A 55,887-nucleotide genomic window follows, 5' to 3' on the forward strand; every position below is an offset into this window, starting at 1 on the left:
CGACAAGCCCAAGGACGAACAGCCAAGGAAATCCGCCGCTGCCTCAAACGCTACCTCGCCCGCCGCGTCTACCGAACCCCAAGGACGAACAGCCAAGGAAATCCGCCGCTGCCTCAAACGCTACCTCGCCCGCCGCGTCTACCGAACCTTCAACTCACAATCAGCAACCCTCAACACCGCTTGACAAACATAGAAGGGTCCCGCATTAGATGTCGAAAATCGACGCGAAATTGGGTTTTTTCGACATCTATTGCGGGCCAGTTGGGGCTAGAGGGGCTCCGGCTGCTCGGGCGGGTCGGTGAAGTCGCCGGAATGGCGCCGGAACCGGGCCAGGATCTGGGTCAGCCGCCGCAGATCCCCCGCCGGGATGCCCGGCTCCACAAACACCTGGTCGTTCAGCACGGCCGTGGCCTCCTCCACCAGCGTCCGCCCGGCGCCGGTCACCTCCACCAGGGTGGCGCGGCCGTCCGTGGGATGCGCGCGCCGGCGCACCAGCCCGTCCCGCTCCAGCCGGTCCACCACGTTCGTGACGCTGGTGGGATGGACCTGCAGGCGGGCGCTGGCACTGGCCATCGGCAGGGCGCCGTCGCGCGTGAACGTCAACAGCCGCAGCATTTCCAGCCGGGCGTAGGACAGGCCCAGCGGCTTGAGCACCGCATCCACCCGGCTGTACATGATCTGGTGGGTGCGCATGACGGAGGAAAACGCGGCCATGCCGTCGGCCGCGTCGGTCCAGCCGTGCACGATCCACTGCCGCCTGGCCTCGGCGATCGGATCCATGGGCAACGGGGAGGAGGGTGCCACGGGCCAGTCCTTTCACCGCCGGGAAAACCAATTAACAACAATTTACTTTGAATACCTAGTAAATACTAGTAGTTCCTAGTAATCTACTGTCTAACGAACCGCGCAGCAGTTTGCAACTGTGCTCACAGAAGAGGGGCTGTCCATGAAGATCGTTGTGCTGATCAAGCAGGTGCCGGACACGGCCGATGAACGCACGCTTGACCCCGCCACCGGCTGGCTGAACCGCGATGCCGGGGACAACATCGTCGATGAGATCAATGAGCGCGCCCTCGAGGTGGCGCTGCAGGTCAAGGACAAGGACAAGGGCACCGAGGTCGTGGTGCTGACCATGGGTCCGGCCGATGCCGCCAAGGCCGTCCGGAAGGCACTCTCCATGGGCGCGGACTCCGGCATCCACGTCCTGGATGACTCGCTGGCCGGTGCCGACGCCGCCCGCACGGCCGCCGTCCTGGCCGCCGCGCTGAAAGGCGCCGGCGCCGATGTGATTGTGGCCGGCAACGAGTCCACCGACGGCCGCGGCGGGGTGGTCCCGGCCATGGTGGCCGAGCACCTGGGCCTGCCGCTGGTGGGCTCGCTGAGCGAGGTGACCCTGACCGGGGCGGGGGTCTCCGGAGAGCGCCAGGGCGAGTCCGGCACGCTCACGGTCAGTTCCGCCCTGCCCGCCGTGGTGACGGTGACCGAGCGGTCCGCGGAGGCCCGCTTCCCCAACTTCAAGGGCATCCTGACGGCCAAGCGCAAGCCCGTGGCCACGGTCGCCGTCGCCGATCTGGACGTCCCGGCCACCCCTGCCCGGACCGTGGTGGTCTCCCACAGCGAGCGCCCGGCGCGGCAGGCAGGGACGAAAATCGCCGACGACGGCTCGGCCGGCACGCTGCTGGCCGAGTACCTCATCGAAAATCGTTTGGTCTAAGGGAGGAAATGCAATGTCGAACATCCTGACGCTGGTGGAAGTGACCCACCAAGGGGAAGTGTCCGCGTCCGCCCGCGGCCTGCTAGCGGCCGCGGCGTCGCTGGGGACGCCCGTGGCCGTGGTGACCTCCGCCGCGGGCCTGACGGACGACGTCGTCGCCCGGCTGGGCGAGCTGGGCGCCGCACGCGTCTACTCGGCCGTGAGCGAGGCCGCCGCCACCGTGCTGGTGGCCCCGACCGTGGAAACCCTGGCCGAGGCCGTGCAGGCACTGCACCCCGCGGCCGTGCTGACCGCCAATTCGGTGGACGGGCGCGAGGCCGCCGCCCGCCTGGCCGTGCGCATCGGCGGAGCGCTGCTGGCCGACGCCGTTGGCGTCCGCGCGGACGGCGAGAGGATCGTGGCCGAGCATTCCGTGTTTGGCGGCGCCTATGTTGTGGAGTCGGCGGTGGAGGGCGGGCTGCCCATCATCACCATCCGCCAGGGCGCCATCGAGGGCGATGCACCGGCCGCGGTTCCCGAGGTCAGCACCGTCTCGCTCGCGGCGGCCGGCACCGGCGCCCGCATCGATGCCGTCAACGACGCCCCCGTCACGAGCAGCCGGCCCGAACTGCGCGGCGCCAAGACCGTGGTCTCCGGCGGGCGCGGGCTCGGCTCCAAGGAAAACTTCGCGTTGGTGGAGCAGCTGGCCGACGCCCTGGGTGCGGCCGTGGGCGCCTCCCGGGCCGCCGTCGACGCCGGGTATATCGCCCAGACCGCGCAGGTGGGCCAGACCGGCGTCAGCGTCTCGCCCCAGCTCTACATCGCCCTGGGCATCTCCGGGGCCATCCAGCACCGGGCCGGCATGCAGACGGCCAAGACCATTGTGGCCATCAACAAGGACGGCGACTCGCCGATCTTTGACGTGGCCGACTTCGGCGTGGTGGGGGACGTGTTCACGGTCGTACCGCAGCTGATTGCGGCGTTGGCCGAACGGGCCCGCTGACGGTCCGCCCGCCATGATAATCGGCCGGTCAGCCGGCACGGCCACCGCTTGTACCGCAGGCGGCAAGGAGAACTTCTTCGAGAGGTGTTTTACACGATGTCCACCCCTGTGAAAAAGCCGGCTGCGGCCCGGAACAAGTGGGTCAGGCTGGCCTGGATTGCCGCCGGCGCGGTGCTCGGCCTGCTGGCGGTTGTGCTGCTGGCGAGGTGGGTAACCTCGTTGGAGGCCGTCAAGTCCTTCATGACCGATTATCCGGGGCAGTCCGAGCTGCCCGCCACCGCCCCCGTGGGCTTCCCGGCCTGGCTCGGCTGGCAGCACTTCTTGAACATGTTCTTCATTGTGCTGATCATCCGCTCCGGCTGGCAGGTGCGCACCGCCAAGCGGCCGCCCGCGCACTGGATCCGCAACAACAAGGGTCCATTGAGGACGCGGAATGCGCCCACCAAGATCAGCCTGGATTTATGGTTCCACCTGACCATGGACGCGTTGTGGGTCTTGAACGGGCTGATCTTCATCATCGTCATCCTGGCCACCGGCCAGTGGCTGCGCATCGTGCCCACCCGTTGGGACGTTTTTCCGAACGCCATCTCCGCCGGGCTGGCGTACCTGTCCCTGAACTGGCCCACGGAAAGCGGCTGGGTGAACTACAACTCCCTCCAGCAGCTCACCTACTTCGTGACGGTGTTCATCGCGGCGCCGCTGGCCATCATCACGGGATTGCGCATGTCCGGCGCATGGCCCAAGGACGCGCGCACGCTCAACAGGATCTATCCCATCGAGGCGGCCCGCAAGGTGCACTTCCCGGTGATGATCTACTTTGTGCTCTTTATCGTCGTGCACGTGACGCTGGTGCTGGCCACCGGGGCGCTGCGCAACCTCAACCACATGTACGGGGCCAGCGACGCCCTGAACTGGTGGGGCTTTGGCATCTTCGCCGCGTCCCTGCTGGTCACCGTGGGCGCCTGGCTGGCGGCCCGGCCGCTGTTCCTGCGACCCATCGCCGCCCTGACGGGGACGGTCAGCAAGTAATCAGATGTCCCGGCCGCACCGGCCGGGATCAGAATCAAGTAAGGTCCCGGACCCGTCCGGTTGCCAAGGAGAGACCATGTTTGAACTAACCCAGGATCAGCAGGCGGTTGTGGAGATGGTGCGCGATTTCGCCGCCACCGCCATGGCCCCGCACGTGGCCACGTGGGACGAGGAAAAATACTTCCCCGTGGACGTCCTGGCGGAGGCCGGGGCGCTGGGCATGGGCGGGATCTACGTGGGGGAGGAATACGGCGGCTCGGGGCTCAGCCGCACCGACGCCGTGCTGATCTTTGAGGAACTGGCCAAGGTCGATCCGTCGATCGCGGCGTACATTTCCATCCACAACATGGTGGCCTGGATGATCGACGCCTTCGGCAACGACACCCAGCGGGCCGCCTGGCTGCCGGGCCTGACGGCCATGACGGAACTGGGCAGCTACGCCCTGACCGAACCGGGCGTGGGATCGGACGCCGCCGCCCTGACCACCCGGGCCGTGCGCGACGGGGACGACTACGTCATCAACGGCACCAAGCAGTTCATCTCCGGGGCGGGCTCGAGCGCCTGGTACGTGGTCATGGCGCGCACGGCGGACACCGGCAGCCACGGCATCACCGCCATCGTGGTGCCCGCCGGGACGCCGGGGCTATCCTTTGGCGCGAACGAGAAAAAGATGGGCTGGCGGGCCCAACCCACCCGCCAGGTGGTTTTTGAGGACGTGCGCGTCCCCGTCACCAACCGGCTGGGCGAGGAAGGCAGCGGCTTCATGATCGCCATGAAGGGCCTGAACGGGGGGCGCGTGAACATGGGCGCCTGTTCGCTCGGCGGCGGGCGGGCGGCGCTGGAGAAGTCCGTGAGCTACCTCAAGGAGCGCCAGGCGTTTGGCGGCCCCCTCATCGAGAAGCAGCACCTGCTCTTTGAAATCGCGGACATGGACACCGAGCTGGAGACGGCCCGGACCATGATCCTGCGGGCCGCCGACGCGCTGGAGCACGGCGCCGCGGACACCGTCAAGCTGTGCGCCATGGCCAAGCGGGTCGCCACCGATACCGGGTTCCGCGTGGCCAACCAGGCGCTGCAGCTGCACGGCGGCTACGGCTACCTCTCCGAATACGGGCTGGAAAAGATTGTCCGGGACCTGCGGGTGCACCAGATCCTGGAGGGCAGCAACGAGATCATGCGCCTGATCGTGGGCCGTCTGGCAGTGGAGGACTGAGCGGTGAAGGAGGGGCACATGGAGAACAATGACGTCCTGATCCAGCGCACCGGGCGGCTGGGCCACCTGGTGCTGAACCGGCCGCAGGCGATGAACGCGCTCAATCACGGCATGGTCCTGGCCGTCGCGCAGGCGCTGGATGCGTGGGAGGCGGACGACGCCGTCGCCACCGTCCTGATCTCCGGCGCCGGTGAGCGGGGCTTGTGTGCCGGCGGGGACATCGTGGAGATCTATCACGACGCCCGAACCGGCGGGAACGCCAGCGCACAGTTTTGGCGCGACGAGTACCACCTCAACGCCCGGATCAAGCGCTATGCCAAACCCGTGGTGACCCTGATGGACGGGGTGGTCCTGGGCGGCGGCGTCGGCATTTCCGCCCACGCCTCGCACCGCGTCGTGACCGAACGCTCCCGGGTGGGCATGCCGGAGACCGGCATCGGCTTTGTCCCGGATGTGGGCGGCACCTACCTGCTCTCGCGTGCCCCGGGGGAGCTCGGCACGCACGTGGCCCTGACCGCGGGCATGGTCGGCGGCGCGGATGCCGTGGCCATGGGCCTGGCCGACCACTACGTCGACTCCGCCCACCTGCCCGCCCTCATCGCCGAACTTGCCCAACGGCCCGCGTCCGCCGCGATCGGCCGCTACGGGCAGGTCCCGCCGGACTCCCCGCTGTCGGCGGCGCGCTGGTGGATCGATGAGGTGTACGCCGCGGACGACGTCGCAACCATCCTGGACAGGCTTGAGGGCGTGGGTGAGCCCGCCGCGGTCAAGGCCGCGGCCGCCATCCGGGCGAAGTCGCCGACGGCGCTGTCCGTCACGCTGGCGGCGCTGCGGCGCGCGCGGGTGCTCGAGTCGCTCGAAGAGGTGCTCAACCAGGAACTGCGCGTGTCGCTGCGCGCGCTGCGTTGGCCCGACTTTGCGGAGGGGATTCGGGCGCAGCTGGTCGAGAAGGACCGGAATCCCGCCTGGCGGCCGGCGGCGCTCGCCGGCGTGTCGGCGGAGGTGGTGGCACGAACATTTGATGACTTGGGCCCGGATGAACTGGGTCTGAGTTTTGAGCGGGACGGATCGAAAGGCAATGACAATGAGTAGAACAATAGCGTTCATCGGCCTGGGCCACATGGGCGGGCCCATGGCGGCGAACCTGGTGGCGGCCGGCTATCCGGTGACGGGGTTTGACGTGGTGCCCGAAGCGCTTGCGGCGGCGGAGGCGGCCGGGGTAAAGGTGGCCGCCTCCGGTGCCGAGGCGGCGCAGGGGGCCGATGTGGTCATCACCATGCTCCCGGCCGGCAGGCACGTCTTTGCCGCCTACCAGGGCGGGGACGGCGTGGGCGGGTTGCTGGCCGCGGCCAAGCCCGGCGCCTTGTTCCTGGAATGTTCCACGATCGCCGTGGAGGACGCCCGAAAGGCCCATGAGATGGTGCTGGCCACCGGGCACCGCGGCCTGGACGCCCCGGTGTCCGGCGGCGTGGTGGGGGCCGAGGCCGGGACGCTGACGTTCATGGCGGGCGGCTCCGCCGCCGACTTTGCCGACGCCGGCGAAATCCTGGAGGTCATGGGCAAGCGGATCGTGCACTGCGGCGGTCCGGGCGCCGGACAGGCCGCGAAGGTGTGCAACAACATGATCCTGGGCGTGTCCATGATCGCCGTGAGCGAGGCGTTCGTGCTGGGCGAGAAGCTGGGGCTGACCAACCAGGCATTGTTTGACGTGGCCGCGAACGCGTCCGGCCAGTGCTGGTCGCTGACCACCAACTGCCCGGTGCCGGGACCGGTGCCCACCAGCCCGGCCAACCGCGACTACAAGCCGGGATTTGCCGGCGCCCTCATGGCCAAGGACCTGGGCCTGGCCGTCGAAGCGCTGAACTCCACCGGCGTCGTGGCCGAGCTTGGCAGCCGGGCCGAGGAGATCTACCGCCGCTTTGCGGCGGAAGGCGGGGCCGGGGTGGACTTCTCCGGCATCATCAACACGATCCGGGCGGCCAGCACCGCCCCCGAGCAGTAAAGAGCGGACACGCACCATGGCTGACTACTCCTTAATCCTGACCGAACAGCGCGGCCGCGTCGGGCTGATCACGCTCAACCGGCCCGAGGCCCTGAACGCGCTCAGCGATGCGATGGGCCGGGAAATCCTGGCCGCGGCGCGCGCCTATGATGCGGACCCGGGCGTGGGCGCCGTCGTCATCACCGGTTCCGCCCGGGCCTTCGCGGCCGGCGCGGACATCAAGGAGATGGCGGAGAAGTCCTCCGTGGACATGTACCAGCAGGCCTGGTTCTCGGTCTGGGACGAGCTGGCCCGCGTCCGCATCCCCATGATTGCCGCCGTCGCCGGCCATGCGCTGGGCGGCGGCTGCGAGCTGGCCATGATCTGCGACTTCATCATCGCCGGCGAGAATGCGAAGTTTGGCCAGCCGGAGATCAAGCTCGGCGTGATTCCGGGCATGGGCGGCTCCCAGCGGCTGGCCCGGGCCATCGGCAAGGCCAAGGCCATGGAGATGGTGCTAACCGGGCGCGTCATGGGGGCCCAGGAGGCGGAACGCTCCGGGCTGGTGGCCCGGGTGGTGCCCGTGGAGCAGCTGCTGGAGGACGCCCTGGCCACGGCCGAGGTGATCGCCGGGATGTCCAAGCCCGTGGCCATGATCGCCAAGGAGGCCGTCAACGCCGCCTTTGAATCCAGCCTGGCCGAGGGCGTCCGCCTGGAGCGGCGCCTGATCTTCGCCTGCTTCGCCACGGAGGACCAGAAGGAAGGCATGAAGGCGTTCACCGAGAAGCGCCCGGCGGAGTTCCGGCACCGCTGAGGCAGACCCCGGCCCGCGAGGCAGACCCCGGCCCGCGAGGCAGACGTTGGGCAGCCACTGCTTCGCGGGGCAGGGTCTGCCAGGGGGTTCGGAGCCCTGGCGAATTGGTGTTTGGACCAATTACCTGTAGTGTGGAGGACGCAACGCGGGGTGGAGCAGTTCGGTAGCTCGCCGGGCTCATAACCCGGAGGTCACAGGTTCAAATCCTGTCCCCGCAACCAGAAAAGGGGCCCTGATCGGCGGAAACGCTGATCAGGGCCCCTGCTTTTTGCCCTGCCGGTTCGCCGGTCCGGCGGTGCGGTCGCGAATAAATCCCACCTCTCAGCAGGCTTGCCGGGCACCCCACATGCCGTCGTACCCGCCGGCGTGCGCGACGGTCAGGGCGGCCGCCCGGAAGGCATCCCGGCCGGGGGTCCCCAAGGGCGCCAGGTGGGCAGCGAGTTCACGGGTCACGTCCRTGTGGAAGTCGAGGGCCGCGCGGCGTCCGCCGTCGGTGAGCATCACCTGAACGACCCGGCGATCACCCGGAACGGACGATCGCTGCGTCAAGCCACGCTGCACCGCGCGTTCGACGAGTCCCGTAAGGCTGGCTTTCCCGACCCCGAAGACGCCCGCGAGCTCGGCCATGTTCCGCGGTTCTTCGGCGAGAACGCACAGCAGGCGCCCCAGCACCGGAGTCAGGCCGTGCCGGTCGGCAACGCGCGCGAAGGTACCCTGCACGAGGGCCGAGAGCTGGATGAGGGCCGTGGCGCCGGCGACTTCCTCCTCGGACGCACCGGCCCTCTCCGGCGAGGGCCCCTCAATGGTTTGGAGCCCGCCATCAGGACCGCTCGGGTCAACGTCGATATGCATTTTTACATTGTACAGTCAGCGAATAGTACGTATGATGAACTATCTTGGCAGTGAACCAAGTACGTGTGTGAAGCGAAGGCGGGATCATGACGAGGATTGGCATCATCCTGGGCAGCACGCGGCCCAACCGGAAGGGTGAGCAGGTGGCGCTGTGGGCGCTTGAGACGGCCCAGGCGCGCAGGGATGCACAATTCGAGCTCGTCGATTTGCGTGACTACCCCCTGCCGCCCCTCGACGAAGCAATGCCGCCGTCCTTTGGAAAGTATCAGCAGGAGCACACCAGACGGTGGGCGCAAAAGGTCTCCTCCTTCGACGGGTTCGTCGTCGTCACCCCGGAGTACAACCACAGCACCAGCGGAGTGCTCAAGAACGCGTTGGACTTCCTCTTCGGGGAGTGGAACAACAAAGCCGTCGGCTTTATCTCCTACGGGGTCAACGGCGGGGTCCGGGCGGTGGAACACCTGCGCGTGATGGCAAGTGAGCTGATGATGGCCGACGTCCGCACCCAGGTGGCTCTGTCGTTCGCCACGGATTTCGAGAACCGCACGCAGTTCAAGCCCGGCGCCCATAACCTCTTGGCCCTGAACAAGATGCTCGACCAGGTGATCTCCTGGAGCCAGGCGCTTGCCCCGCTGCGCAGCGATCGGCGGGCAGTGGCCTGACGGGCCGGTCGCGCAGGCGCACTTCGACGCCCGGCGGAGCAACCAGCGATGACAAAGACAAGGAGATTGTGAGGAAACATGTCTGAACAGGAACCCGTCCTCGTCGTCGGCGCGACGGGATCGGTGGGGGGTCAGGTCGTCGACCGGCTTCTCGCCCGTGGCAAGACGGTGCGCGCGCTCGTCCGGCCAACCTCGGACGCCGCCAAACTCGAGGCCAAGGGAGTCCGTATAGCCCGAGGTGACATGCTCGAGCTGGATTCGCTTGTTCGCGCGATGACTGGATCGGCGGCGGTGATCACCACGGCGGCCGGCTATACCCGCAACGATAAGAAGGCGCAAGAGATCGACACCGTTGGAAACGCCAACCTGGCCATCGCCGCCTCGAAGGCCGCCGTACCCCGGTTTGTGCTCACCAGCATCCTCACCAGTGACCAAACACCGTCGGTGCCGCATTTTTGGAACAAGAAGCTTGCCGAGGACAAGCTCGAGGAACTCGGCGTCCCGTTCGTGGCACTGCGCCCCGGGGCATTCTTCGACCAAGTCGCGCGGATGAGCGGGGACCCCTTCACGAACGGACGCATCATCTGGCTCGGTTCCCGGCGCATACCGCTGACGTTTGTCCTGACGAGCGACCTTGCCGGGTACCTCGCGGACGCGGTCGACGCGGACATCACCGACGGAGAACGCGTCGATGTGGGGTGGGCGCGCCCGATCAGCATGCTGGAGTGCGCGGAGGTGGCCTCGCGACTGGCGGGCAAGAAGATCAGGGTCCTGAGCGTGCCCGCCGGGGCGCTGCGCACCGTGGGCAAGGTGACGGGAAGGCGTGCCCCGCTCGTGGGCGACATGGGAAGCATGGCAACCTGGTTCAACACCGGTCGCTATGTCGCCGACACCACCCGCCAGACCGAACTCTTCGGTCCCCCACCCACCCCGGAAGAGGCCATCAAACGCTTTGCCGCCGGACTGGGCCACTGAGGCCGCTGGGTGCGCCCGCGGGGCGATGGCCGAGTACAGCTAGGCCGGATAGATGGCCACCTCCGCGGCCTTCACCACAAAGAAGACCCGGGAGCCGGGGGCCAGGGCCAATTCGGCCGTGGCCGCGGGGGAAATGTCCGCCGCGAGCCGTCCGGCCCGGATCCGGAAGTTCTCGCCCATCGGCTCCAGCTCCGTGACCGTCACCGGGAAGCAGTTGCGCGGACTGCCCTGCGGCGGGGCGAGGAAGACGGAGACGGACGACGGCGCGAACGCGGCCATCCCGTCCGGCCCACCATCGGCACGCCCGGCCGGCGCCTCCGCCGGACCGGAGGCGGGGCCGGCGTCCTCGCCCGAGGCTCCCGCGCCGGCCAGGTGCCCGGTGACCAGGCCGGCGTCCGGCGTCAGGACGGCGGAACCGGACAAGGCGCCGGTGAGCACGTTCAGGCCCGCAAGGGTGGCGGCAAACACGCTGCGCGGGCGGGCGAGCACCGCGGCGGTGGGGCCGTCCTCCACGATCCGGCCGTGGTCCATGACGACGATGCGGTCGGCAAGCACGAGGGCGTCCAGGACGTCGTGGGTGATGATGATGGCCGGGCGGGCGGCGAGGACGCGCTTGAGCAGGCGGCGCAGGCGCGGGGCGGTGTTGACATCCAGCGCGGCCAGGGGCTCGTCGAGCAGGAGCAGCTCGGGGTCGGTGGCGAGCGCCCGGGCCAGGGCGATGCGTTGGGCTTGGCCGCCGGAGAGCTGCGCGGGCTTGCGCGCGGAGAGGTGGACGGCGTCGACCTCGCCAAGCCAATGGCGCGCCGCATCCCGGGCCGCGTGCCGGCCCATGCCCCGGCTGCGCGGTCCGAAGGCGACGTTGTCCACGACGGTGAGGTGGGGGAAGAGCAGCGCGTCCTGGGCGAGCAGGCCGGTGCCGCGCTGGTGCGGCGGCACCCACACTTGGGGGTGGTCGGTGCTGAACAGGGGGCGGCCGTTCAGGGTGGCCCGGCCGTGGTCGGGGCGGAGCAGGCCGGTCAGGCTGGCCAGCACGGAGGACTTCCCGGCGCCGTTGGGGCCCATCAACGCCACGGTCTCACCCGGGCCCACGGTCAGGGCGACGTCGATGCCGCGGGCCGGGATGCGGGCGCTGAGCTCCAGCGTCATGAGGCTGCCCGGCGTGCCGGCCCGGACGGTTGGGTCCGGGGGAGCGGGGCCGGGCGCAGCGGGGAGCGCGGCAGCCGGTRGGTGAGCGCAACGACCACCACCGCGACGGCGATCAGCACCAGTGACAGGGCGACGGCGGCGTCGGGGTCGGTTTCACGCTGCAGGTAGATCTCCAGCGGGAGCGTGCGGGTGACGCCCTGGAGGCTGCCGGCAAAGGTTAAGGTGGCGCCGAATTCGCCCAGGCTGCGGGCAAAGGACAGCATCGCGCCGGAGACCAGCCCGGGCAGGACCAGGGGCAGCGTGATCCGGCGCAGCACGGTCGACGGCCGGGCGCCCAGGGTTGCCGCGACGGCCTCATACTTTTGCCCGGCGGTGCGCAGCGTCCCTTCGAGGCTGAGCACCAGGAACGGCAGGGCCACAAAAGTCTGCGCCATGACCACGGCGGTGGTGGAGAAGGCAATGTTGATCCCGGCCAGGGTCAGCGACTTGCCCAGCAGCCCTTCGCGGCCAAAGGTGTACAGGAGGGCCAGGCCACCCACCACGGGCGGCACGACCAGCGGCAACARGATCAGCGAGCGCAGGATGCGCTGGCCGGGGAAGCGGCCGCGGGCGAGCACCAGGGCCAGCGGGACGCCCAGTCCGATGCACAGCGCCGTGCTCGCCACGGCCGTCTTGAGGCTCAGGAGCAGGGCCGCGCCGGAGGAATCCGAGGTGATCAGGGGAATGAACTGGCCCCAGTTGACCTTGGCGGCCATGCCGGCCAGGGGCAGCAGGAGAAAGAGCGCCCCGATGGCGGCGCAGGCGTAGATCCACCGCGGCACGCCCTGGTACTGCCACGGCTGCCCGCGACGCGGCGCCGGGGCCTTAGGGTGTGCCAAAGCCGGCAGCCTGCAGGACTGCTCTTCCGGTGGCGCCGGTGACCAGCGCGATGAAGGCGTCGGCCAGGTCCTGGCGTTTCGAGGCGGCCACGGCCGCAATGGAGTAGTTATTGACGGCGGGGCTGGCGAGGGTGAGCGGGACAACCGCCACCTTGGGGCCCGCGGTCTTGGCGTCGGTCACGTAGACGAGGCCGGCGTCGGCCTCGCCCGAGGTCACCTTGCCCAGGACACCGGTGACGGAGAGCTCCTCACTGACGGGCGCAAGTTCGACGCCGGCGCGTGCGGCGTCGGCCCGGGCTACGGCCCCGCACGGAACCTGGGCGGCGCACACCACCACCTTGACCCCGGGCCTGGCGAGGTCGGCGAAGGAGGTGATGCCGGCCGGGTTGTTGGGCGGCACGGCGATGGTCAGGACGTTGGTGGCGAAGACGGCGGGAGGGCCGGCCGTGAGCGCCGCGTCGCGAACCTTGCCCATGGTGGCCTCGTCCGCGGCGGCGAAAACATCCGCCGGGGCGCCCTGGAGGATTTGACTGGCCAGGGTGGAGGAGCCGTCAAAGCTGAGGGCGACCCGGACCGCCGGATGCGCCGCCTCAAAGCGGTTGGCCAGATCGGTGAACGCCTGCTTCAGGGAGGACGCCGCGAAGACGGTCAGCGTGCCCGTGAGCCCGGTGGCGGCGCCTGCGCCCGCCGGGGCATTGGCCGCATCCGGCTTCCCGGGGGCCGCGCAGGCGGCCAGCGAAACGGCCAGCAGGACCGCGGCGAGGGCGGCCCGCCTGCGACGGCCGGCCCTCAACTCCTGGCCCCCTGGGGCACTTCGATGATCACGTTGGTGGACTTGACCACGGCGGTGGCCACCGAGCCCGGTTCCAGCAGCAGGTCCCGGACCGCCTCGCTGCTCATGAGCGAGACCACGCGGAACGGCCCGCACTGGAGTTCCACCTGGGCCATGACCTTGTCCTGGATGACGTTCGTGACGAGCCCGACAAACCTGTTCCGGGCGGAGCTGCCAATCCCAGTGGGATCCGCGGGCAGCAGCGACGCGGACTTGGCCACGTTGGCCAGCTCGAGCCCGTCGATGACGATCCGGCCCTGTTTGTCCTTCTGCCCGTGAAGGGTGCCGTTGTCCAGCCAGCGCCGGACGGTATCGTCGCTGACGCCCAGGAACCGGGCCGCCTCGGAAACGCGAATAAGTGCCATGCGGCGAGTCTATATCCTCAGATGCGGAAAGGATACGCTGTTTGCTCCGCTAATGCTGGTTTGCCGGTTTGCCGGTTTGCCGGTTTGCTGGTTTGCTGGTTTGGCGGGGGTGCCGGTGCTTTCGTAGCCGACGTAAAGGAGGCCGGGAGGCCGCCCGCGGCCGACGGCCGGATAGTCGGCGAGAAAGCACCGGCACCGCCGCCGGCACCGCCGCGGGCGCCTCCGCGGGCTCCTCCGCATTGGGGCCCGGTCAGAGGCTGGCGAGCTTGTCGGACAGCGCCATGTAGTCCGGGTTCACCACGCGGGCCTCGGGGTGGTCGATGTGCCAGGCCAGGATCTGCCGGGCGCCCACGGCAAAGGGGATCCGCGCCCGAAATTCCGGCACGAGCGCCTTGACCTTGGCATTGCTGAAAATCACCGAGTGCGACCTGTCGCCGTGCAGCGCCGGTCCCAGATCCGGAGCCGCCGCCGCAATCATGTCGCTGGAGACGTGCACCAGCGCCGGTTCCGGCACGTCCGCCGCCGCGGCAACGGCCCGGTACACGGCATCCCACGGCAGGGCCTCGTCGGAGGTGATGTGGAAGCTCTCGCCCACGGCCGCCGCGATCCCAAACAGCCCCACAAACCCGACGGCGAAGTCGGCCGTGTGCGTCAGTGTCCACAACGACGTCCCGTCCCCGTGCACCACCACCGGCAGTCCGGCGCGCATCCGGTGGACGTCGGTCCAGCCAAAGAGCAGCGGTATCCGGGTGGGGTCGTAGGTGTGTGCGGGCCGCACCATGGTCACCGGAAACCCGTCGTCCCGGTACGCGGCGGCAAAGACGTCCTCGCACGCGATCTTGTCCCGCGAATACTGCCAGAACGGGTTGCGCAGCGGCGTCGACTCGGTGATCGGCAGCCGCGCGGGCGGTTTTTGGTAGGCCGAGGCCGAGCTGATGAACAGGTACTGCCCGCACCGTCCGCGGAACAGGTCGACGCCGGTGCGCGCCTGCTCCGGGGTGAACGTCACGAAGTCCGCCACCACGTCAAAGGTCCGTCGGCCGAGCACGCCGCGCACGGCGTCGGGGTCGCGGACGTCCGCCACCAGATGTTCGACGCCGGCCGGCAGCGGCCGCCCGGCGCTGGTCCCGCGATTGAGCACGGTCACGTTAAAACCAAGGGCCGCCGCGCGGGCCAGGGACGCCGCGCTGATCAGGCCCGTGCCGCCGATGAACAGCACGCGCGGCCCCGGCAGCGGCGAGGTCAGGTAGTCGCTGCCGGAGCGCAGCGCGGCGGCCGGCCCCTCGCCGAGCCCGGCCCGGACGTCGTCGTTGAAGCCGCTCACCAGGCGTAATCCTCCGGCGCGGTCCGGGGGCCCGGGAAGATTTCATCGAGCCGGGCCAGCGCCTCCGCGTCCAGGGAGACCTCCAGCGCCCGCAACCCGGCTTCCAACTGGCCGGATGTGCGCGGGCCGATGATCGGCGCCGTCACGGCCGGCTGGTGCAGCAGCCACGCCAGGGCCACGTCCCCGGGCGCGTGGCCCAGCTCGCGGGCAAACGACTCGTTCGCCTGAATTTCATCCCGGGACTCGGCCAAGGCGGACGCGGCGCGCCCCTCGGTCCGGCGGACGCCGTCGTTCTCCTGCGCCAGCACGCCGCCCAGCAGGCCGCCGTGCAGCGGGGACCAGGGGAGCAGGCCCAGCCCGTAGTGCTGCGCGGCCGGAATCACCTCCCGCTCCACGCTGCGCTGCATCAGGTTGTAGAGGGACTGCTCGCTGACCAGTCCGGTGACCGGGCGGCGGGCGGCCGCCTCCTGCGCCGCGGCCAGGTGCCAGCCGGCAAAGTTGGAGCTCCCCGCATAGAGGATCTTGCCCTGCTGCACGGCCACGTCGACGGCCTGCCAAATCTCATCCCACGGCGTGTCCCGGTCCACATGGTGGAACTGGTAAAGGTCGATGTGGTCCGTTTGCAGGCGCTTCAGGCTCGCGTCCAGGGCGCGGCGGATGTTCAGCGCCGACAGCTTGGAGTCGTTGGGCCAGTCGGACATGGTGCCGTAGACCTTCGTGGCCAGCACCGTCCGCTCACGCCGCCCGCCGCCCCGGGCAAACCAGCGGCCGATGATTTCCTCCGTCCAGCCGCGATGTTCCGTGCCGCCGTAGGCGTTGGCCGTGTCGAAGAAGTTCAGCCCGGCCTCATGCGCCTGATCCATGATCGCGTGCGCGTCGGCCTCCTCGGTGTGCGGGCCAAAGTTCATGGTGCCCAGGCACAGCTTGGACACGGTCAGGCCGCTGCGGCCCAAATGTGTGTACAACATCTAATTGATTCCTTCGGGTGAGTTGATCGCAGGGGTGCTCGCGTGGTCTTCCGCCGCCCAGGTGGAGAGCAGCTTGAGCGCATCCAGCGACGGCGAGCCGTTCCGGGCCGAGTAGATGCGCAGGCTTTGGTCGGGGTCATCGGGCAGGAGCAGGTGCTCGAAGTCCACTTCCAGCTCGCCGACCAGGCTGTGGCGCAGTTTCAGGGTCCCGGACGATCTCCGGGCCACGGTGTGCCGGGCCCACCATTGGCGGAAGTCCTCGCTGTTGACGGCGAGCTCGCCCACCAGGGCCGCGGCCTGCGGATCACCCGGATGCCGGCCCACGTCCGCGCGCAGCGCCGCCACCGCATCCGCCGCCGCGCCGTGCCAGTCGCGAAAGAGGACGCGGGCACCCGGGTCCAGCATGATCCAGCGGGTGTAGTTACGCTGCTCGCGGGCCAGGGCGGGGAAGTCGGCCAGCAGCAGGCGGGCCAGGCGGTTGGCCGCCAGCACGTCCGTTCTCCTGCCCAGGACGACGGCGGGAACCTCGCCCACGGCGTCAAGCAGCTGGCGCATCGAGGCCCGCACCCGCTGGGTCGAGGGCGGGTCGAGGGCCTGCCCGCCGCAATGGTCCAGGAGGTCGAGCATGTGGGCGGACTCGGCGTCGTTCAATTGCAGGGCCCGTGCCACGGAGGCCAGCACGGAGCGGGACGGGTGGATGTTCCGGCCCTGCTCCAGCCGGGTGTAATAGTCCGTGGAGACGTCGGCCAGCCGGGCCACTTCCTCCCGGCGCAACCCGGGCACGCGCCGCGGGGTGTAGTCCCGGCCCGGCTCCGGATGCAGTCGGGCCCGCATGGCCGAAAGAAACCTGCCGAATTCTCTGCTTTGTCCCATAGCCCCATTCTGCCCTGCCCCGCGGGTGCAAGGTAATGCATGGGTGGGTCTGTGAATCCTAGGGTGGGCCCGCCCATGTTGCCAGGTGCCGGCGCCCGGCGGGTGGGCCTAGGCTGGGGGAAGCCGCTGGTGAGGCGGACGGAACGAAAGGACTGACTGACGGCCATGTCGGAACATATCAGCACCGCACCACCGAGCCCGGAAATTCCCCGATTGACACTGAACAACGGGGTCACCATCCCGCAACTTGGGTTCGGCGTCTTCCAGATCCCGCCGGAAGAGACCCGGGCTGCGGTGGCGGCGGCCCTGGCCGCCGGCTACCGCCACATCGACACGGCCGCGGCCTACCGCAATGAATCCGGTGTCGGGGCGGCCATTGCCGAATCTGGCATCCCGCGCGAGGACATCTTCATCACCACCAAGTTGCGCAACGGCGAGCAGGGCAACCCGCGCGCCGCCTTCGAGGCCAGCCGGAAGGCGCTCGGGGTGGACTGGATCGACCTGTACCTGATCCACTGGCCCGTGCCGTCCCTGGGACTCTACCCGCAGGCCTGGAAGGAGCTGGAGACCATCTATGCCCAGGGGCTGGCCCGGGCCATCGGGGTGTCAAACTTCCTCCCGGAGCACCTGGACACGTTGCTCGCCGTGGCTTCCGTGGTCCCGGCCGTCAACCAGATCGAGGCGCACCCCAGCTTTCACCAGGCCGGGCTCGCGGCCAAGAGCCGCGGCCACGGCATGGCCGTTGAGGCGTACAGTCCGCTGGGCCAGGGCCGGGACCTGGCCAACGACGTCGTCACGGAACTGGCGGGGAAGTACGGTGCGACGCCGGCGCAGGTGGTGCTCGCCTGGCACCTGGGCCTGGGAAACATCGCGATCCCCAAGTCCGTCACCCCCGGGCGCATGCGTGAAAACCTGGCGGCGGCCCGGCTCGAGCTCAGCGACGTCGCACTGTCCCGGATCTCGGCACTGGAGACCCACGAGCGCATCGGCGCCGATCCGGCCGTGGCCGCCTTCACGCAGATGTAGCCCGCCGGGCCGGCAGCCTACAGTTTGTCGAAGTCTGCCTCGTCGACCGTGTCCGTGGACTGCTCGATGGCGGCCGGGGCGGGGGCCCCGCCGGACTTCAGCGCCGCCAGGCGGGCCTCCACCTCGGTCTGCTCGCCCAGGTCCTCCAGGCTGTTGAACTGGGCGTCCAGGCTGGAGGCGGCCAGCTCGTTCTGCCCGCGGACCTTGGCCTCCTCGCGGCGGATCTTTTCCTCGAAGCGGCTGACCTCGCTGGTGGGATCCATGATGTCGATGCTCTTGAGCGCATCGTTGACCTGAAGCTGGGCCTCGGCCGTCTTGGACCGGGCGATCAGCTCATTGCGCTTGTTGCCCAGCTCGTTCAGCTTGGCCTGCATCTGGGTCAGCCCGGTCTTCAGCTTCTCCACCACGTCGTTTTGGGCGGCGATGCTGGGGGCCGCGGCCTTGGCCTCGTTTTCGGAGGTGATTTGGCGCTGCAGGGCCACCTTGGCCAGGTTGTCAAACTTTTGCGCGTCGACGGTGTCGCCCGCGGCACGGTATTCGTCCGCCTTGCGGCTTGCGGCCAGGGCTTTCTGGCCCCAGTCCCGGGCGGCCTTGATGTCCTCGTTGTAGTCGTCCTCGAGCATGCGCAGGTTGCCGATGGTCTGGGCCACGGCGCCTTCGGCTTCGTTGATGTTCGCCTTGTAGTCGCGAACCATCTGGTCGAGCATCTTCGCCGGATCCTCGGCCTGGTCCAGCAGCGCGTTGATGTTGGCCTTGGCCAACTGTGCGATCCGGCCGAAAATGGATTGCTTGGTCATTCGCTTCCCCTTTGATTTGCTGTTGAACATCATCCGTACTTGATCTCTTCGTGCTGTGCCAATGGAACCTCAATGCGAGTCTAAATGCCCCTGCGGACGTGGGCTAGAAGTTGCCGCCGCTGCCGCCGAAACCGCCGCCGCCGCCACCGCCGCCGCCACCAAAGCCGCCGCCACCAAAGCCGCCGCCACCGCCGAAGCCGCCGCCGCCGCCGGAGAGCAGGCCGCCGATGATGCCGCCGAGGATGGCGCCGCCCACCCCGTTCATGCCCGATCCGCGGCCGTACCCGCCTCCGCCAAAACCGCCGCCGTTGAAGTGGTCGACGTCGTTTTGGGCGTAGTGGATGGCCTGCTGGGCCAGGGCCTGCGCCTGCTGGGCGTACTGCAGGGCGTTGGCGGGGTCCTTCTCGGCGATGGCCATCGCATAGTCAAGGTTGCGCTGGGCCTCCGAGAGCCGGGTCCGGGCCGCGGAGCCAACCCCGCCGCGGCGGGCGGCGATGAAGTCCTCGGCCGCGGAAATGTGTGCCTGCGCGCCGGCGATCGTTTGCTGCAGGGAAGCCTGGGCACGCATGGCCTGCTGCTGCTGGTCACGAATGCCCTGCAGCAGCTCGTCGAGTTGGGCGTGTGCCCCCTGGACCGCCGCGAGCAGCGCCACCGGGTCCGACTTGCCGGCGGAACCGTGTGCCGCGGCATCGCGCAGGACCGATTCGGCCGCCGCAACGGTGGGCGTGAAGCGGGCGAACTCGGCGGAGGCCACCATTGATTTGGCCCGCTCCAGGTCGGTCAGCGCCTCCGGCAGGGCCGTGCCCAGCGTTGCGGCGGCGTCACGGATGGATTGTTCGGTCTTGCCGATGGCCGCCAGCAGCACGGTGCACTGCATCAGGCTTTCCTCGGCCGCCTTGACGGACATGGCCGCGTTGGCCGTGTCCCCGGAGGCCAGCTTCGTGTCGGCATCGGCCGCGGCCGTCTCGACAAAGACCAGCCGCTCACGTGCCTGCTGCACGTTGTCCCGGACCGTGGCCAGCGCGGAGTCGGAATAGCGGCCGGCCATCTTGGCCAGGGCCTGTTCGGAGGCGGCCACGGCCGAGGTGGCGTTCGCCGCGTCCGCGCGGATCTTGGCCAGCACCGCGGGTGCGGTCTTTTCCAGTTCCCTCAGGTCATCGAAGGACTTCTTCTCGGCATCCAGCGCGGCGTTCGCGTCCTCGCTGCGCTTGATGATCTCACCGAGCCACGACCGCTGCTCCTCAATGGTGTCCGGGATCTCATCATCCAATTGCTGCTGCAACTTAAACGACTCGTTCAGATGTGCCTTGGCGCTTTCCAGCGCGGCCTGGAACGGCTTGACGGCCTCGTCCCCGTAGGAGGCCTGCGCAAAGCCGACCTCGTGTTCGCTGGTCTTGATCGCGTCGTCGGCGGCAATCAGCAGCGAGCCGGCCTTGGTGCGCAACTCCGCAATGGTCATGCCGGCATTGGCGTCGAGTTTTTGCCCGTCCGCGCCAATGCCCCTGGCCGTGGCCTCCGCCGCCGCCTTCCTGCGTCGATTGCGCAGGGCCAGGGCCGTTCCGGCCCCTCCGACGACGACGGCGCCGCCGACTCCCAATGCCACCAGCCCGCCCGTGGGGTTGGGGACGTTGCCGTTGCCGCCGCCAGCGGCGTCACCCAGGGYGGCCGCCCCGTCAATGGCCGCCTGTGCCCAGTTCTTTTGGGACAGCTGGGGCTTGATGACGGTGCTGGAAATATGGTCGCGCTGCGCCGAGGTGATCGTGGAGTGGTTGGCCGAAAGCAGTGAATACTTCCCGTCCTTCACGGCAACCACCAACACGGCCTCGGCCGAGCCCATCTGCTTTTTGGCCACCACCTCCTGACCCCAGGCATCCCCGCTCAGTCCGTCGAAAGAGTCCACATAGACGGCGAAGAACGTGATGCCGTGGTCCTTGACCAGTTTGTCGATGGCCCCCTGGACGTCGGCCTTCCGGTCGCCCAGCACACCCGCGTTGTCGACGATGTAGGTGGCGCCGGGGATGGTCACCGGCGGTTCGGCCTGTGCGGCCGCGGCGGGCAACACCAGGAACGCGGCAAGTCCCGCCACAGCGATGAGTCGGGAGAACAACTTGAACCTTGAGCGCATTCGTCACCCTTATATGTGTTGACCGTGAGGCGTAGCTGCATTGATGGTGGTCTTGATTCTAAGGCGAATCGCTCCCGAGTGCCTGTGATTTGGCCGGGAGCGGAAAAACCACGGCGTCCGCCATAATGGGAGCCTGGCAAGTCTTCACAGCAACCTTCCAGCGAACGTTCGTGGATGCACCAGCGATGCGCGCCATGATGAATACCAAGGCCATTCATCACGAGACTTATTGATCGAAGGGAAAGCTAATGTCAGAGAACATTGGCGGGAACACCAACCGCAACCAGGACGACCCGGTCGAGGCGCCGCGGGCAAGGGAACTGCCCGCCGACGAACCCGCCTCGGACCCCACCGCGCAGCACGCGCCCGAGGAAGCGTCGCGCATCGCCGAAACCCAGCGGATCGAGGCGCCGGGCACACCCGTCGGCCCCGGACACGTCGGCCCACTCGAGACCCAGCACACCCCCTACGGGCACGCCGGACCCGGCTATCCGGCGTCGAACACGTACCCGCACATGCTAGCCCCCGCGGTGACGACGCCGCCCAAGGAACGCCGGAAGGTGGGCATGGGCCTGTTCGCGGCCAGCGTCCTGGCCGCGGCCCTCATTGGCGGCGGCGCGGCAGCCGGAACATCGGCCCTGCTGCACTCGCAAGACAGCGGCATCGTGGCGTCCTCCGCCGCCCAAAACGCGCCGATCGTGGTCAACAACAAGAACTCGGTCAATGCCGTCACCGCCGCGGCCGCCAAGGCCATGCCGTCGGTGGTGACCATCTCCGCCACCAGCGGCAACGCCGGCGGCACCGGCTCCGGCATTGTGCTGGACACGGCCGGGCACATCCTGACCAACACCCACGTGGTGACCCTGGACGGGGCCGCCGCGCACGCCAGCATCGAGGTGCAAACCAGCAACGGCAAGGTGTACAAGGGCACCATCGTCGGCACCGACCCGCTCTCGGACCTGGCGATCGTGAAGATCGACGCACCCAACCTGACCCCGGCGGACCTCGGCAACTCCGACAAGATCAACGTCGGAGACACCGTCATCGCCATTGGCTCGCCCCTGGGCCTGAACGGGACGGTCACCGACGGGATCGTCTCCACGCTGAACCGGACCATCCAGGTGGCGTCCTCGGCCGTGCCGGTCACCCCCAACGATTCCTCCCAGGGCCAGGGCCAGGGCGACGGCGGCAACGGCTTCCAGTTCTCGCCCCCCGGAGGCCTGCAGGGCAGCCAGGCCGCGGCCACCGGAACGGTCAACCTGAACGTGATCCAAACCGACGCGGCCATCAACCCGGGCAACTCCGGCGGGGCGCTGGTGAACTCGGACGGGCAGATCATCGGCGTCAACGTGGCCATCGCGTCCACGGGCAGCTCCTCCAGCTCCACGAGCCAGGGCGGCAACATCGGCGTCGGGTTCTCCATCCCGATCGACCACGCCCAGCGCGTGGCCCAGGAAATCATCAAGAACGGCAAGGCCTCCCACGGCCAGCTGGGAGTTTCCGTGGGCGGCACCTCCGCCAACGGCCAGGGCAGCGCCTTCTCCACCGGCGCCACGGTGGCCAGCGTGACCGGCGGATCCGCCGCGGCCAAGGCCGGGCTGGCGAAAGGTGACGTCATTACGCAGCTGGGTGAACGCACCATCGGCGATCCGTCCGCGCTGACGGCGGCCGTCCGCGAGCAGGCCGGCGGCGCCACCGTCAAGCTCACGTTCCTGCGCGACGGCAAGACCCACCAGGTGGATGTCACCCTGGACACCATGCCGGCGGGCAACTGACAGCCCCGCACGGCCGGCAGCCGCCGGTAGTTAACGCCCGGGTGGCCGGTCCCGCGGGGACCGGCCACCCGGGCGTTCGTGCGCACCCCGGCCGTGCGGGGCGGGCCCGTGCGGGCAGCCGGCGGGGTAAAGAAGCGAGATGAACAATTCCGGCTCCGGCCCGGCACGAACTAAGCTCGTACAGTAGGCCAGGGGCGATCCCGCGGCTTCCGCGCCGCGAGGCGGCGGGCGGGCCGGGCAAGAACCGCCCATGACACGAAGGCATGACACAAAGGACAGTAGTGGAAAACTCAGCACTGAATATTGTGGTTCTGGTCAAATACGTCCCAGATACGCAATTTGACCGCCACCTCACGGGTGAGAGCCACCGCATGGATCGCAGCGAGAGCATCCTTTCCGAACTTGACGAGTACGCGCTGGAGGCGGCGTTGGCGCTGACCGACGCCCGCGGCGGCGCCAAGGCCGGCAACACGGTCACCGCCCTGACGCTCGGCCCGGCCTCCGCGGCCGTGGCCGTGAAAAAGTCCCTGCAGATCGGCGCCACCGCCGGCGTCCACGTCTGCGATGACGCCCTGGCCGGCTCGGATGCCTCCGCGACCTCCCTGGCGCTCGCCGCCGCCATCAAGACCCTGGGACCGGTGGACCTGGTCATTACCGGCATGGCCTCCACCGACGGCGAAACCTCGATCGTGCCCGCCCAGCTGGCCGCCCGGCTGGGCCTGCCGCAGCTGACCTTCGCCGCCAGCCTGGACGTGCAAGGCGGCACCGTGACCGCGCGGCGGGACGGCGATGAAACCTCCGAGGACATCCAGGCCACCCTGCCGGCCCTGGTTTCCGTCACGGACCAGGCCAACGAGCCGCGCTACCCCAACTTCAAGGGCATCATCGCGGCGAAGAAGAAGAAAGTGACCACGCTGTCGCTGGCGGAGATCGGGGTCCCGGCCGACGCCGTCGGGGCCGCCGGGTCCCTGACCCAGGTCACCGCGGCGGCCGAACGGCCTGCCCGCGCCGCCGGTACCATCATCGTCGATTCGGGCGACGCCGGCATCGCGCTGGTGGACTTTTTGGCCGCGCAGAAACTGATCTAAGGACCACACATACATGAGTGCCATTGTTGTTTTCATCGACCAGATCGACGCCGACCAGACCAAAGCCCAGGGCGGCGGGCTCCTTCACCCCATCCACCACCAGCTGCTGACCCTGGCCCGCGGCGCCGGCGAGCCGGTGGCCGTGGTGGCCGGCCCAGTGGGGGCCGGGCTCGTCGCCGAGCTGGGCGGTTACGGGGTCACCCGGGTCCTCCACTCCGTCCAGCCCGAACTGGCCGACTACCTGGTGGCCCCAAAGGCCGACCTCGTGGCGCAGGCGGCCGCCGCGGTATCCGCCGCGGCGGTTCTGGTGGACAACGGCCCGCAGGGCAAGGAAATCGCCGCCCGGGTGGGTGTGGCGCTTGACGCCGGCGTCATCACGGACGCCGTTTCCGTGTCCCTGGATTCCGGCGCGCTGGTAGCGCACAAGTCCGTCCTGGCTGGGTCCTACACGGTGGCGGCCCGGGCGACGTCGGCCGTGGCCGTGATCTGCGTCAAGACGCACAGCGTGGAGGCCGCCCCGGCGGCGACGCCTGCGACGGCCGCCGTGGAGCCCCTGGACGTTGCCTTTGCCCCGGCCAGCCTGGGCGTGCGCGTGATGCGGCGGACGCCGCGGGAAGCCAGCGGCCGCCCCGAGCTTGAGGACGCCCGCATCGTGGTGGCCGGGGGCCGCGGCGTGGACGGCAACTTTGGCCCGGTGGAGGAGCTGGCCGACGTCCTGGGCGCGGCGGTGGGCGCCTCCCGGGCCGCCACGGACGCGGGCTGGATCGCGCACACGGCCCAGGTGGGGCAGACCGGCAAGACGGTGTCGCCGCAGCTGTACATCTCCGTGGGCATCTCCGGGGCCATTCAGCAAAAGGCGGGCATGCAGACGTCCAAGGTGATTGTGGCCGTGAACAAGGATTCGGAGTCGCCCATCTTTGAAATCGCCGACTTCGGCATTGTGGGCGACCTCTTTGCGGTGCTGCCCCAGGCCGTGGCGGAAATCAAGAAGCGCCGCGCCTAGGGTCCGCTCGGGTGCCCTCAGGCGGGGACGGAGCCGATGGCGATCATTGCGTCGGAGTTCATCTCCACCTGCGGTCCCACGGAGTGGATGAAGTCGCGGCGCACGCGGGAGATCGCCTCGGGGTCGCGGGGGAGCAGCGTGCGCCAGCCGCTGCCCATGACCAGGTTCCACGCCATGGCGTCATCCACGGTCAGCGTCAGCGGATGCGTCGAGACGGACACGTCCGCCAGGCCGCGCGCACCCAGCCATGCGCTCAACGATTCCACGGAGGCGATCTTCGCCATGTTTTGGTTGGGCAGCGGGACGACGCCGGCGAGCCGGGGGCGTTCCTTGATGGCGGCCTCAAGGATGCGCCCGGCAAACGGTTCCAGCGCGCCGCTGACCCAGGTGCTCACGACCAGGCGGCCGCCGGGGCGCAGCATGGAGGCCAGGTGCTCCACGCCGGTCTCCATGTCGGCAAAGAAGAACATGCTGTAGGAGCACAGCACCGCGTCGAAGGTGCGGTGCCCGCGCCATTCGGTCACGTCCGCCTCCGTCAAGGTCGTGTTGAGGATGCCGCGCCGGCCCAGGTTGGCGGCGGCGATGCGCAGCAGGCCGGTGGACAGGTCGACGCCGTCCACGGTGCCGGCGGGGCCGACCGCCAACGCCGCCGGAATGGTGGCCGCCCCGGTGCCGCAGCAGGCATCGAGCACTTTTTCGCCCGGCTTCAGCACGGCCGCGGCCACCACGTCCCGGCCCATCGGATCCCAGAGTTTGTCCGACCACGCCTCAAATTGCAGGGCGCCGTCGGTGAAAGCCAAGCCAGGATCGCGAGCGGACATGTATGCCTCCAGTAGGTGGGTGGATCGGGTGCGGGCGGGGGAAACCTAAAGCTTGGCCCCGGCAAAGTCGTTTTGCCGCCAGGCCTCATAAACGGCGATGGATGCCGAGTTGGCCAGGTTCAGCGAGCGCAGCGACGGGCGCATCGGGAGCCGGACGCGGGCCGTGACATGGGAGTCGTGCTTGACGGCCTCGGGCAGGCCCACCGATTCGCGGCCAAACATCAGCACATCGCCGGGTTCGTACGAGATGTCCGCGTAGCCGGTCTCGCCGTCGGACGTGAACGCGAAGACGCGTCTGGGCGCCAATGCCTCCCACGCGGCCGCCAGGGTGGGGTGGACGGTGACCACGGCGAGGTCATGGTAGTCCAGGCCCGCGCGGCGCAGCTTCGCGTCGGAAAAGTCGAAGCCCAGCGGCTCCACCAGATGCAACTCCGCCCCGGTGATGGCGGCCAGGCGGATGGCGTTGCCGGTGTTGCCGGGGATTTCAGGGGTGACAAAGAGGATGCGAAACACGTTTTCATCCTACCGGTAGCGGGCGGAAGGGGTGGGCCGAGCCGGTGCGGCAACGCCCGGGGTCAGTACATGCCGCCGAGCAGCCGGCTCAGGACCGGCACGTCCACCACGTTCGGTGCGGGACCGGAGGCCAGAAATTGCTTGACTTCCCGGACAAATCGGGCCGGGTTGGCCACGTTCACCACGTTGGAGCCGTCCGGTTCGCAGCCCCGCGCATAGTCGATGACCGGTTCAAAGAGGTTGCCGGTGTTGCTGTGCACGCAAACCCAGGCCGTCACATTGCACTCCGGGAACAGCTCCTGCAGCTGCCGCGTGGCGGGGATCAGCTGCGGGGGCGCCGCCACCTTGTTGCCGTGGACGAGCATGCCCCCGTCCCAGCGGTAGGCGCCCTGGGGCACGAGCATGGACCCAACCACGGCAATCCGGTACCCGGCGAGTATGGCGTGATCCAGGTAGCCCTTCCCGTCGGGGGCGGAGAGCCCGTTGACCAGCCGGGCCGCGGGCAGGTGCGGCAGCAGCTGGACCGTGATCAATTGTGCGGTCCGGGCCTCGCGGGCCAGCCGGGATGCGGCCCCGAAGACGCCGCGTTTGCGCGGGGCCCCGTGAACCTGCGTGGCGGCGGTGGCGCGCGGCAACAGGGGGGCGCCGTCGAGGGCCTCATAGTCGGGGATGTAGACGGCCGGTGCGCCGGCCGCATTGCGCGCCTCGTTGCCGCGCCGGGTGGTGAAGGAAGCGCTGAATCCGGACCCCGCAACCGGGTCCTCGTCCGGCGCGCCCGGACCGGTCCCGCGAGCCGGCGCCGCGTAGGTGCCGGGTGTCCCGCCGGGAGTGCCTGGCCGGTGGCCGCGGGGCGCCTGCGCACGGTACGAGCGGTCGTAGCGTTGCCGCTCCGAGGGGTCGATCAGGATCTCATACGCCTCCGTCACCTTGCGGAACAGGGCCGGGTCCCCGCCGTGGTCGGGGTGGGCGATGCGGGCGGCCTTGCGGTAGGCAATCTTGATCTCCCGTTCGGTCGCCGTACTGGGCACACCCAGCACCTGGTAGTGCGTGAGGAACTTCTCGCTCACTGGTGACCTTTCGATTTTCGCCCGATGGTGCGCACCAGTCTAGCCGCGGCACCCGGACGGCACCGGCAAATGCGCTCCCCACGGCGTCCCGCTGTCATACTGGCCTTGCCATGCTTAGCAACCAGCCCCCAGAGCCCGCGTCCGGCCCGGCGACTCCGGCGCCCCCGGCCGCGGCACCGGGTTTCCCGCCCGCCGGCCCGTCCCCGTCGGCAGCCCGCCGCCCGGCCGTGCTCACCATCGCGGTGGCCATCAATCCGCGTGCCGCCTTTGGCGGCCGCCGCGGGCACACCACCGGCCACATCGGGGAGCTGGTGGTTGAGCGGCTGCGCGCCGCCGGCCACCGGGTAACCGTCCTGCGCCGGCGCAACTATGCCGAATTGCAGGAGGCGGTGGAATCCGAGCTGGCCGCCGGCATCCAGGCCCTGGTGGTCGTGGGCGGGGACGGCATGGTCCACCTGGCCGTGAACGCCCTGGCCGGCACCCCGGTCCCGCTGGGCATCGTGCCGGCCGGCACCGGCAATGACACGGCCCGCGGACTGGGCCTGGCACCGGACAACCCCGCCGCCGCCGTCGACCGCTTCCTGCTCGCCTGCCAGGGCGAGCCGCGGGTGCTCGACGCCGCTCGAATCCAACGCCCCGGCGCCGATCCGGTGTGGATCATGGGCGCGCTCTCGGCTGGCTTCGACGCGCTGGTGAATGAGCGTGCGAACGGCTGGAGCTGGCCGCGCGGCCGCCTGCGCTACAACCTGGCCATCCTGCGTGAACTGGCCGCGCTGCGGCCGCGGACGTATTCGCTGGTGGTGGACGGCGCGCCCCGCGAAGTCCGCGCCGTGCTGATTTCGGTCGCCAACGGCCCCTCGATCGGCGGCGGCATGAAGATCACCCCGGAGGCCAGGTACGACGACGGCCGGCTGGACCTGTTTGTCGTCTCACCCCTGTCGCGGCTGGCGTTCCTGCGCATCTACCCGCGCGTATTCTCCGGGCGGCACACCAACGAGCCGGTGGTGCACATCGAGCGGGTCGGCACGGTCAGCGTGGCGTGCGACGGGGTGGTGGCCTATGGGGACGGCGAACGGCTCGGGCCGCTGCCCGTGGAAATCAGCGTCGTGCCCGGCGCCGTGCGCGTGTGGGTCTAGCCCCCTCAGCTGACCCGCAAAAGATGTCGAAAAATGGGCGAAAATCGCGATTTTTCGACATCTAATGCGGGCCAGTTGCCCGAGCGGGTCAGCGGGCGCGCAGGTAACGCAAAAAGAGCATGGAGTCCGCCTTGAGGATGTGCGCCAGGGTCATCGGCCGCGGTGCAAGGCCGCCGGCCGGACGCGCCCCGGGCAGAACGTCCGCGATGCGCTTGGCCGTGCCGCCGGCCAGCAGCGGCGACACCGTCAGGCACAGTTCATCCACCCGGTCGGCGGCCTGAAAGGTGCCCAGCAGGGTGGGTCCGCCCTCGGAGTGAATCCTGGTCAGGCCGCGCCGGGCCAACTCGTCGATCAGCACAGTGACATCCAGCGCGTCCGTCCCGGCGTCAATGACCTCGGCGACGCCGGACAGGGCAGCCCGGCGGTCGGCCGGGGCCGCCGCCGTCGTGATGATGAGCGGGCGGACGGGGGCGCGGGTGAAGACCTCGTGGCCCGGGTCGAGGTTGAGGCTGCCGGAAACGATGGCCAGCGGCGGATGGGCCGCCAGCCCCCGGTCGCGGCGCCATTGCCGGGCCTCGGGGCCGAGCAGCTCGCCGCCGTACCCTTCCGCCCGGATGGTTTGGGCACCCACCAGGATGACGTCGGCGTGGCGGCGCAACAGCTGGAAAACATGCTGGTCGACGGCGTTGCCCAGGCTGCCGGAGCGCCCGGCCACGGTGGCGGCCCCGTCCACGCTGGCGACAAAGTTGAAGCTGACCCACGTCCCTTCCACCCGGTCCTGAAAGTACCAGGCGAGCAGGTCCTCGTCGCTGGCGGGGCCCGGGGTGGCCGGTGCCGGGAAGATGCGCTCAATCATGATGTGATCCTACTGCGGGGGCTGGGCGGCCCCGGCGGGCAGGTTGATGTTGCCCATGTTGTGCCGCAAATAGGCCGGGGCGCGCCAGCCCAGGGTGGCCTCGGTCATGCGGATGGCCGAGTTCGCGGCCCGGACGTTGTGCATGCGCAGGATGCGCGCCCCGCCCAGGAGGCAGATGACGGCCGTGGCCAGGGAGCCCTCCAGCCGGGCGGCCTTGTCCTGGTTGAGCGTCTCCCCGATGAAGTCCTTGTTGGACACCGCCGCCAGCGCCGGGAATCCCAGGGCCGCGATCTCGTTGAAGCGGCGCGTGATCTCCAGGGTGTGCAGCGTGTTCTTGTTCAGGTCGTGGCCGGGGTCGATGATGATCTGCTCCGGCGCCACCCCCAGCGAGATGGCCAGCTCCACCTTCTCGCGCAGGAACGCCGCCACCTCGGCCACCACATCCCCGTAGCTCGGGCGCGGGTAGACGGTCCGCGGCCGGGCCAGGCTGTGCGTGATCACCAGGTGGGCACCGGATTCGGCGACGACGGCGGCGATGTCCGGGTTGTGCAGCCCGGTGGTGTCGTTGATGACGTGCGCGCCGGCGGCAATGCTGCGCGCCGCCACCTCCGGCAGAAAGGTGTCGACCGAGATGATGACGTCGCTGGCGGCCGCCACGGCCTCGATGACCGGGACCACGCGGTCGCCCTCCTCCTGCGCGCTCAGCGGCGGCCCCGGGGCAAACGGGACCCCGCCGATATCCACCCAGTCGGCCCCGTCCGCCGCGGCCTGCAGCGACGCCGCCACCGCCGCGTCCAGGGCAAAGGTGGCTCCGGCGTCGTAAAAGGAATCCGGGGTCCGGTTCACGATGGCCATCAGCGCCACCTGCCGGCTGAAGTCCAGCGTCCGGGTGCCGAATCGGTGCACCGGGTGCAGCAGCGGCGGCGTATAGAACGGCGCGGCCATCTCCCGGGTGGTCGTGCCCTCCATCAAATGGTTTCGAGCGGGGTTTGCGGGTCGGCCAGCTTCGCGGCCTCGACGGTACGCCCGGAGCCGATCAGGTCCTTGATGGCGTCCTGGACGTCCCAGACGTTCACGTTCATCCCGGCGACGACCTTGCCCTCGAGCACCCAGAAGGCGATGAATTCGCGCTTCTCCAGGCTGCCGCGGATCACCAGTTCGGCATCCTTGGTGAGCGCGCCGAAACCGGAGTACTCCATGCCGAGGTCGAACTGGTCGGTGTAGAAGTAGGGGATGTCGTTGAGTTCGGCATCCTGTCCGAGCATGGACTTGGCGGCGACCTTGCCGCTGGCGATTGCGTTGGCCCAGTGCTCGCTGCGCGCGAACTGGCCGGTGACGGGGTGGAGGGAGTTGGCGACGTCGCCGGCGGCGAAGATGTCCGGATCGGAGGTTTGCAGGCCGCCGGTCACTTCGATGCCGTTGTTGATCACGAGCCCGGCGTCCTTGGCCAGCCCAATGTTGGGCACGACGCCGATGGCGACGACCACGAGGTCCGCCGGGATGGTCTCGCCGGTGGTTGTCAGGACGGAGGTGACCTTCCCGTCGGTGCCCTGGATTTCGGCGGCGCTGGAGGGCAGCACGAACTTCACGCCGGCCTCCTCGTGGCGGGCGGCGAACACGGCGCCGAGCTCCTTGCCGATGGCGACGGACAGCGGCACCTCCTCCAGCCCCAGCAGCGTCACGGTGTTGCCCAGCTCGCGGGCGGTGGCGGCAATTTCCATGCCGATCCAGCCCGAACCGATCATGACCACATTGTGTCCGCCGGCGGAGAGCAGTTCCTTCATGGCCAGGGAGTCGGCCTTGCTGCGGAAGTAGTGCACGCCGTCAAGGTCAACGCCGGGGAACGGAATGATGCGCGGTGTGGCGCCGGTGGCGATCAGCAGCTTCTCATAGGCCAGCGTGTCGCCGCCGGCCAGGGTGACGGTGTGCGCGGCCGGGTCGACGCCGGTGGCCGCGGTGCCCGTGAGCACGGTGACGTTGTTTTCCGGGTACCAGGCGGCGGGGTACGGCAGGAGGGCGTCCTCGCCCTCCTTGCCGGCCAAGAATCCCTTGGACAGCGGCGGGCGCTGGTAGGGAATCTCCGGCTCGTCCGCGACGATGGTCACGGCCCCGGCATAGCCCTCCTTGCGCAGGGTCTCCGCGGCGGTGGCGCCGGTGAGGCCGCCACCGATGATGACCATGCCCGGGGCGGTGCCTGGCGTGCGGGACGGGCTGGATGTGGTGGACGACTCGGTCATGATGGAAACTCTTTTCCGTGGAAATTGATGTCTCTTTGAATAAAGCTACAGGGGGCGCCGCGCCCTACTGGGGGAACTGGTCACGCAACGGTCCGGCGTCGGACAAGACGCCGGTGAAGACGGAGGTGCGGGTCAGGGACCCGGCCACCTGGACGCCGCGCAATGACATGCACATGTGCTCGGCCTCCAGGACCACGCCCACGCCGCGCGGGGACAGGGTTTCCTCCAGCCAGTCCGCCACCTGTTGCGTCAGGCGCTCCTGGACCTGCAGGTCCCGGGCAAAGCGTTCCACGCCGCGGGCCAGCTTGGAGAGCCCAAACAGCCGGTCCCCGGGTAGGTACCCCACATGCGCCACGCCGCGAAACGGCAGCAGATGGTGCTGGCACAGCGAATGGAAGGGGATGTCTTTCACCAGCACCAGCCCCGCATAGCCTTCGTCGTTGGGAAACGTGGTCCAATTGGTCTCACGCGCGGTGAGCATCTCGGCATAGGCGGCGGCCACGCGGCGTGGCGTGTCCAGCAGGTGCGGATCGGTCACGTCGCGCCCGAGCGCCCGCAGAAAGTCGGCAATGGCCGCCTGGGCCGCCGGCAGGTCAATGGCTCCCGGGGCGTCCAGGACGGACGCTTCCTCGAAGGCGAGGAGGTCGGGGAGGGCGGCGCTGGTGATCGACATGTCCTCTTCCTTTCTAAATCTTGTATTCTTGACTTTAGAAGCGCAGACTCAAGGCGTCAAGTCAGTACCCAACAATGAGCAACTTCCCATCCATAACGAACATAAGGCAAGCAGTGATGAACAAGGACCATGGCGAGGCGGCACTGAACGAGTCCGAGCGGCTCGCGGCCGTGGCCTCCCTCGGCGATCCCGTGCGTAAGAAGTTGTTTGAATTACTGCGCGACAGCGACCACGCCCTGAGCCGGGACGAGTGCGCCGCCACCCTGGGGCTGCCCAAGAGCACCATTCGGGCGCACCTCGACCGGCTCACGGGCGAGAACCTGCTGCGGGTGGAATTCAAGAAGGTGGGCGGGCGGACCGGGCCCGGGTCCGGCCGGCCCGCCAAGCTGTACACGGTGGCCGTGGGCGAGGTGGCCGCCTCCGTCCCGGCCCGGCACTACGACCTGGCCGCCCAGCTGCTGGCCGCCGCCGTGCAGCGCTCCATCGACACCGCCGTCGGCGTCGAGGAGGCGCTGGCCGCAGTGGCGTACGACGCCGGCAAACGGATGGGCGCCGAGGCCGGGAGTATGGCGGCCGTGCTGGAAAACACCGGCTACGCCCCCCAGCCCGACGGCGAGGGCGGCACCATCATGGCCAACTGCCCCTTCCACCGGCTGGCCCGCGAGCACACGGGCGTGGTGTGCTCCCTCAACGGCTCGCTGCTCACCGGCGCGCTGGCCGGCTGCGGGGACAGCAGCCACGACGTGGTCCCGGACGAGGAGATGTCGCACTGCTGCGCGAGGCTCGTGCCGAAACCCTAGCGCCGGACGCCGAGGTAGCCGCTCCGCCCCGAACCCCGCCCACATCCGGGCGAGTCTCGGCGGGGACCCGCTGCCTCGGCGAAAAGCACCCCGGCGCACGGTGCCGTAGAATTGAGCGGTGCCCGTGTATCTTGACCACGCGGCGACCACGCCAATTTCGGCCCCGGCCCTCGCCGCACTCACCTCAGCCCTTGGCCGCAGCGGCAACCCGTCCTCGCTGCACGGGGCCGGCCGCCGCGCCCGGGCCACGGTGGAGCAGTCGCGCGAAACCATTGCCCGGGCCGCCGGCGCCCACCCCACCGAAGTCGTCTTCACCTCCGGCGGCACGGAGGCGGACAATCTCGCCGTGAAGGGCCTGTTCTGGGCCCGCCGCGCCGCCGATCCCCGCCGCACCCGCATCCTGGTCTCCACCGTGGAGCACGCCGCCGTCCAGGACACCGTGGAGTGGCTGGCGCACCACGAGGGCGCCGAGGCCGTCTGGCTGCCCGTCGATGAGACAGGCACCGTGAGCCTGGACGCCCTGTCCCGGGAACTGGACGACGGCGGCGCCGACTCCGTCGCCCTGGTCACCTGCATGTGGGCCAACAACGAGGTGGGCACCGTCGAACCCGTCGCCGAGGTGGTGGCGCTCGCCGCCGCCCACGGCATCCCCGTCCACTCCGACGCCGTGCAGGCGTTCGGCTCCGTGCCGGTGAACTTCAAGGACTCCGGGCTGGCGGCCATGTCCGTCAGCGGCCACAAGATCGGCGGGCCCGTCGGCGTGGGGGCGCTCCTGCTCGGCCGCGACGTCACGCTGACCCCCGTCCAGCATGGCGGCGGGCAGGAACGCAAGGTCCGCTCCGGCACCCTGGACACCGCCGGGATCGCCGCCTTTGCCGCGGCCGCCGCGGATGTCACCGCCAACCTTGCCGCCGAAAGCCGGCGCATCGCCGGGCTGCGCGACGCCGTCATCGCCGGCGTAGGCCGGGTGGTTCCCGAGGCGGTGCTGCGCGGCGTCGACCCGGCCGTCAACCCCGGCGGCCGGCTGCCCGGCAACGCCCACTTCACCTTTCCCGGCTGCGAAGGGGACTCCTTGCTGTTCCTGCTGGACATGGCCGGCATCGAGTCCTCCACCGGCTCCGCCTGCACCGCCGGGGTGCCCCGGCCGTCCCACGTCCTGCTGGCCATGGGCCTGGACGAGGAGACCGCCCGCGGTGCGCAGCGCTTCAGCCTCGGGCATACATCCAGCCAGGCCGACGTTGACGCCTTTGTGGCCGCGCTGCCCCAGGCCCACGCCCGCGCGAAACAGGCCGGGATGGCCGGGCACGTCTCCTCCATCCAAACGGCCAGCACCCGGTAGTTTGGGTCGGCTCAAGGCCTGCGCTTGGTAGGTGCCCGGCCCGTCCCTGGAAGCTCCATGGACTCGCAAGCTCGTCCCGGGTCCCTCGCCTCCATGGGCCCATCGCGGGCGCCGCACGATTTGATTTTTTGTTTCAACGGAAAGGTACGTAATGCGAGTATTGGCCGCAATGAGTGGCGGGGTTGACTCCGCCGTCGCCGCAGCCCGCGCCGTGGACGCCGGGCACGACGTCGTCGGCGTGCACCTGGCGCTGTCGCGCATGCCGGGCACTCTGCGCACCGGCAGCCGCGGCTGCTGCACCGTGGAGGACTCCAACGACGCGTGGCGGGCCTGTGACCTGCTCGGCATCCCGTACTACGTCTGGGACTTCTCCGAACGGTTCAAGCAGGACGTGGTCCAGGACTTCATCGACGAATACGCCGCCGGCCGCACGCCCAACCCGTGCATGCGCTGCAATGAGCGCATCAAGTTCGCCGCCCTGCTGGAAAAAGCCATCGCGCTGGGCTTCGATGCGGTCTGCACCGGCCACTATGCCAAGGTCATCACCGACGCCGACGGCAACCCGGAACTGCACCGGGCCGCGGACTGGGCCAAGGACCAGAGCTACGTCCTGGGCGTGCTGACCCACGAGCAGCTCAAGCACTCCATGTTCCCCCTTGCCGACACCCCGTCCAAGGCGGAGGTCCGGGCCGAGGCCGAGCGCCGCGGCCTCTCCGTGGCCAAGAAGCCGGACAGCCACGACATCTGCTTCATCCCGGACGGCGACACGGCCGGCTGGCTGGCCGAGCAGATCACCATGACCCCCGGGGACATCGTCGATGAAAGCGGCGCGCGGGTGGGCGGCCACGACGGCGCCAACCAGTTCACGGTCGGCCAGCGCCGCGGCCTGAAGCTGGGCACCCCTGCCGCCGACGGCAAGCCCCGCTTCGTGCTGGAGATCCGGCCCAAGGAGAACAAGGTCGTCGTCGGCCCGCACGCGCTGCTGGCCATCGACGAACTCAAGGGCATCAAGGTCTCCTGGGCCGGGCTGCCCATCGCCGAGGTCGCCACCGGTGAGGAGTTCGCCTGCCACGCCCAGGTCCGCGCCCATGGCGATCCGGTGCCCGCCCGCGCCGTCGTCACCGAGGTGATGGACGACGGCGTCGCCCGCCAATCCCTGACCGTCACCCTGGGCGAGCCGCTGCGCGGCGTGGCGCCCGGCCAGACGGTGGTGTTGTACCAGGGCACGCGGGTTTTGGGGCAGGCCACCATCGATTCGGCGCGGTCGCTGGCGCGCCCGGAGATGTCATAGCCGCCCGTCCCGGCCCAAGCGGGCGTAAACTTCGGTGACAAGGTGACTTCGCTCACGGAAGGTTTACGCCATGCCCCCGCACTCGATCTCCAACCCATTGCAACTGCTGGAACGCTCCCTTGACCAGTGCGCGGAGGTGATCGCCGCCATCTCCGCCAACCAGGCGGACTGGCCCACACCCTGTGCGGAATGGACCGTCCAGGACTTGCTGCACCACCTCGTGGTCCAGGACCTGCACAGGTTCACGGTCATGGCGCGCGGCAGCCACGTTGACCCGCAGGCGGCCACCGCGACCGTGGGGGCCGACTGGTGCACCCGGTTCAGCGACGGGGCGGCCATGCTCATGCGGGCCTGGTCCACCGCCGACCTCAACCGCCAGGTGGCCCTTCCGGGCGGGGGCGAGGCGCCGCTGCGCAGCCGGATCGGGCTGCAGATCGCTGAATTCACCATGCATTCCTGGGACCTGGCCAAGGCCACCGGTGTTTCCAACGTGCTTGACCCGACCCTGGCCGAACAGTCACTCGCCTGGGCGCAGCGGACCATGCGGCCCGAGTTTCGCGGGACCGACAAGGGATTTGCCGCGGAGGTCCGGGTCCCGCTCAACGCCGACGTCTATGCCCGCCTGGCCGGTTGGTTTGGGCGCAACCCGATGTTCCGCTCCGGGCCCCGGCAGACAACCTTAAAGTAACCATCTGATTGCAACTTTGCACTCAATGCACCAACAGGCCCACATCTCTGGTAGAAACAAAACATAAGACAAGTGCAGCAGGTCACACAAAAAAAGTGTGGCCTGTTGCGTGTGTATGGATCAACAGAGAGTTTTGCTGATGTCTAAAAATATGTTTGGACTCCGGTCGGTGATCGCCGTGGCCGGCGTCTCCATGCTGGCACTGACGGCGTGCACAGGCCCGGCCGGCGGTGGTGGCGGCACCAACAATACGGCCGGCGCCTCCGGCGGACCCATTGTGGTGGGCACCACGGACAAGGTCACCTTCCTTGACCCGGCCGGCTCCTACGACAACGGCTCCTTCATGGTGATGAACCAGATCTTCCCGTTTGTGTTGAACTCCGCGACCGGCAGCGCCGACCCCAAGCCCGACCTGGCGGAATCGGCGTCGTTCACCTCGCCCACCGAATACACGGTCAAGCTCAAGCCCGGCCTGAAGTGGGCCAACGGCACCCCGCTGGATTCCAAGGACGTGAAGTTCTCCTTTGACCGTCAGCTGAAGATCAAGGCGGCCAACGGCCCCGCAACGCTGCTGGGCAACCTGGCCAGCGTCAGCGCCCCGGACGCCACCACCGTGGTGTTCAAGCTCAAGCTCGGCAACGACCAGACGTTCCCGCAGATTCTGACCAGCCCGGCCGGCCCCATCGTTGATGACACCGTGTTCAGCCCCACCAAGGTCACCGACGACGAGGCCATCATCGCCGGGAAGTCCTTCGCCGGCCAGTTCTCCATTGACACGTACAAGAAGAACGAGCTCATCGCGTTCAAGAAGAACCCCGACTACAAGGGCCTGCTGGGCCCGGCCAAGTCCGATTCCGTGACCATGAAGTACTACGCGGACTCCAACAACATGAAGCTGGACGTGCAAAAGGGCGACATCGACGTGGCGTGGCGCAGCCTGACTGCCACCGACATCGACAGCCTCAAGACCGACAACAAGGTCAAGGTTGACGTGGGCCCCGGCGGCGAGATCCGCTACATCGTCTTCAACTTCGACACCATGCCGTTCGGTGCCAAGACGGCGACGCCGGACGCCGCCAAGGCGCTCGCGGTTCGCCAGGCGATGGCCAACACCATTGACCGCAAGGCCATTGCGGACCAGGTCTACAAGGGCACCTACCTGCCGCTGTACTCCTACGTTCCGGCCGGCTTCACCGGTGCGGTCGAACCGCTGAAGGCAAACTATGGCGACGGCAACGGCGCACCGGACGTGGACAAGGCCAAGAAGGCGCTCTCCGATGCCGGCGTGACCACCCCGGTCACCCTGAATCTGCAGTACAACCCGGACCACTACGGCAAGTCCTCCGGCGACGAGTACGCCGCCATCAAGGCTCAGCTGGAAAAGTCCGGCCTGTTCAAGGTCAACCTGCAGTCCACCGAATGGGTCTCCTATTCGGACCAGCGCACCAAGGACGCCTACCCGCTGTACCAGCTGGGCTGGTTCCCGGACTACTCCGACGCCGACAACTACCTCACGCCGTTCTTCAGCAAGGACAACTTCCTGAAGAACCACTACGACAACCCGGACGTCCAAAAGATGATCAGCGAGCAGCTGACCACCACGGACAAGACGGCGCGCACCAAGCTCATCGAGGACATCCAGAACGCGGAAGCCAAGGATCTCTCCACCCTGCCGCTGTTGCAGGGGGCGCAGGTGGCCGTCTCCAACGTTGCCGTCAGCGGGGTGAAGGACACCCTGGATGCGTCCTTCAAGTTCCGCCTGGGCGTATTGTCCAAGTAGCCGGTTAACTAGGCACATGGACACGTGATACCACGTAAGAAGGCGGGGCCTCCACCGGGCGCCCCGCCTTCTTCCACTGGTCCTGGCCGCACGGCCCCAAAGATTTTGCAGCACCAACGAAACAGGCACACATGACCGCACTGATTGACCTGCCCGAGGCGCAACCCGCCGGGCAGCCACCCCTACGGAAAAAGCAATCCGGAGGCGGACTGGGAAAATACCTCCTTATCCGGTTCACCCTGATCATTCCCACCATCTTCATCCTCGTCACCATGGTGTTCTTCCTGATGCGCCTCACCGGCGATCCCATCACGGCGGCCCTGGGCGACAGGCTCCCGCCGGATCAATTGGCGCTCCGGATCCACGAGGCCGGGTATGACCGGCCCATCTTCGTCCAGTACCTCGAGTACCTGGGCCAAATCGCCACGGGCAACTTTGGCCGCACCATCTCGGACAACCTGCTCATCTCCGACATGCTGGCCACCTACGGCTCCGCCACGCTGGAACTGGCGATCAACTCGCTGATCGTGGCCCTGGCCATCGGCATCCCGCTGGGCATGCTGGCCGCCTACAAGCGCGACCGCTGGCAGGACGCCACGCTGCGCGTGCTGGCCATCTCCTTCTACGCCGCGCCCGTGTTTTTCGCCGGACTGATTTTGAAGCTCATCTTCTCCATCTGGCTGGGCTGGTTCCCCGTGGCCGGCCGGGCCAACACCGGCACCGAGGTCGCCATGGCCTCCCTCTCCGCACCGACGGGCATCTATTGGCTCGATGCGCTGCGCAGCGGGAACACGGCGGCGTTTTGGGACATTGCCCAGCACTCCGTGCTGCCCGCGGTGGCCCTGGGCCTGCTGACGGCGGGCATCTTCCTGCGGCTGGTGCGCACCAATGTCATCGGCACGCTGAGCAAGGACTACGTTGAGGCCGGGCGTTCCCGGGGCGTCAGCGAATACCGGCTGCTGACCAAACACGCCTACAAGCCGGCCCTGATCCCCATCATCACCGTCATGGGCCTGCAAATCGCCCTGCTCCTGGGCGGGGCGGTCCTGACCGAAACCACCTTTGAGTGGAAGGGGCTGGGCTTCCAGCTGGCCCACTACCTGACGGCGCGCGACTTCGTGGCCGTGCAGGGCATCGTGGCCCTGTTGGCCGTGATTGTCGCCTTCACCAACTTCATCGTGGACGTCATCGCCGCATTGATCGACCCGAGGGTGAGGTACTAAAGATGGTCGAGACCAAGACCTCACTGTTGAGCCGCCTGCCCATCGTCTCCCACCTCAAAAAGAGCGTGGGGCTCCAGCGCGGGATGCTCATAGCCGGCATCACCATGACCGTCATCTTCCTGCTGACCGCGGCCCTGGCGCCGTTGATCGCCCCGTACGGCGGCACCCAGCGCTTCGATGAAACCCAGGCGCCGCCGTCGTCCGTCCACATTTGGGGCACGACGGCGGGCGGCTACGACGTCTTCTCGCGCACCATTTGGGGCGCCCAGACCGCGTTCCTGGTGATCGTGGTGGCCGTGGTCCTCTCCATCTTCATCGGCGTGATCCTGGGCCTGCTCTCCGGCTACCTCGGCGGCTGGCTGGACCGGATCCTGGTGGTGGTGGCCGACGCCATCTACGCGTTCCCCACGCTGCTGCTGGCCATGGTCATGTCGATCGCCATCAGCCAGGGCCGCTCCAGCATGTGGTCCGGGATCTTCTCCGCCGCGATCTCCATCACCGTGGTGTTCATCCCGCAGTACTTCCGGGTGATCCGGGCGGAGACCATCCGCCTGAAGGCCGAGCCGTTCGTGGAGTCCGCCATTGTGGTGGGCGCCTCCAGCGTGCGCATCATGGCCCGGCACATTTACAAGAACGCCACCCGGACGCTGCCGCTGATCTTTACGCTCAACGCCTCCGAAGCCATCTTGACGCTGGCCGCCCTGGGCTTCCTGGGCTTCGGCATTGAGCCGTCGTCCGCCGCGGAATGGGGCTTTGACCTCAACCACGCCCAGACCGACGCGACGGCCGGCATCTGGTGGACGGGCGTGTTCCCCGGTTGCGCCATCGTGCTGACCGTGCTGGGCCTGACCCTGCTGGGCGAATCCATGAACGACCTCAATGATCCGAGGCTGCGCGGGCGGAAACGTTCCGGCAAGAAGAACAAGGAGTTGGTGGACGCATGAGCCGCCCCACAGATGCATCGGGCATGGACATATCCGGAGCCGACAACGTGGGTGCCGGGCAGCCGGGCGGGCTGCGCCCCGTCCTGGACATCCGGGACCTGAAGGTCACCTTCGCCACGGACTCCGGGGATGTGCCGGCGGTCAAGGACGTCTCCTTCACCGTGGCCCCAGGCGAGATTGTGGCGATCGTGGGCGAGTCGGGCTCCGGCAAGACCGTCACGGCGAAGACCATCCTGGGCCTGCTGCCGGAAACGGCGGACAGCAGCGGTGCGGTGATCATCAGCGGCAACGACGTCATCAGCGTCAGCGCCCACCAGCTGCGGGCCATCCGCGGCCGCGACGTGGCCATGGTGTTCCAGGAACCCTCGACCGCGCTGAACCCGGTCTACACGGTCGGCTGGCAGATCGCCGAAGGCCTGCGGGCGCACCGTCCCGAGGGCAAGCGGGTGGGCCGCAAGGAGGCCCGCCAGCTGGCCATCGAGGCGCTGGGCAAGGTGGGCATCCCCGAGCCGGAGAAGCGGGTGGACTACTATCCGCACCAATTCTCCGGCGGGCAGAAGCAACGCGTCGTCATTGCGGCCGCTCTTGCCCTAAACCCCGGGCTGATTGTGGCCGATGAGCCCACCACCGCCCTGGATGTGACCGTCCAGGCGGAAATCCTGGAGCTCCTGCGGGACCTGCGCGACCGGTACGGCACCTCGATCGTGCTGATCACGCACAACATGGGTGTGGTGGCCGACCTCGCGGACCGCGTGGTGGTCATGTTCGAGGGCGACGTCGTGGAGGAGGCAAGCTCCGAGGTGCTCTTCGCCGAGCCCAAGGAGGCGTACACGCAAAAGCTGCTGGCCGCCGTGCCGCACCTGGGCCGGAACTCCGCCTCCGCGGGCTTCACCGAGCGGGCGTTCCAGGACGCCGAGGTGCTCGTGGAGGCCAGGGACCTGGAAATCGAGTACCCGGGCCGCTTGGGCAGCCCCGCCTTCCGGGCCGTGGACAGGGTCTCCTTCACCATCAGCGCCGGCGAGGTGTTTGGCCTGGTGGGCGAGTCCGGTTCGGGCAAGACCACCATCGGCCGGGCCATTGCCGGGCTGAACCGCACCACGGGTGGTTCGCTGAAGGTGCTCGGCTACGAGATGCTCAACTACAAGGAACGCTCGTTCCGGCCGCTGCGCAAGGACATCGGGTTCGTCTTCCAGGACCCGGCCGCCTCCTTCAACCCGCAGCTGACCATCGGTGAGTGCGTCGCCGAGCCGCTGATCATCCACACGGACCTGTCCGGTGCGGCCGTCACCAAGAAGGTGGAGGAGCTGCTGGAATCCGTCCAGCTGCCCCGCGCCTACGCGAAGCGGTTCCCGCACGAACTCTCCGGCGGGCAGCGCCAGCGGGCGTCCCTGGCCCGCGGCCTGGCCCTGCGGCCGAAGCTGCTCATCGCCGACGAGCCCACCTCGGCCCTGGATGTTTCCGTCCAGGCCAAGGTGCTGGAGCTCTTCCGGGAGATCCAGGCCGAGCTCGGCTTCGCGGCCTTGTTCATCAGCCACGACCTTGCCGTGGTGGACATCCTGGCCGAGTGGGTTGGCGTGCTGTACAAGGGCAAGATGGTGGAGCAGGGAATCGGGAACCAAATCATGGGCAACCCGCAGGATGACTACACCAAGCGCCTGATTGCCTCCCTGCCGGTGCCCAACCCGGCCGAGCAGGCGAAGCGCCGCGCCATCCACCAGGCGCTGCTGCAGGCCAAGTAGTGGTGAGTGCGTAGATATGGCTGTTCCCGACCGTGGGAACAGCCATATCTACGCACTCGCAGGTGAGGTGTGGTGTTTGGTCCGCCCGGCGCACCACCTAAACTGTTTTCATGACTGAACCCAGCCAGGCCTCCCCGGAACACCACCTGTCCATCGACGACTTCGACCCGTCCGCGAGCTCGCTGACCGGCACGGTTGATCCGGCCGTCATGGCGGAGTTGTTGTCCATGCGCTCAAGCATCGACAACATTGACGCGACCCTGGTGTACCTGCTGGCCGAGCGTTTCAAGGCCACCCAGCGCGTGGGCATCCTCAAGGCCAAGCACCAGCTGCCCCCGGCGGACCCGAACCGGGAGCAGGCGCAGATTCAGCGCCTGCGCGCCCTGGCCGAGTCCGCCCACCTTGACCCGGCGTTTGCGGAAAAATTCCTGAACTTCATCATCAGCGAGGTCATCCACCACCACCAGGCCATTTCGGAGAGCCACTCCGCCGTGGCCGCCACCGGGGTGGTGCCGGTGGTCAGCCTGGACGGCCAGGGCTTCATCGCCTCCCCGGAATCGGACGACGCCGGTACGCGCCAACCGTGAACCGGTCACCGAGCATCTGGCCGGCGGGCATGCCGGAACCCGGCGCGGCGGGGACCGGCGCCGTGCGCGTCCCGGAGGAGGTTACGGTCACCATGCTGGGCAGCTGGCCCGGCACCGACCCCGTGGAGGCCGCGAAGGTCTCCCTCGGCGTGCTCACTTCCCCGCACCTGCCCGCCCTGGCGGAATTGCCGGCGCGCGGTGTCGGATCGGACCCGGTGGGGCGGACCGCGGCCCTGCTCGTGGAGATGCCCGTGGACGTGCAGCCGTACGGGTGGCGCTTTGTCGACCGGCCCGGCAACGACCACCGGCGTGCCGTCTCCGCGCTCTCCACCGACCTGTCCGTGCTGGCCGATGTTGCCGGCGCCGCCGGAATCCAGCCGGCCGAATTCAAGCTCCAGGTGCTGGGGCCCGTGTCCCTGGCCGCCGCCATCCACCTGCACTACGGCGAGCGGGCCCTGCGCGATCACGGCGCGCGCCGGGACGTGGCCGAGTCACTGGCCGCCGGGCTGCCCGCCCACATTGCCCGCGTCCAGGCCGCCGTGCCGGGCGCCGAACTGACGCTGCAAATTGACGAGCCCGACGTGGCGCGCGCCCTGGCCGGCACCATTCCCACGGTGTCCGGCTACCGGACGCTGCGCTCCATCCCCGGTGCGGAGGTGCGCCACACCTGGACCGCCCTGGTGGCGGCCGCGCGGGAGGCCGGCATTGCCCGCGTGGCCATCAACCTCGCCGTCGAATCAGTTCGGCCGGGCGAGGTTGCCTCGGCGGAAGCGGAGGCGGCGGCCTGGCGGACGGCGCTGGAGCTTGCCCTGGCCTGCGGCGTCGATGCCGTGGCCCTGCCGCTGGCCGGGCTGGACACCGGCCACTGGGAACTGTTGGCCGGGGCCGTGGAATCCGGCACCGGCGTGTGGGCCGGGACGGTGCCCGTGCGCGCCGGCCGGCTCCCGCCGTCGCACGCCGCGCTGGTGGAGCGGATCATGCGGCCGTGGCAGGGGCTGGGGCTGGCGGCGTCCCTGCTCAATCGCCTCAGGATCACCCCCGAAACCGGGCTGGCCGGGGTGCCCCCGCAGCAGGCCCGCGCCATTTTGGACCGCACGCTGGAGGCGGCCCGCGCCCTGACGGACCTCCGCCACGCCTGAGCCGCCGGGCGACCGGCCGTGCGCATGACGGAGACCGGCGGGCGGCCGGTCAGAGGCGGCCGGCGGCCTTGAGCCGGATGTACATGTCCGCCAGTTGCGGCGGGAGCTCGTGCGGGAGCGCGTCCACCACTTCGGCACCGAGCTGCTTGATGACGGCCGTGATGGCCGCGCGGCGACCCAACGCGTGTTCGGCCGCGGCGGCACGGTAGGTCAGCGTCGTCGTGGTCCTCTCCAGCCGGGCGGCATCCAGGGCGGGGTCGCGGACGGAGGCAACCACCACCACATGGTGGCGTACCAGCTGCGCCACCAGCGGGATCAGGCCCTCCTCCACGGCGCCGCCGTCGAGGGAGGTCACCAGGACCACCAGGGCCCGGTGGGCCGTGACGGCACGGACCTGGCCGGGAATCGCCGCGGCGTCGAGTTCGATGAGTTCCGGCTGCAGGGGAGCCAGGGCGGCCACCATGGCGTTGAGCATGTTGCCCTTGCCGGTGGAGGACACCCGGGCCCGGACGCGGCGGTCATAGGCGATCAGGCTGACCCGGTCTCCGCCGCGCTCGGCCAGCACGGCCAGCAGCAGGGACGCCTCAATGCCCGTATCCAGCCGGGGCTCGTCCTGGATCCGGGCCGCGGACGTCCGGGAGGTATCCAGCACGATCACCACCCGGCGGTCGCGTTCCGGGCGCCAGGTGCGCACCACCACGTCCCGACGCCGGGCCGTGGCGCGCCAGTCGATGGAGCGGACGTCGTCGCCGCGGACGTAGTCGCGCAGCGAATCAAATTCGGTGCCCGCGCCGCGGATCTGCACGGCCGCCCTGCCGTCCAGCTCCCGCAGCTTGCGCAGCTTGGAGGGCAGATGCGCCCTGGCGTGGAACGGGGGCAGGACCCGCAGGGTGCCCGGCGCGATGATGGTTTTTTGCCAGGCGGCCAGGCCGAGCGGACCGTAGGAGCGGATCGTGACGTGGCCGGTGTGCAGATCGCCGCGCCGCACGGGGGTCAGCGCCACGGCCATGACGGCGCGTTCCCCGGCCCGGATGCGCACTCTCGCCAGGGCGTTCGCCGCGCCCGCCGAGGGCTGCCAGCCGTCCTTCACCTCGGCCCGCAGCGTCCGGCCGGATTCATTGGCGAGCCGCAGGGTGGCGGTGGCTTGTTCGGTCAACCGCACGCCGGACGGGATCACTCGGCGTACCGCAACCTTGCGCGGGGACGCGGCCAGGGCCAGGTCCACCGCCAGGACCACCAGCAGCACGGCCGCCGCCAAAAACCAGGTGCCGGGGCCGGGCGCGGCGATGATCGGCACCAGCGCCAGCACCGCCAGAAGGAAGAATCTGCCCGAGATCGCCATGGTCTACCGTGCCCCGGTCAGCGGGGGACCGGAACCGTTTGCAGGATCGAGGCCAAGACCCCGTCCACCGCCACGCCGTCCATCTCCGCCTCCGGGCGCAGGGCCACGCGGTGGCGCAGGGCCGGCAGCGCCAGCGCCTTGACGTCATCGGGCGTGACAAACCCGCGGCCGCACAGCCACGCGTAGGCCCGCGCGGTCTTCAACAGGGCCGTGGCACCGCGCGGCGAGACGCCCAGCTGGAACGACGGCGTGGTCCGCGTTGCCCGCACCAGGTCCACGATGTAGGCCAGCACCTCCGCGTCCACGGCCACCCGCGCCACCGCGGCCTGGGCCGCGGCCAGATCGGCGGCGCCCGCGACGGCCCGCACCCCGGCCGCGTGCAGGTCCGCCGGGTTGAACCCGGCACTGTGCCGGCGGATCACCTCGATTTCTTCGTCGCGGGCGGGCAGGTCCATGGTCAGCTTGAGCAGGAACCGGTCAAGTTGGGCCTCGGGCAGCGGATACGTTCCCTCGTACTCCACCGGGTTTTGCGTGGCCGCCACCAAGAACGGCGACGGCAGCCCGCGGGAGACCCCGTCGACGGACACCTGGTGTTCCTCCATGGCCTCCAGCAGCGACGCCTGGGTCTTCGGCGGCGTCCGGTTGATTTCATCGGCCAGCAGGATATTGGTGAACACGGGCCCGGCGCGGAAGGCGAATTCGGCAGTGTGGGCGTCGTAGACCAGGGACCCGGTGACGTCGCCGGGCATCAGGTCCGGGGTGAACTGCACGCGCTTGGTGTCCAGGCTCAGCGCCGCCGACAGCGCCCGCACCAGCAGCGTCTTGGCCACGCCCGGGACGCCTTCCAACAGCACATGCCCGCCGGCCAGGAGGGCGATCAGCATCCCCGTGACGGTGGAATCCTGCCCCACCACGGCCTTGGCGACCTCGGCGCGAACCCGCAGGAGGGTCTCCGACGGCGGCATGGCCGCCTGCGCTGGGTGCGGCGCCTGCGCGCCGTCCGGTTGCTGATACGCGGGGTCCGGGGTAGTCATCGGTGCGCCACTTCTTCCTCTAGGGCTTCCAGTTCCTGGGCCATGAACAATAATTCCTTTTCGGTCGACGGCGTGTCGGTGAGCAACAGCCGGTGCAGCTGGGGCCGGCTCCGGCCGCTGTGCGCGGCGGCCGCCTCCACCACGGCCTCGGGCGGTGCGGCGGCGCCGAGCCGCAGCCGCCCGGCCAGCCGGGTCAGGGCCGCCCGCTGCAGGGTGCGCGCGGCCGTGTCCAGGGCCTTGGCGTCCTGGTATAGGCGGGCCCGGCCGGTGACGGTCTCGGTAGCCCGGACGATGACCGGCAGGGGTTCCGAGACCAGCGGGCCGTTCCGCCGGCCGCGCCACAGCATCCCGAGCAGGCCCACCACCAGCAGCCACATGGCGGCCGGGAAGATCCATTCCGGCGTCAGCGCGGCCAAATCCGGCGGCTGGTTGGCCACCGGCACATCCTTCAGGGACGCGGTGTACCAAATCAGGTTTGGCCGGCTGCCCAGCGTCCGGAACACCAGGGCGGCGTTTCCCCGGCTGGCCAAGCCCTGGTTGCTGACGACGCCGGGATTCCCCAACACAGTCACGTCGCCGGCGCGGTTGGTCGCCATGAGGCCGGCCGGCCCGGCCTTGGCGGCGGTACTTTCCGCGGGGATGAAGCAGGTGGTGGGTCCGCGGTACAGGAACGTGGCGGTATCGGCGGCCAGGGAGGCGAGCCCCCCAACGGTGCCGGCGTCGATCGAGCCGGCCGCGGCGGCGTCGGCGTYGGCGCAGCCGGACGGGACGCTTTGGGCCTTCGTCTTGCCGCTGCCGGCGCTGGAGATTTCGGCGCTCAGCTCCCGCACGGTGAGCGGGCCGGGCGCAACGGCCACGACCTTGGCGCCCGAATCGGCGGCGGCCGCGGACAGCCGGCCCGCCTGCCCTGGCGACAACAACGTGCGCGGGTCGTAGACCATGATGGTGGTGTTGGCCCGTCCCTGCCCGGACAAGGCGGCCAGGGTGGCGGCCACGGAGTCCGTGGCCGTGACCGTGACGCCCTGGTGGCCCAGCACTGCGGCCGCGGCCTGGCCGCCCTCGGGCGCCGGGTTGGTCACCGAGAGGGCGCCGCCGGTTCGCGGGCCCAGCGCGGTAACGGCGTAGCCGGCCACGGTCACCGCCACAAAGAGGGCACCGCACAGGAGCCAAAACCGGTGCCGACGCCACCATGCGCGTGCCCGGACGGGGCGGCTGCCGGCGTCGGCCCGGAACGTGCGGCCGGCGGGGAGGCTCATGGCTGCACCGGGTCAAGGGCGTAGGTGGGACGGGCCGCCGCCAGGGCCTGGTCGGTGCGCCGAAGGTCGTCGTACATTTCCTGCGTGGGTGTCGCACGGCCATACCGCACCGCATTGAAGGTCTCGGCCGCCCGGCGCAGCTGTCGGCCGTGGGCCGGGAAGGCCCGGCCGAGCTCGGCGGCCACTTCGGCCGCGGTGCGCCCCGGCGCCGGGGAACACACGTCGCGTTCCTCGGCGGCGCGGACGATCGCCCGGAATTGTTCCCTGACGGCGGCGGCCAGCTCGCCGCGTGCGGCCGCATCCCGGGCCAGGTCCCGGTGCGCCGCCGCCGTGAGGATGACCGGGGCGTCGAAGACGGCCGCGGTGTGGGTGCCGCGCCGGTTGCGGCGCAGGGGCACCAGGACGATCGCCGCCACGACCAGGACAAGGAAGACGCCCGCGACCACCAGCAGGCCCACGCTTCCCTGCAGGGTCCCCAGGCCGTCCAGGAAGTCAAGGAGCGCACGCCGCAGCCAGGCAAGAATCTGCTGGGCAAGCCCGGGCCGGGCGTCCTGGTAGACCGGCTTCAACAGTTCCTCAACGGCCCACCGGCGTGCCTCGCCGGCATCCGGGGTGACGGGGACGCCCGGCGTGAGAGCCGTGAAGGGGCGCGTGGAAAACATCATCTGTGCTGCGGCACCGCCTACCGGCCGCCGGACGGGTCCTGGCCCGGATACTCAGTCGGGCTGTGCCGCGGGGCGCCCCGGCCGGGGATGCCGCCGTCGTCGGCGCCGGACTCGGATTCCTTAAGCAAGGTGACGTCAAAACCGTCCCTGCGCATCCGCAGATCGACGTAGATCAGGGCCATGACGCCCGCCTGGAAGGCAAGGGTCACGGCGCCGACCAGGCTGGCGACGACGGCGGAGGTCACCTGGGTGAGGATGAGCTGGGTCATGAGCTGGTCGGGAGTGGGGTTGGGCACGGAAATTTGGGTGATGAGCCCCATGAGAAGGGCGATGGGGGTGGAGATGATGCCGCTGATGACGGAGGCGATGATCGCGGCCAGGGCGCTGATGCCAAAGGTGCGCCACCAGTTGCGGGTGGTCAGCGACCACGACCGCCCGATGCCGGCAAAAACGCCCACATCCTCAACGATGATGGCCGCCGGGGCCAGCAAGACCTTGGTGCCAACCCAGACCGCCGCCACCAGCCCCGCCAGGCCCAGCACCACGGCCAGCCCGATGCCCACGCCGCCGATCGCCTGGTACAGGCCGAAGACGACCAGGGCGAACAAGCCCACCAGGGCCACTTCCACGCCCACGTACAGGAGGGCCAGCAGCAGCAATCTGCCGATGCGCGGCCTCGCCAGCCGCCACATGTCGCCAAAGGAGGTCCTGCGGTTCAGCACGGCCCGCAGGACGGGAATGACCAAGACACCCTGGAGCACCATTTGGGCAATGGTCTGCAGGAACACGGCCAGCAGCAGCGAGGTGCCGAACCCAAGGGCCATGTTGGCGAGGTTGTCCAGATCTGACTGCGAGAATGCGGAACTGCCGGAAAAGTCGCTGGAGAGAATGTCCAGGTTGAACCTGGTCAGCGCCAGGACCAGGATGACCCCGGTGATGGCGGCCGAGATCGACTGGAAGATCAGGGCCGAGCCGAACATCGCCTTGCCGTTGCGGCGGGCCGACTGGAACGCCCCGTCCAAAACCTCACCCAGGCCCAGGGGGCGCAGCGGGATGACGCCGGGCTTGGGCGGGGCCATGTAGTGGCCGTAGCCGGGCGGGACGGGCCCGCCCGCATAACCGGTGCCGCCAGGTGGTGGCGCATACTGCCCCCACTGGGGCGGCGCGGGCGGCTGCCCCCACTGAGGCGGCGCGGGCGGCTGCCCGCCAGGTGGCGGCGCGTACTGCCCCCACTGGGGCGGCGGGGCGGGTGCGGCCGGGGGAGGGGCCGGCACGCCGTTGGTGCCGGGCTGCGGACTCTCCGGCTGTTCCTGCGGTTCCTGTGTCATGATGCTCCCTGGGTGAATGGCCCGGCGCCGGTGGCGAGGTCCGTTCCCGTCCGGGCGGCCGGGCCATCCGCCGGACGGAACCAATGAAACGCGCACGGCCATCCGACGGCACGAGCTGGCACCCATGCCGGGAAGACGGTTGCCCTCCTCAAACACTATCGGCAAGAAACGACTTTGCGGGCACCTGCGGGCCCTGTTTTGCCGCCCCCGCTGTCCGCTTTTGGCATAACAATCACCATCGCGGGGCCGCCCGGGAGCGTCGAGGGCGACTTTGCGCGGCAGATAGGCAAATATAGAAGCATGAAGGCACGCATTTTAGTGGTTGACGACGACGAAGCACTGGCGGAAATGATCGGCATTGTATTGCGCAATGACGGATTTGACCCGGTGTTTTGCGCCGACGGGGCCGCGGCACTGGAAACGTTCCGCTCCAGCAAACCGGACCTGGTCCTGCTGGACTTGATGCTGCCCGGACTCGACGGGATCGAGGTCTGCCGGCTGGTCCGCGCCGAATCGGACGTCCCGATCGTGATGTTGACGGCCAAGTCCGACACCTCCGACGTCGTCCGCGGCCTGGAATCCGGCGCCGACGACTACGTGGCCAAGCCTTTTAAGCCGGCCGAGCTGGTGGCCCGCGTCCGGGCCCGCCTGCGCCCCGGTGACGTCAAGGCCCCCGAGACCCTCACGGTCGGGGAGATCAGCATCGACGTCGCCGGGCATGCCGTGCGCCGGGCCGGGGAGCGGATCCTGTTGACGCCGCTGGAATTTGACCTCCTCGTGGCGCTGGCACGCAAGCCGTGGCAAGTCTTCACCCGCGAGCTGTTGCTGGAGCAGGTGTGGGGATACCGCCACGCGGCGGACACGCGCCTGGTCAACGTTCATGTCCAGCGCCTTCGCTCCAAGATCGAACGGGACCCGGAAGCGCCCGAGGTGGTCCTGACGGTTCGCGGCGTGGGATACAAGGCCGGGCAGTAAGCGGTAACGAGCCCGCCATGCGCCAATCCAGCAACCGCCCACGCAACAGGTACGTGAACTTCCTGCGCCCCAAGGCCGCCGGCGCCTCCGGTGCGTCCCCCGCCATCCTCGCCGGGAACGACGCCGAGAGTGCCGTTTGGCGGCGGATCGCACCGACATCGTGGCGCCAGATCGGCGGCTGGCTGGTGGCCCTGGGCTGGTGGACGCTGCGGATTGTCGCCGGAGCCAGGCACGCCCTGTTCCGCCGCTGGCGGACCTCCCTGCAGTTCCGCACCGTGGTGACGACACTCATCATCGCCTCCATCGCCGTGGTGGGCGTGGGCGGCTACCTGGCCAGCCAGATCTCCAACGGACTCTTCAAGGAGCGCCTGGCCCAGGCCCAGCAAGAGTCCGCCCGCGGAGTCACCCAGGTCCAGGACAGCTTCTCCAACGCCAGCCTCAGCGACCAGCCGCGGGTATCCAGCTACGTCAAGGACACGCTGAAACTGCTGGAAGTCGGTGGCGCGGACGACAACCGCAAGTACTTGATGGTGAAAATTCCCGGGCAGACCAGCAAACTCGCCGTCAGTGCCTCCGACTCCGGCGGGGTGACGACCGCGATCATCCCCGACGAGCTCCGGGCCGCGGTCCAAGGAAGCACGGACGGCCAGTTCTGGCAGTCGATCCCGCTGCCCACGGGGACCACCGGCGTTCATCCGGCCGTGGTGGTGGGCAGCCAGGTGGAGCTGTTGAAAACCAACTACGAGCTCTACATGATTTACGACCTCAACAGCGCCCAGCAGACGTTGAACTATATTCAGTCCGTGCTGTGGCTGGCCGGCGGCATCCTGCTGCTGCTCATCAGCGCCATTGCCTGGTACGTGACCCGCACGGTGGTCCTGCCCGTCAGCCAGGCGGCCGCGGTGTCCGAGAAACTGGCGGCCGGCGGGCTGGAGGAACGAATGCCGGTGACCGGCGAAGACGAGATGGCCCGGCTGGCCACCTCCTTCAACAAGATGGCCACCTCCCTGCAGGATCAGATCAACGCCTTGGCCGCGCTTTCTGAAATACAACAACGCTTCGTCTCCGACGTCTCGCACGAGCTGCGCACCCCGCTGACCACCGTCCGCATGGCCGCCGAGGTCCTCTACGACGCCAGGGACGACTTTGACCCCATCAACAAACGGTCCTCGGAGTTGCTGTTCCACCAGGTTGAACGGTTTGAGCTGCTACTGGCAGACCTGCTGGAGATTTCCCGCTTTGACGCCGGCGTCGCCGCCCTCGACGTGGAGTCCCTGGACATCTTTTCCGTCATCCACGGCGTGATCGAGGGTGCCCGCCCCGTCGCGGAGGCCAACAACGCCGAGCTGTCCGTGGTGACCCGGCTGCGCAATCACAAGTGCATCGTGGAGATGGACTCGCGGCGCATCGACAGGATCCTGCGAAACCTGGTGCTCAATGCCGTCGAGCACAGCGAAGGCAACCCGGTGAAGATCTTTGTCTCGGCCGACGAACACGCCGTGGCCGTGGCCGTCCGAGACTACGGGATCGGCATGTCCCCGGCCGCCCTGGGACACGTATTTGACAGGTTCTGGCGGGCCGACCCGGCCCGGGCCCGCACCACCGGCGGCAGCGGCCTGGGCCTGTCCATCGCCATGGAGGACGCCCGGCTGCACGGCGGCTGGCTGGAGGCGTGGGGAAGCCCCGGCGACGGCTCCTGCTTCCGGTTGACCCTGCCGCGCACGCGCGGCGGGGAATTGACGCATTCACCGGTTCCGCTGCCCCCCGACGGCGGCCCGGCCACCACGTCCCGGGACTTGTACACCGGCCCGATCACGCTGACCACCGGATCGATCGGCGTGGTGGGTGCCCTGGGGAACCTCAATCCGGCCACCACCGGAGACATCGGCAAGGCCGAGAACCGGCACAAGGACCCCGACTCGCACGAGACCACCTCAAGGGCGGAACTGGGATGAGCATTCCTACACGACCACGGCGCCGCCGCTGGTACACGCTGGCGGTGATGTCCGTCGTCGCCCTGCTCGCAGCGGCCGGGTGCGCGGCCATTCCCACCCGCGGACCGGTCGGCAAAAGCGATCCGATCTCCCCGCGCGACAACTCCGTCAACATCGATTTTCAGCAATTTGCCCCGGCGGCGGGGGCATCGCCCGAAAGCATCATCCGGGGATTCTTCGAATCCGGGACCGGCATCTCCGACGACTTCCAATTCGCCCGGCAATACCTGACCCCGGCCCTGGCGCAGTCCTGGGCCGCTGATAAGCGCACCCTGGTGTACAAGGACAAGTTCGCCGTGGCCCCCGGGGAGGCGAAGGACTCCTACAACGTCACCTTCGACGTCGTCTCCACGGTCGATTCCGCCGGGGTCCTGGCCCCGGCGCGGCCGGGCACGAAAGAAACCATCGCCATGAAAATGGTCCAGGTGGAGGGCGAATGGCGGATTGCCGACACCCCGGACGGGATCGTGCTTCAGGAAGCCACCTTCCAGTCGCTGTTCAATCCAATCTCACTGTATTTCTACGACCCCACCTTCACCTACGGGGTGCCGGACGTGCGGTGGCTGGCCGGCCGGACGGCGCGGACGGCCACGGCCATTGTCCGCGCCATGTTGGACGGACCCGCCCCCTATCTGAAGGGCGCCGTGGTCAGCGCGTTCCCCGACGGCATCGCACTGGAGCGGGACTCGGTGCCGGTCAAAAACGAGATCGAGGCCCAGGTGGGGTTGACGGCGCAGCCGTTGCTGGACACCGGCGTGAAGCAGCGCCAACAAATGCATGCGCAGCTGCTGATCACGCTGCAAAAGAGCCTGAACACGGTCACGGCGGTGCAGTTCTTGGCCGGCGACCGGCAGGTGGACATGGGCGGTTCCGACGATGCCGTGCCGGCGATGATCATCGACAATCCGGTGCCCACCGTCCAGGTGGCCGTGGCCAAGAATGAGCTCGTCACCTACGACGGCAACAAGATCAGCCCGATCCCCAACCTGCCCTCCGTGGCGGCCCTGGCGCCGACCGCGCCGGCCATCTCCTATTCCGGGAGGAAATTTGCCTTCCTCTCCGGCGCCGGCACCACCTTGTACAGCGTGGCGCCCGGGGGCCCTCCCCTGATTGCCGCGCAGGGAACCGGGCTGACGCCGCCATCCTTCGCCTCCAACGGTTGGGTGTGGACGGCCGCCGGCGACGGCAGCGGCACGGTCCTGGCCGTGAACCCCACAGCGCAGCCGGGCAAGGCGTTTCCGTCCCGCGTATTGAGCGTGCCGTGGCTCGTCGGACAGCACGTGACCACCCTGCGGGTCTCGCGTGACGGGACTCGGGTGTTGGTCATCTCCAATGCCGACGGCGTGACGAAGGTCCAAATCGCCGGCATCTTGAAGACGGGCGACAGCCCCAGGGAACTGACGGTGCCCGTTGCGCTCGTCCAGGACGGCAACCCGACGCTGGGCGTATKGGTCGGCGAGACCAGCGTGGCCGTCCTGCACCCGTCCGCGACGGCGCCCGTGGCGATCGAGATCCTGGATTTGGCCAAGCCGGCCGTGAAAATGACGGAACTCAAGGGGGCCCAGTGGGTCAGCGCCGGATCCGGGGTGCGCAACGTCCACGCCCAAACCGCCAATGAGTTCTTCACCAATGTGGGCAACGGCTGGGACATGTCCGCGAAGGGATTGCGCCAGGCGTCGTTCGCCGGCTGAGCCGTCCGGGGGCGGGCCGGGGTCCTGGGCCGCCCTCCACAGGGACGACGCCGGTCAGCTTGTCCACCGTCTTCGACGCCTCCATGGTGCAGGCCGGCCCGGCGGTGAAGGATGGTGCCATGCGATGGAAATCCGGGAGCGGGGGCTCCGGTGGCGCGGAGCCCACCGGCCGGCATCGCGGCCGCGCGGACCGAGGGTGGGTACGGCTGTGGTTGTGGTGCGAAGGGGCATGGCGTGACTTCCTGTACCTGGTGATGCCGGCGGAATGCGTCGTGTGCGGTCGGGAGGATGCGGCACTGTGTCCGGCGTGCGCATCGGCGCTGCGGGCACAGACCCGCAGCCCGTTTCGGGCCGAACAATCCGCGGATGCACTGATGAGCGTCTTTGGCGATCCGCTGATGCCGGTGGTGGCCGCCGGCAACTACCGGGACGCTTTGGCCGCCACGATCCTGGCCTTCAAGAACCACGGCCGAACCGAACTTTGTGGTCCCCTGGCCCGGGGCCTGGCCCGCGGGATCGCCGCCCTGCCGGCGCCGGGAGCCGACAGCGGCACCGGCCCGGTGTGGCTGGTTCCGGTCCCCGCCAGCGGTGCCGGCTGGCGCCGGCGCGGCTACCACCCCCTGGGACTCTTGGTGGCGGACGTGCGCCGCCACCACCGGCTGCCCCCGGGCATGGCCGTGGCGCACGTGCTGGGCATCAGGGCGCGCCCGCCGTGGCGGCAGCGCCACCAAAAGGGGCTGGGCAAATCGGCCCGGCGCGCCAATGTGCGCAACACCATGAGAATCTGTCACCGGCTCGGCGGGCATCACCGGAATGTGACGGCGCTGGCGGGACGGGCGGTGGTGATCGTCGACGACGTCCTCACCACGGGCGCAACACTGCGGGAAGCGGCGGAAACATTGGCCCGGGCGGGGGCCGTGGTGTGCGGTGCGGTGGTCCTGGCCGCGGCCCGTCCACCCGAACCGCCCGCCGCCGCCGGCGGTGTGCAGCGACCCGGGGAAAATACTTATCCCCAAAAGATGAATAAAAAGATCCAGTGAACTAACGTAAGTAAACGGGTACCTCTTTGGAGGGGAAGCCACCCGTCGGCGGTCGGGCAGAACCTTGCAACACTAGCCGACCGCCGTGTCACCGAAGTCATTTGGAGGGCACCATGGAGTTCATGATCAGCGGCCGCAACCTCAGTGTTTCAGACCGTTTCCGCGAATACGCCGGCGAAAAGCTCACGAAGATCGAACAGTTGGCCAACAAGGTCCAGAGGGTTGACGTGAAGGTCTCCAAGGAGACCAAGTCGCGCGCAGCGGACGCTCCGCTCACCGTGGAGCTGACCGTTCTGGGACGCGGGCCGGTGATCCGCGCCGAGGCAGCCGCCTCAGACAAGTTCGCGGCCTTCGACCTGGCCTATGGCAAGCTGCTGGAGCGGCTGCGCCGGGCCAAGGACAAGAAGAAGGTCCACCACGGCCGGCACGCGCCGGTGGCCGTCAACGCCGCCACGGGATCGCTGGAGCCGGTCAGCAGCACCGAACCCATTTACGCTCGGACCGAGCCGGAAGTGGCGGAAGAAAAGTCACCCTACGACATCGACAACGACATCCCGGCCGGGGACTCACCCGTGCTGATCCGTCGGAAGGTGTTCCCGGCAACGGCACTGACGCTTGATGATGCCGTTGATAACATGGAATTGGTCGGACACGACTTCTACCTTTTCATCGACTCCGCCACCGGCATCCCGTCGGTCGTCTACCGCCGTCGCGGCTGGACCTACGGGGTCATTTCCCTGGACGACAACGTCGCGGAGGCGGGTGTGGCCGAGGAAATCACCGCCTACCGGTCGCCGGATGAGCCGGCGCACGTCTAAGGAACCACCATTCACCAGGCAGTAGAAAACAAGGCACCAAGATCCAAGGAGCGTGAGGCGTGGGCGCTCGCCTGAGTTTGGCACAGGCACGGCGCATCGCACTCAACGCCCAGGGATTGGCACAGGCACGGCCCACCCAACCCGCCACTGCGCGGGCGGTGGGCCGGACCTTTGCCAAATTGCAACTGGTGCAGATCGATTCCGTCAACGTCTTGTCCCGCAGCCACTTCCTGCCGTTCTTTTCGCGGCTGGGCGACTACGACCGGTCCATCCTGTCCACGCTGGCCGGGGCCGCCCCCCGCAAGATGATGGAGTACTGGGCCCACGAGGCCAGCTACATCCGTCCCGACCACTTCCATGACCTGCGCCTGTGGCAGAGCCGGCGGTGGGCCGGTTCCAGCAGCCTGGACCCGCAATTGCGCGACTCCCTGGAAGAAAAGATCCTGGCCCTGCTCGCGCACAGCCGGCCGCTGACCGCCCGGCAGGTCA

54 protein-coding genes and 1 tRNA gene (1 of these 55 only partly in view) are annotated in these 55,887 nt (G+C 69.0%); 32 read left to right on the forward strand and 23 right to left on the reverse strand.

The annotated features are described in order from the left end of the window. Positions 1 to 184: hypothetical protein (locus tag AB4Y80_RS09790; protein WP_442213904.1), on the forward strand; the 184-nt coding region annotated here is incomplete at its 5' end. Positions 185 to 267: 83 nt separating this feature from the next. On the opposite strand, the gene AB4Y80_RS09795 is transcribed toward AB4Y80_RS09790, so the two are convergent. After that, the gene (locus tag AB4Y80_RS09795) at positions 268 to 804 is read right to left on the reverse strand and encodes a MarR family winged helix-turn-helix transcriptional regulator (protein ID WP_442213905.1); all 537 of its coding nucleotides are present in this window, start codon (positions 802 to 804) and stop codon (positions 268 to 270) included. A gap of 142 nt (positions 805 to 946) precedes the next feature. Between AB4Y80_RS09795 and AB4Y80_RS09800 the strand changes: the two genes are divergently transcribed. The 8 genes from AB4Y80_RS09800 to AB4Y80_RS09835 all read left to right on the forward strand — a co-directional run bounded on the left by AB4Y80_RS09800 (position 947) and on the right by AB4Y80_RS09835 (position 7,954). Continuing rightward, on the forward strand, positions 947 to 1,714 hold the full coding sequence (locus tag AB4Y80_RS09800) for an electron transfer flavoprotein subunit beta/FixA family protein (RefSeq protein WP_442213906.1): 768 nt from the start codon (positions 947 to 949) through the stop codon (positions 1,712 to 1,714). 13 nt (positions 1,715 to 1,727) lie between these two features. After that, positions 1,728 to 2,696, forward strand: a complete 969-nt coding sequence (locus tag AB4Y80_RS09805; protein ID WP_442213907.1) for an electron transfer flavoprotein subunit alpha/FixB family protein — start codon at positions 1,728 to 1,730, stop codon at positions 2,694 to 2,696. 96 nt (positions 2,697 to 2,792) lie between these two features. Continuing rightward, entirely contained in the window at positions 2,793 to 3,725 is a 933-nt protein-coding gene (locus AB4Y80_RS09810) for a cytochrome b/b6 domain-containing protein (protein WP_442213908.1), read from the forward strand. Positions 3,726 to 3,801: 76 nt separating this feature from the next. Further along, complete coding sequence (locus tag AB4Y80_RS09815; protein WP_442213909.1) at positions 3,802 to 4,938, forward strand: acyl-CoA dehydrogenase family protein; 1,137 nt, start codon at positions 3,802 to 3,804, stop codon at positions 4,936 to 4,938. A gap of 18 nt (positions 4,939 to 4,956) precedes the next feature. Continuing rightward, entirely contained in the window at positions 4,957 to 6,030 is a 1,074-nt protein-coding gene (locus tag AB4Y80_RS09820; protein WP_442213910.1) for an enoyl-CoA hydratase/isomerase family protein, read from the forward strand. Continuing rightward, the gene (mmsB, locus tag AB4Y80_RS09825) at positions 6,023 to 6,940 is read left to right on the forward strand and encodes a 3-hydroxyisobutyrate dehydrogenase (protein ID WP_442213911.1); all 918 of its coding nucleotides are present in this window, start codon (positions 6,023 to 6,025) and stop codon (positions 6,938 to 6,940) included. The genes AB4Y80_RS09820 and mmsB overlap by 8 nt, the downstream gene beginning before the upstream one ends. Positions 6,941 to 6,956: 16 nt before the next feature. After that, entirely contained in the window at positions 6,957 to 7,733 is a 777-nt protein-coding gene (locus tag AB4Y80_RS09830) for an enoyl-CoA hydratase (RefSeq protein ID WP_442213912.1), read from the forward strand. 144 nt (positions 7,734 to 7,877) lie between these two features. Next, a tRNA-Met gene (locus AB4Y80_RS09835) sits at positions 7,878 to 7,954 on the forward strand. 100 nt (positions 7,955 to 8,054) lie between these two features. On the opposite strand, the gene AB4Y80_RS09840 is transcribed toward AB4Y80_RS09835, so the two are convergent. Next, complete coding sequence (locus tag AB4Y80_RS09840) at positions 8,055 to 8,585, reverse strand: MarR family winged helix-turn-helix transcriptional regulator (RefSeq protein ID WP_442213913.1); 531 nt, start codon at positions 8,583 to 8,585, stop codon at positions 8,055 to 8,057. A gap of 86 nt (positions 8,586 to 8,671) precedes the next feature. Here AB4Y80_RS09840 and AB4Y80_RS09845 point away from each other — a divergent pair, with 86 nt between their 5' ends. Both AB4Y80_RS09845 and AB4Y80_RS09850 read left to right on the forward strand, forming a co-directional pair. Then, complete coding sequence (locus AB4Y80_RS09845) at positions 8,672 to 9,247, forward strand: NADPH-dependent FMN reductase (protein WP_442213914.1); 576 nt, start codon at positions 8,672 to 8,674, stop codon at positions 9,245 to 9,247. Between the two features lie 78 nt (positions 9,248 to 9,325). Next, entirely contained in the window at positions 9,326 to 10,222 is an 897-nt protein-coding gene (locus AB4Y80_RS09850; protein WP_442213915.1) for an SDR family oxidoreductase, read from the forward strand. Between the two features lie 39 nt (positions 10,223 to 10,261). On the opposite strand, the gene AB4Y80_RS09855 is transcribed toward AB4Y80_RS09850, so the two are convergent. The 7 genes from AB4Y80_RS09855 to AB4Y80_RS09885 all read right to left on the reverse strand — a co-directional run bounded on the left by AB4Y80_RS09855 (position 10,262) and on the right by AB4Y80_RS09885 (position 16,608). Then, the gene (locus AB4Y80_RS09855) at positions 10,262 to 11,368 is read right to left on the reverse strand and encodes a sulfate/molybdate ABC transporter ATP-binding protein (RefSeq protein WP_442213916.1); all 1,107 of its coding nucleotides are present in this window, start codon (positions 11,366 to 11,368) and stop codon (positions 10,262 to 10,264) included. Then, the gene (locus tag AB4Y80_RS09860; protein WP_442213917.1) at positions 11,365 to 12,246 is read right to left on the reverse strand and encodes an ABC transporter permease; all 882 of its coding nucleotides are present in this window, start codon (positions 12,244 to 12,246) and stop codon (positions 11,365 to 11,367) included. The genes AB4Y80_RS09855 and AB4Y80_RS09860 overlap by 4 nt, the downstream gene beginning before the upstream one ends. Then, the gene (gene modA, locus AB4Y80_RS09865; RefSeq protein WP_442213918.1) at positions 12,233 to 13,039 is read right to left on the reverse strand and encodes a molybdate ABC transporter substrate-binding protein; all 807 of its coding nucleotides are present in this window, start codon (positions 13,037 to 13,039) and stop codon (positions 12,233 to 12,235) included. Before modA ends, AB4Y80_RS09860 begins: the two co-directional genes overlap by 14 nt. Beyond that, a complete protein-coding gene (locus AB4Y80_RS09870) occupies positions 13,036 to 13,443 on the reverse strand; it encodes a TOBE domain-containing protein (protein ID WP_442213920.1) in 408 nt (135 codons plus the stop codon). The genes modA and AB4Y80_RS09870 overlap by 4 nt, the downstream gene beginning before the upstream one ends. Before the next feature lie 250 nt (positions 13,444 to 13,693). Further along, positions 13,694 to 14,677: an NAD-dependent epimerase/dehydratase family protein gene (locus tag AB4Y80_RS09875; protein ID WP_442214035.1), complete on the reverse strand. Its 984-nt coding sequence runs from the start codon at positions 14,675 to 14,677 to the stop codon at positions 13,694 to 13,696. An 86-nt stretch (positions 14,678 to 14,763) separates the two neighbouring features. Continuing rightward, positions 14,764 to 15,735 (reverse strand): aldo/keto reductase, encoded by a 972-nt coding sequence (locus tag AB4Y80_RS09880; RefSeq protein ID WP_442213921.1) that lies wholly within the window; start codon positions 15,733 to 15,735, stop codon positions 14,764 to 14,766. Further along, on the reverse strand, positions 15,736 to 16,608 hold the full coding sequence (locus AB4Y80_RS09885) for a helix-turn-helix transcriptional regulator (RefSeq protein ID WP_442213922.1): 873 nt from the start codon (positions 16,606 to 16,608) through the stop codon (positions 15,736 to 15,738). 165 nt (positions 16,609 to 16,773) lie between these two features. On the opposite strand from AB4Y80_RS09885, the gene AB4Y80_RS09890 reads away from it, so the two are divergent. Then, positions 16,774 to 17,634, forward strand: a complete 861-nt coding sequence (locus tag AB4Y80_RS09890) for an aldo/keto reductase (protein WP_442213923.1) — start codon at positions 16,774 to 16,776, stop codon at positions 17,632 to 17,634. Positions 17,635 to 17,651: 17 nt separating this feature from the next. On the opposite strand, the gene AB4Y80_RS09895 is transcribed toward AB4Y80_RS09890, so the two are convergent. Together AB4Y80_RS09895 and AB4Y80_RS09900 are read right to left on the reverse strand one after the other, a co-directional pair. Beyond that, entirely contained in the window at positions 17,652 to 18,431 is a 780-nt protein-coding gene (locus tag AB4Y80_RS09895; RefSeq protein ID WP_442213925.1) for a PspA/IM30 family protein, read from the reverse strand. Between the two features lie 103 nt (positions 18,432 to 18,534). After that, on the reverse strand, positions 18,535 to 20,556 hold the full coding sequence (locus AB4Y80_RS09900) for a TPM domain-containing protein (RefSeq protein ID WP_442213926.1): 2,022 nt from the start codon (positions 20,554 to 20,556) through the stop codon (positions 18,535 to 18,537). Positions 20,557 to 20,804: 248 nt separating this feature from the next. On the opposite strand from AB4Y80_RS09900, the gene AB4Y80_RS09905 reads away from it, so the two are divergent. From AB4Y80_RS09905 to AB4Y80_RS09915, 3 genes are all read left to right on the forward strand, one after another. Then, positions 20,805 to 22,331: a S1C family serine protease gene (locus AB4Y80_RS09905; RefSeq protein WP_442213927.1), complete on the forward strand. Its 1,527-nt coding sequence runs from the start codon at positions 20,805 to 20,807 to the stop codon at positions 22,329 to 22,331. 296 nt (positions 22,332 to 22,627) lie between these two features. Then, positions 22,628 to 23,419: an electron transfer flavoprotein subunit beta/FixA family protein gene (locus AB4Y80_RS09910; protein ID WP_442214036.1), complete on the forward strand. Its 792-nt coding sequence runs from the start codon at positions 22,628 to 22,630 to the stop codon at positions 23,417 to 23,419. A gap of 13 nt (positions 23,420 to 23,432) precedes the next feature. Continuing rightward, complete coding sequence (locus tag AB4Y80_RS09915) at positions 23,433 to 24,422, forward strand: electron transfer flavoprotein subunit alpha/FixB family protein (RefSeq protein WP_442213928.1); 990 nt, start codon at positions 23,433 to 23,435, stop codon at positions 24,420 to 24,422. Between the two features lie 17 nt (positions 24,423 to 24,439). Here the strand turns inward: AB4Y80_RS09915 and AB4Y80_RS09920 are convergent, their stop codons facing one another. The 3 genes from AB4Y80_RS09920 to AB4Y80_RS09930 form a co-directional block, all read right to left on the reverse strand. Continuing rightward, positions 24,440 to 25,243 (reverse strand): class I SAM-dependent methyltransferase, encoded by an 804-nt coding sequence (locus AB4Y80_RS09920; RefSeq protein ID WP_442213929.1) that lies wholly within the window; start codon positions 25,241 to 25,243, stop codon positions 24,440 to 24,442. Positions 25,244 to 25,288: 45 nt separating this feature from the next. Next, the gene (locus tag AB4Y80_RS09925; protein WP_442213930.1) at positions 25,289 to 25,756 is read right to left on the reverse strand and encodes a tRNA (cytidine(34)-2'-O)-methyltransferase; all 468 of its coding nucleotides are present in this window, start codon (positions 25,754 to 25,756) and stop codon (positions 25,289 to 25,291) included. 62 nt (positions 25,757 to 25,818) lie between these two features. Next, positions 25,819 to 26,823: a J domain-containing protein gene (locus AB4Y80_RS09930; RefSeq protein WP_442213931.1), complete on the reverse strand. Its 1,005-nt coding sequence runs from the start codon at positions 26,821 to 26,823 to the stop codon at positions 25,819 to 25,821. 110 nt (positions 26,824 to 26,933) lie between these two features. On the opposite strand from AB4Y80_RS09930, the gene AB4Y80_RS09935 reads away from it, so the two are divergent. Next, complete coding sequence (locus AB4Y80_RS09935; RefSeq protein ID WP_442213932.1) at positions 26,934 to 27,959, forward strand: diacylglycerol/lipid kinase family protein; 1,026 nt, start codon at positions 26,934 to 26,936, stop codon at positions 27,957 to 27,959. A gap of 88 nt (positions 27,960 to 28,047) precedes the next feature. On the opposite strand, the gene AB4Y80_RS09940 is transcribed toward AB4Y80_RS09935, so the two are convergent. The 4 genes from AB4Y80_RS09940 to folE form a co-directional block, all read right to left on the reverse strand. Then, the gene (locus tag AB4Y80_RS09940) at positions 28,048 to 28,815 is read right to left on the reverse strand and encodes a pyrimidine reductase family protein (protein WP_442213933.1); all 768 of its coding nucleotides are present in this window, start codon (positions 28,813 to 28,815) and stop codon (positions 28,048 to 28,050) included. Between the two features lie 9 nt (positions 28,816 to 28,824). Continuing rightward, the gene (gene folP, locus AB4Y80_RS09945) at positions 28,825 to 29,784 is read right to left on the reverse strand and encodes a dihydropteroate synthase (RefSeq protein ID WP_442213934.1); all 960 of its coding nucleotides are present in this window, start codon (positions 29,782 to 29,784) and stop codon (positions 28,825 to 28,827) included. After that, complete coding sequence (locus AB4Y80_RS09950) at positions 29,784 to 31,052, reverse strand: NAD(P)/FAD-dependent oxidoreductase (protein WP_442213935.1); 1,269 nt, start codon at positions 31,050 to 31,052, stop codon at positions 29,784 to 29,786. The genes folP and AB4Y80_RS09950 overlap by 1 nt, the downstream gene beginning before the upstream one ends. A 64-nt stretch (positions 31,053 to 31,116) precedes the next feature. Then, complete coding sequence (folE, locus tag AB4Y80_RS09955) at positions 31,117 to 31,725, reverse strand: GTP cyclohydrolase I (protein WP_442213937.1); 609 nt, start codon at positions 31,723 to 31,725, stop codon at positions 31,117 to 31,119. Positions 31,726 to 31,841: 116 nt separating this feature from the next. On the opposite strand from folE, the gene AB4Y80_RS09960 reads away from it, so the two are divergent. The 10 genes from AB4Y80_RS09960 to AB4Y80_RS10005 all read left to right on the forward strand — a co-directional run bounded on the left by AB4Y80_RS09960 (position 31,842) and on the right by AB4Y80_RS10005 (position 43,255). Then, the gene (locus AB4Y80_RS09960) at positions 31,842 to 32,525 is read left to right on the forward strand and encodes a helix-turn-helix transcriptional regulator (RefSeq protein WP_442213938.1); all 684 of its coding nucleotides are present in this window, start codon (positions 31,842 to 31,844) and stop codon (positions 32,523 to 32,525) included. A 118-nt stretch (positions 32,526 to 32,643) separates the two neighbouring features. Continuing rightward, positions 32,644 to 33,864 carry a cysteine desulfurase family protein gene (locus tag AB4Y80_RS09965; protein ID WP_442213939.1) on the forward strand — a complete coding sequence of 407 codons (1,221 nt, stop codon included), beginning with the start codon at positions 32,644 to 32,646 and terminating at the stop codon, positions 33,862 to 33,864. Between the two features lie 151 nt (positions 33,865 to 34,015). Further along, positions 34,016 to 35,155, forward strand: coding sequence for a tRNA 2-thiouridine(34) synthase MnmA (gene mnmA / locus AB4Y80_RS09970; RefSeq protein WP_442213940.1), 1,140 nt, complete (start codon positions 34,016 to 34,018; stop codon positions 35,153 to 35,155). Positions 35,156 to 35,225: 70 nt separating this feature from the next. Further along, positions 35,226 to 35,843, forward strand: a complete 618-nt coding sequence (locus tag AB4Y80_RS09975; RefSeq protein WP_442213941.1) for a TIGR03086 family metal-binding protein — start codon at positions 35,226 to 35,228, stop codon at positions 35,841 to 35,843. Between the two features lie 139 nt (positions 35,844 to 35,982). Next, positions 35,983 to 37,623, forward strand: coding sequence for an ABC transporter substrate-binding protein (locus AB4Y80_RS09980; RefSeq protein ID WP_442213942.1), 1,641 nt, complete (start codon positions 35,983 to 35,985; stop codon positions 37,621 to 37,623). Positions 37,624 to 37,754: 131 nt separating this feature from the next. Next, the gene (locus tag AB4Y80_RS09985) at positions 37,755 to 38,846 is read left to right on the forward strand and encodes an ABC transporter permease (RefSeq protein WP_442213943.1); all 1,092 of its coding nucleotides are present in this window, start codon (positions 37,755 to 37,757) and stop codon (positions 38,844 to 38,846) included. A gap of 2 nt (positions 38,847 to 38,848) precedes the next feature. Continuing rightward, a complete protein-coding gene (locus AB4Y80_RS09990) occupies positions 38,849 to 39,790 on the forward strand; it encodes an ABC transporter permease (protein WP_442213944.1) in 942 nt (313 codons plus the stop codon). A 23-nt stretch (positions 39,791 to 39,813) separates the two neighbouring features. Further along, positions 39,814 to 41,529, forward strand: a complete 1,716-nt coding sequence (locus AB4Y80_RS09995) for a dipeptide ABC transporter ATP-binding protein (protein ID WP_442214037.1) — start codon at positions 39,814 to 39,816, stop codon at positions 41,527 to 41,529. 110 nt (positions 41,530 to 41,639) lie between these two features. Beyond that, positions 41,640 to 42,116 carry a chorismate mutase gene (locus AB4Y80_RS10000; RefSeq protein WP_442213945.1) on the forward strand — a complete coding sequence of 159 codons (477 nt, stop codon included), beginning with the start codon at positions 41,640 to 41,642 and terminating at the stop codon, positions 42,114 to 42,116. Next, a complete protein-coding gene (locus AB4Y80_RS10005) occupies positions 42,113 to 43,255 on the forward strand; it encodes a hypothetical protein (protein WP_442213947.1) in 1,143 nt (380 codons plus the stop codon). Before AB4Y80_RS10000 ends, AB4Y80_RS10005 begins: the two co-directional genes overlap by 4 nt. A 49-nt stretch (positions 43,256 to 43,304) precedes the next feature. Here the strand turns inward: AB4Y80_RS10005 and AB4Y80_RS10010 are convergent, their stop codons facing one another. The 5 genes from AB4Y80_RS10010 to AB4Y80_RS10030 all read right to left on the reverse strand — a co-directional run bounded on the left by AB4Y80_RS10010 (position 43,305) and on the right by AB4Y80_RS10030 (position 48,880). Continuing rightward, entirely contained in the window at positions 43,305 to 44,597 is a 1,293-nt protein-coding gene (locus tag AB4Y80_RS10010) for a DUF58 domain-containing protein (protein ID WP_442213948.1), read from the reverse strand. A 17-nt stretch (positions 44,598 to 44,614) separates the two neighbouring features. Beyond that, a complete protein-coding gene (locus AB4Y80_RS10015; RefSeq protein ID WP_442214038.1) occupies positions 44,615 to 45,562 on the reverse strand; it encodes an AAA family ATPase in 948 nt (315 codons plus the stop codon). Positions 45,563 to 45,627: 65 nt separating this feature from the next. Next, positions 45,628 to 46,887, reverse strand: a complete 1,260-nt coding sequence (locus AB4Y80_RS10020; RefSeq protein WP_442213949.1) for a DUF4350 domain-containing protein — start codon at positions 46,885 to 46,887, stop codon at positions 45,628 to 45,630. After that, the gene (locus AB4Y80_RS10025; RefSeq protein ID WP_442213950.1) at positions 46,884 to 47,549 is read right to left on the reverse strand and encodes a DUF4129 domain-containing protein; all 666 of its coding nucleotides are present in this window, start codon (positions 47,547 to 47,549) and stop codon (positions 46,884 to 46,886) included. The genes AB4Y80_RS10020 and AB4Y80_RS10025 overlap by 4 nt, the downstream gene beginning before the upstream one ends. 20 nt (positions 47,550 to 47,569) lie before the next feature. Further along, positions 47,570 to 48,880, reverse strand: a complete 1,311-nt coding sequence (locus AB4Y80_RS10030; protein ID WP_442213951.1) for a hypothetical protein — start codon at positions 48,878 to 48,880, stop codon at positions 47,570 to 47,572. A gap of 300 nt (positions 48,881 to 49,180) precedes the next feature. Here AB4Y80_RS10030 and mtrA point away from each other — a divergent pair, with 300 nt between their 5' ends. From mtrA to AB4Y80_RS10060, 6 genes are all read left to right on the forward strand, one after another. After that, positions 49,181 to 49,855, forward strand: a complete 675-nt coding sequence (gene mtrA, locus AB4Y80_RS10035; RefSeq protein ID WP_442213952.1) for an MtrAB system response regulator MtrA — start codon at positions 49,181 to 49,183, stop codon at positions 49,853 to 49,855. 17 nt (positions 49,856 to 49,872) lie between these two features. Then, a complete protein-coding gene (gene mtrB / locus AB4Y80_RS10040; protein WP_442213953.1) occupies positions 49,873 to 51,810 on the forward strand; it encodes an MtrAB system histidine kinase MtrB in 1,938 nt (645 codons plus the stop codon). Beyond that, a complete protein-coding gene (locus AB4Y80_RS10045; RefSeq protein ID WP_442213954.1) occupies positions 51,807 to 53,540 on the forward strand; it encodes an LpqB family beta-propeller domain-containing protein in 1,734 nt (577 codons plus the stop codon). The genes mtrB and AB4Y80_RS10045 overlap by 4 nt, the downstream gene beginning before the upstream one ends. 374 nt (positions 53,541 to 53,914) lie before the next feature. Continuing rightward, entirely contained in the window at positions 53,915 to 54,580 is a 666-nt protein-coding gene (locus tag AB4Y80_RS10050; RefSeq protein WP_442213956.1) for a ComF family protein, read from the forward strand. A gap of 113 nt (positions 54,581 to 54,693) precedes the next feature. After that, on the forward strand, positions 54,694 to 55,398 hold the full coding sequence (gene hpf, locus AB4Y80_RS10055; protein WP_442213957.1) for a ribosome hibernation-promoting factor, HPF/YfiA family: 705 nt from the start codon (positions 54,694 to 54,696) through the stop codon (positions 55,396 to 55,398). A gap of 59 nt (positions 55,399 to 55,457) precedes the next feature. Continuing rightward, positions 55,458 to 55,887, forward strand: the start of a protein-coding gene (locus AB4Y80_RS10060; RefSeq protein WP_442213958.1) for a winged helix-turn-helix domain-containing protein. The gene runs 839 nt beyond the window's last position; 430 of the gene's 1,269 nt are visible here — the first part of the coding sequence; it begins with the start codon at positions 55,458 to 55,460; its stop codon lies beyond the right edge, outside the window.

This window comes from Specibacter sp. RAF43, from assembly GCF_052114065.1.
In the GTDB taxonomy this organism is placed as follows: domain Bacteria; phylum Actinomycetota; class Actinomycetes; order Actinomycetales; family Micrococcaceae; genus Specibacter.

Excerpts from the sequence above, each read along its gene's own strand:
- AB4Y80_RS09800 (WP_442213906.1), top strand. The coding sequence starts at position 947 with ATGAAGATCGTTGTGCTGATCAAGCAGGTGCCGGACACGGCCGATGAA.
- AB4Y80_RS09805 (WP_442213907.1), top strand. The coding sequence starts at position 1,728 with ATGTCGAACATCCTGACGCTGGTGGAAGTGACCCACCAAGGGGAAGTG.
- AB4Y80_RS09810 (WP_442213908.1), top strand. The coding sequence starts at position 2,793 with ATGTCCACCCCTGTGAAAAAGCCGGCTGCGGCCCGGAACAAGTGGGTC.
- AB4Y80_RS09815 (WP_442213909.1), top strand. The coding sequence starts at position 3,802 with ATGTTTGAACTAACCCAGGATCAGCAGGCGGTTGTGGAGATGGTGCGC.
- AB4Y80_RS09820 (WP_442213910.1), top strand. The coding sequence starts at position 4,957 with ATGGAGAACAATGACGTCCTGATCCAGCGCACCGGGCGGCTGGGCCAC.
- mmsB (WP_442213911.1), top strand. The coding sequence starts at position 6,023 with ATGAGTAGAACAATAGCGTTCATCGGCCTGGGCCACATGGGCGGGCCC.
- AB4Y80_RS09830 (WP_442213912.1), top strand. The coding sequence starts at position 6,957 with ATGGCTGACTACTCCTTAATCCTGACCGAACAGCGCGGCCGCGTCGGG.
- AB4Y80_RS09845 (WP_442213914.1), top strand. The coding sequence starts at position 8,672 with ATGACGAGGATTGGCATCATCCTGGGCAGCACGCGGCCCAACCGGAAG.
- AB4Y80_RS09850 (WP_442213915.1), top strand. The coding sequence starts at position 9,326 with ATGTCTGAACAGGAACCCGTCCTCGTCGTCGGCGCGACGGGATCGGTG.
- AB4Y80_RS09855 (WP_442213916.1), bottom strand. The coding sequence starts at position 11,368 with ATGACGCTGGAGCTCAGCGCCCGCATCCCGGCCCGCGGCATCGACGTC.
- AB4Y80_RS09870 (WP_442213920.1), bottom strand. The coding sequence starts at position 13,443 with ATGGCACTTATTCGCGTTTCCGAGGCGGCCCGGTTCCTGGGCGTCAGC.
- AB4Y80_RS09880 (WP_442213921.1), bottom strand. The coding sequence starts at position 15,735 with ATGTTGTACACACATTTGGGCCGCAGCGGCCTGACCGTGTCCAAGCTG.
- AB4Y80_RS09885 (WP_442213922.1), bottom strand. The coding sequence starts at position 16,608 with ATGGGACAAAGCAGAGAATTCGGCAGGTTTCTTTCGGCCATGCGGGCC.
- AB4Y80_RS09890 (WP_442213923.1), top strand. The coding sequence starts at position 16,774 with ATGTCGGAACATATCAGCACCGCACCACCGAGCCCGGAAATTCCCCGA.
- AB4Y80_RS09895 (WP_442213925.1), bottom strand. The coding sequence starts at position 18,431 with ATGACCAAGCAATCCATTTTCGGCCGGATCGCACAGTTGGCCAAGGCC.
- AB4Y80_RS09905 (WP_442213927.1), top strand. The coding sequence starts at position 20,805 with ATGTCAGAGAACATTGGCGGGAACACCAACCGCAACCAGGACGACCCG.
- AB4Y80_RS09915 (WP_442213928.1), top strand. The coding sequence starts at position 23,433 with ATGAGTGCCATTGTTGTTTTCATCGACCAGATCGACGCCGACCAGACC.
- AB4Y80_RS09920 (WP_442213929.1), bottom strand. The coding sequence starts at position 25,243 with ATGTCCGCTCGCGATCCTGGCTTGGCTTTCACCGACGGCGCCCTGCAA.
- AB4Y80_RS09935 (WP_442213932.1), top strand. The coding sequence starts at position 26,934 with ATGCTTAGCAACCAGCCCCCAGAGCCCGCGTCCGGCCCGGCGACTCCG.
- AB4Y80_RS09940 (WP_442213933.1), bottom strand. The coding sequence starts at position 28,815 with ATGATTGAGCGCATCTTCCCGGCACCGGCCACCCCGGGCCCCGCCAGC.
- folP (WP_442213934.1), bottom strand. The coding sequence starts at position 29,784 with ATGGAGGGCACGACCACCCGGGAGATGGCCGCGCCGTTCTATACGCCG.
- AB4Y80_RS09950 (WP_442213935.1), bottom strand. The coding sequence starts at position 31,052 with ATGACCGAGTCGTCCACCACATCCAGCCCGTCCCGCACGCCAGGCACC.
- folE (WP_442213937.1), bottom strand. The coding sequence starts at position 31,725 with ATGTCGATCACCAGCGCCGCCCTCCCCGACCTCCTCGCCTTCGAGGAA.
- AB4Y80_RS09960 (WP_442213938.1), top strand. The coding sequence starts at position 31,842 with ATGAACAAGGACCATGGCGAGGCGGCACTGAACGAGTCCGAGCGGCTC.
- mnmA (WP_442213940.1), top strand. The coding sequence starts at position 34,016 with ATGCGAGTATTGGCCGCAATGAGTGGCGGGGTTGACTCCGCCGTCGCC.
- AB4Y80_RS09975 (WP_442213941.1), top strand. The coding sequence starts at position 35,226 with ATGCCCCCGCACTCGATCTCCAACCCATTGCAACTGCTGGAACGCTCC.
- AB4Y80_RS09980 (WP_442213942.1), top strand. The coding sequence starts at position 35,983 with ATGTCTAAAAATATGTTTGGACTCCGGTCGGTGATCGCCGTGGCCGGC.
- AB4Y80_RS09985 (WP_442213943.1), top strand. The coding sequence starts at position 37,755 with ATGACCGCACTGATTGACCTGCCCGAGGCGCAACCCGCCGGGCAGCCA.
- AB4Y80_RS09990 (WP_442213944.1), top strand. The coding sequence starts at position 38,849 with ATGGTCGAGACCAAGACCTCACTGTTGAGCCGCCTGCCCATCGTCTCC.
- AB4Y80_RS09995 (WP_442214037.1), top strand. The coding sequence starts at position 39,814 with ATGGACATATCCGGAGCCGACAACGTGGGTGCCGGGCAGCCGGGCGGG.
- AB4Y80_RS10000 (WP_442213945.1), top strand. The coding sequence starts at position 41,640 with ATGACTGAACCCAGCCAGGCCTCCCCGGAACACCACCTGTCCATCGAC.
- AB4Y80_RS10010 (WP_442213948.1), bottom strand. The coding sequence starts at position 44,597 with ATGGCGATCTCGGGCAGATTCTTCCTTCTGGCGGTGCTGGCGCTGGTG.
- AB4Y80_RS10015 (WP_442214038.1), bottom strand. The coding sequence starts at position 45,562 with ATGCCGCCGTCGGAGACCCTCCTGCGGGTTCGCGCCGAGGTCGCCAAG.
- AB4Y80_RS10025 (WP_442213950.1), bottom strand. The coding sequence starts at position 47,549 with ATGTTTTCCACGCGCCCCTTCACGGCTCTCACGCCGGGCGTCCCCGTC.
- AB4Y80_RS10030 (WP_442213951.1), bottom strand. The coding sequence starts at position 48,880 with ATGACACAGGAACCGCAGGAACAGCCGGAGAGTCCGCAGCCCGGCACC.
- mtrA (WP_442213952.1), top strand. The coding sequence starts at position 49,181 with ATGAAGGCACGCATTTTAGTGGTTGACGACGACGAAGCACTGGCGGAA.
- mtrB (WP_442213953.1), top strand. The coding sequence starts at position 49,873 with ATGCGCCAATCCAGCAACCGCCCACGCAACAGGTACGTGAACTTCCTG.
- AB4Y80_RS10050 (WP_442213956.1), top strand. The coding sequence starts at position 53,915 with ATGAGCGTCTTTGGCGATCCGCTGATGCCGGTGGTGGCCGCCGGCAAC.
- hpf (WP_442213957.1), top strand. The coding sequence starts at position 54,694 with ATGGAGTTCATGATCAGCGGCCGCAACCTCAGTGTTTCAGACCGTTTC.